Origin of the sequence: Streptomyces marokkonensis (assembly GCF_039539045.1) — a bacterium.
Classification (GTDB): domain Bacteria; phylum Actinomycetota; class Actinomycetes; order Streptomycetales; family Streptomycetaceae; genus Streptomyces; species Streptomyces marokkonensis.
The window spans coordinates 1-54,406 of the sequence record NZ_BAABCQ010000030.1 but is presented as its reverse complement, the minus strand read 5'-3'; the positions used below and the strand labels follow the sequence as shown (position 1 = coordinate 54,406).

The following is a 54,406-nucleotide window of genomic DNA, read 5'->3' as shown; positions in this document are numbered from 1 at the left end:
TGCAGGAGCTCGCGGTGCACGTCGGCCCGCCAGGGCAGCCCGGCGCGGTTCATCTCGGCGGCCACCAGCGTCCCCGCCGACTCGGCCGCCGTCAGCAGTCGCATCCGGTCGGGGTGCGCGGACCGGTCGTGGCGGCGCTGCTGCTCGGCGTAGACGGCGAGCAGGTCGTCCAGGGGCAGGTGGACGGACTGCGGTTCGAACAGCGGGGACTGCGCGCCCGGCTCGGCGGAGCGCTGCGGCGGGTCGGGCGGCACGGGGCCGCTGTGCAGCCGGGCCAGGGCGGCCGCGGCCGAGCGTGGCTCCCCGTACCGCCCCTCGTGGCCGAGCAGGAGGGTCTCGGCGGCCTCCACGTCGTAGCACCGCTCCACTCGCACCCCCGCGGCGAGCAGACGCGGAGCCACCTCGGCGGTGGACCGCCACACCCAGCGTGCGACCTCCGGCCTGCTCCGCACGGCCTCGGCGGGATCGGTCTCGCGCCGCACCGGGCCCGCGGGCAGCCCGTCGGAGCCGAGGGGGGCGACTTCCACGCCACCGCCCTCGGCCACGGCGAGCACCCACCGGTCGGCCATGTCGTGAGTGTCGCAGGAGGGTATGACAACGGCCCTCAGTCTTCTTCCTGCTGTCCGGGCTCCTTACTCTCGGTCACCTGGATGAACTCCGCCAGCACCTCGGTGACATAGCGCTCGGTGGCGTCCTTGCCGAGGCCGAGCCCGCTGAGTACGCCCTCGCCGTGCTCGTGCTCCAGCAGGGCCAGCAGGATGTGCTCGGTGCCGATGTAGTTGTGGCCGAGGCGCAGGGCCTCGCGGAAGGTGAGTTCGAGGACCTTTTTGGCCGCGGGGCCGTAGGGCACCAGCTCCGGGACCTCCGTGGTGGCGGGCGGGAGCGCGGCGGTCGCCGCCCCGCGGACCGCGTCGAGGGTCACGCCCTGCGCGGCGATCGCCTTGCACGAGAGGCTCTCGCGTTGGGTGAGCAGCCCGAGGACGAGGTGCTCGGGCAGCCCCTCGGCGTTGCCGGCGGTCTTGGCCGCGTTGTGGGCGGCCATCACGGCTTCGCGCGCGCGGGGCGTGTAACGGCTGAAGCCCTGGCTCGCGTCCAGGTCGGCCGACTCCTTGGGTACGAAGCGCTTCTGCGCCGCCTGCCGGGTGACGCCCATGCTTTTGCCGATGTCCGTCCAGGACGCGCCCGAACGCCTGGCCTGGTCCACGAAGTGTCCGATGAGATGGTCGGCCACCTCGCCGAGGTGCTCGCCGGCGATGACGGCGTCCTGGAGCTGTTCGAGCGGCTCCGGGTGCACCTTCTTGATCGCGGTGATGAGTTCGTCGAGACGTACGGATGACGTGATGCTCGGATTCGTCGTCATGTGTCAACCGTAGGTTGCGCCCTGTCGACTGTCAACCGTCGGTTGACAGTCTCTTCCGGTCGTGCGACCGGGGCGGGCGACCGTGGCACCATCGCCGGGTGAGTACGCCCCGCACCGTCGACCGTGCCTTCGAGACCGCCCTGTACGACGCCGCAGACGACGCCCTCGACGCCGCCGCCTCGCTGCTCGCGGCCGACCCGGCGGCCGACGCCGAACTCGCCCGGCGAGGAGAGGAGTTCGTGGCGACGGCCTGGCGGCGCGGCTGGCAGCCCGCCGACCTCGTACGGTTCGTGCGGCGTGAGCTGGCCGACGTCCACGTACGGCTGATGGCGGCGTTGATCCGCGCGCAGGCACCGCACGACCGCCCGCGCGGCCCCCGCTGGAGTGCGCAGCTCGACGACATACCGGACCAGGCACCGCCCCGCGCCGACCGCTTCTCGCACGCCACCGCCGTACTGGAGCTGTACCGCCTGCTGCTGCGCCTGCCCACGCTGGAACCCCTGGAGCCGGGGACGGTGGGGTCGGTGGGGTCGGCGGGGACGGCAGGCTCGGCGGGAGACCCCCGTCGGGAGAACCGGCCTGAGTCCCGCACCCTCGCCCGCATCCGCGCCCTGCTCGCCAAGGCGGAGGCGACCGGGTATCCGGAGGAGGCGGAGGCGCTCAGCGCCAAGGCGCAGGAGCTGATGGCCCGGCACAGCATCGACGAGGCGCTGCTGTCGGCCCACGCTCCCTCGCCCGACGCCCCCGGCGCCTGCCGGATCGGGGTGGAGTCACCGTACGAGCAGGCCAAGGCGGTGCTGCTGGACGCGGTGGCCGACGCGAACCACTGCCGGGCCGTGTGGAACGAACCCCTCGGCTTCTCCACCGTCGTCGGCTTCGAGGCGGACCTGGAGGCGGTCGAACTCCTCTACACCTCGCTTCTGGTGCAGGCCGAGGCGGCGATGATCAGGGCGGAGGCCGCTCAGCGCGCCGTCGGCCGCAAGCGGACCAAGACCTTCCGGCAGTCGTTCCTCGCCGCCTACGCCCACCGCGCGGGCACCCGGCTGCGAGCGGCGACGGAGGCGGCCACCGCCGAGTCCGGTACGACGACGGACGTGGACCTCCTGCCGGTCCTCGCCTCCCGCCGGGTCGCGGTCACGGACCGGCTGGACCGCATGTTCCCGGAGACCACGACGACCCGCCTGCGCGGCGCCGGCGACGCGGCGGGCTGGACGGAGGGGACCCGAGCGGCCGACCGGGCCCAGGTCGACCGCCGGCGCCCACTGGCATAGACGTCACCGAGCGCGGGCGCCCGTGTTCTGTCCACGGACACCGTGCGTCGTCCGCGGCCGTGCGCCTGGGTGCGTCGTCTGCGGGCACCCGCGCGTCGTCCGCGGCCGTGCGCCTGCGTGCGTCGTCGACGGCCGTCCGCGTTCCGTTCAGGAGCCGAGACCGGCGGTCGGCAGTCCGGGCGGCAGTGACCCGCCCTCCGACCTGGTGTACGTCTCCTCGCCGAGGCCGCCCTGCCACGCCACCTCGAGCGATGTCCCGTCGACCGACTCGACGGTGCCCGTCGCGCGGTCGTCACTGCCGTCGGTGCACTTCAGCCGGATCGTCCGGGCGCCGGAGTCCTCGCCGGCGGTGCCACTGCACACGGTCCCGCCCGTGGCGAAGAGGGCGGCCTTGTCTCCGGTGACCATCAGCGCGACGGCCTGGCCGTCGGTTGTGGCCAGCCAGCTGCCCTCCAGCCCACCCGCGGCCGCGGAGGGCGACCCGCTGCTGCCGCTGCCGCTGCCGGAACTCGCGGTCGCGCTGGGCGCGGCCGAGGGCTTGTCACCCCCGCCCGTGCCGCCGTCGTCGGAGTCTCCTCCGTCCGTACAGGCGGTCAGCGTCAGCGCGCCCATCAGCCCGACAGCCACGGCAGCGGCCCGCACGGGCCGCACAGACCGCACGGGCCGACGGGCCGTCCGCCGACGCGGGTTCCGTGGACCTGCAGCCGTACTCGCCGTACTCGTCGCGTTCGCCGTACTCGCCGTACTCGTCGCGTTCGCCGTGCTCGCCGTACTCGCCGTACTCGTCGCGTTCGCCGTGCTCGCCGTGCTCGTCGCGTTCGCCGTGCTCGCCGTACTCTCCGCAGTCACCAACGTCACCGCAAGCTCCAAGCTGTAGCCGGACGGCCGGGTCGGCCCCGGGACAGCCGCAAGTTACCAGCAAGTCACGCCACGACGACCTACCAGGACGACTTGCGAACTCCCGGCAGATGTCCGGCGTGTGCCTGCTCGCGCAGGTTGATCCGGGACAGCCCGAAGACACGGAGGTAGCCGCGCGGGCGCCCGTCGACCTGGTCGCGGTTGCGTACGCGCGTGGGGCTGGCGTCGCGGGGCTGCCTGCGCAGTTCCCGCTGGGCGGCGAGTCGTTCGGCCTCCGTCGAGGACGGCCTGCGGACGGTCTCCTTCAGCTCGGCCCGGCGTGCCGCGTACCGGGCGACGATCTCCTGCCGCCGCTCGTTCTTCGCGATCTTGCTCTTCTTCGCCATCAGACCTTCACTCCTCGGGCGCGGATGCGCGCCACGGCCGCCTCGACGCCGATCGCGTCGATCGTCCTGATCGCCTTGGTGCTCAGCCGAAGCCGTACGTGCCGGCTCTCGCTCGGCAGCCAGTAGCGCTTGGTCTGGACGTTGGGGTCGAACCGGCGGGAGGTCCGCCGGTGGGAGTGGGAGATGCGGTTGCCGAAGCCGGGTCGGGTGCCGGTCAGCATGCAGTGGGCGGACACGGTGACGTACCTCTCCTTCAGACCTGACGGCCGTAACTGTTAATGGAATTCATTTTCAGTAAGATAGCAGCATGGCACGCAACGAACTCCGTCCGGTCATCAAACTCCGGTCCACCGCCGGGACCGGCTTCACCTACGTCACCCGCAAGAACCGCCGCAACGACCCGGACCGGCTGACCCTGCGCAAGTACGACCCGGTCGCCCGCCGCCACGTCGACTTCCGAGAGGAGCGCTGAACCGTCATGCGCAAGGGAATCCACCCCGAGTACCGCCCGGTCGTCTTCCGCGACCGCGCCGCGGACTACGCCTTCCTCACCCGCTCGACCATGACCAGCGAGCGCACGATCGAATGGGAGGACGGCCGGACCTACCCGGTCGTCGACGTCGAGATCTCGAACGTCAGCCATCCCTTCTACACCGGCACCGCCCGCGTCCTGGACACGGCCGGCCGCGTGGAGCGCTTCGAGCGGCGGTACGGGAAGCGGGACGGGGCATGAGCGGGCCGGACCGTCCGCACCTCCCGGTGGTGATCGTCGGCGGCCTGCACGCCGACGCCCGCCGGGCGGCCGTGGCCCGGCTGCTGGCCGACGTGCCCGGCAGTGTCGTCCTCCACCACGACCTGGCGACGGCCGCCGCGGGCACGGTCGTACGCACCCTCCGGGACGCCACCGGCATCCTGTCCGCCGGCGAGGCGCCCCTGGTCAACGACTGCGCCTGCTGCGCCCTGCGCGAGGACCTCGTCCCCGAGCTGGCGCGGCTCGCGGACGCCGGAGGCACCCCGCTGGCGGTCGTCGAGCTGTGGGACTCCGTCGAGCCCAAGGCGATGGCGGAGGTGGTGACGGCCGGCGGTTTCACCGTCACGGGTGTGATCACCGCCGTCGACCCGGCGCTCGTGCTGCCGTACCTGGGCAACGGCGACGACCTCGCCGAGGGCGGCCTCGCCGCCGCGGCCACCGACCGGCGTACGGTCGCCGACACCTTCGCGCGCCAGCTGGAGTACGCCCCCGTCCTCGCCCTCGTCGACTCCCTCCCCGGTTCCCCGGAGGCCGACGACGAGGACCGCGAGCTGCTGGCCCAGCTGCATCCGACAGCCCGCCGGGTCCCGATCGGCCACGACGACCCGGCGGGCGCTCCACCCGGGGCGTCTCCCGCATGCTCAGAGCTGGCGCGGGCCGCCCTCGCCGGCTTCGACGTGGAGGCCGCGGCCGCCGCCCAGCACCCGGCCTGTGCCCTGCTGCCCGCGGAGGCCGACGCACACGGCGTCGCCACCCTCGTCTGGCACCGGCGGCGCCCCTTCCACCCGGAGCGGCTGTACGCGGCGCTGGAGGACCTGACCTGCGCGGCCGCCCGCAGCCGGGGCCGGTTCTGGCTCGCCGGCAAGGGAGACACGCTGCTCCACTGGGATGCCGCGGGCGGCGCCCTGTGCGTGGAGAGCGCGGGGCCCTGGCTCGCGTCCCTGCCCGACGCCGCCTGGGATCTGGTCCCGCCGGTGCGCCGGGCCGCCGCCGCCCTGGACTGGGACCCCGAGCACGGTGACCGCTGCCAGCACCTGGTCTTCACGTCCCCGGGCCTCGACAGCGACGGCCTGGAGCGGCTCCTGGAGTCCTGCCTGCTCACCGATGCCGAGTACGCCGCCGGGCAGGCCGCCTGGCAGCGGCTGCCGCCCGCCTTCGACACCCTCCTGGAGGTCTGACCCATGCCCCGTGAGAGCGAACGCAAGGGCGACCGCAGGAGCGGCCGGGGGGCCGCCGGGCAGCGGTCCAATCCCCTGGACCGGGCCGGAGAGACGTACGTCGACTACAAGGACACCGACCTGCTGCGGAAGTTCATCTCCGACCGCGGGAAGATCCGCAGCCGCCGTGTCACGCGCGTGACGTCCCAGCAGCAGCGGCAGCTGGCCCGGGCGATCAAGAACGCGCGCGAGATGGCACTGCTGCCGTACACGGTGTGCTGACCCGGCACGCCGCAGCCGTACCCGGTCCGTCGTGTTCGGCACCGGGGGTCGCTCGTAGGAGAGCGGCCCCCGGTTTTGTTGCATGTTGGTGCATGTTTCTTGAAACCGGGGGCATACGCGGGAACGACTTCCCGGGAGCGGGCGTCAGAGAGGGCAAGGGCTTTCGGGCAGAGCCACCGTCACGGCTGTAACCACGAGAACACCGCGTGTGCACGTGCATTTGCTCATGCATCTGTACGGAGAACAGGGTTATGATCCGGATCAGTTGACCACTGCATCAATGGCCACATCAGCCAGTGCACCACCGGGGAGCGACCTGTGGACCACGACGTGTACAACGGCATGGCCGCCACGCAGCTGCACGACGCGGCCTGGCAGAAGAGCCGGCACAGCAACTCGCAGGGCTCCTGCGTGGAGTTCGCGCGGCTTCCCGACGGTGCCGTGGCGGTGCGCAACTCCCGCTTTCCCGACGGTCCCGCGCTCGTCTACACGCGCGCCGAGATCGAGGCCATGCTGCTGGGCGTCAAGGACGGCGAGTTCGACCACCTGATCGCGAGCTGATCGCGAGCTGGTCGGGCGCTGGTCGGGAGCTGATCGGGGAGCTCATCGAGGGCCGAGGGCGGGCCCCGGCGTGGAACCAGGGCGCGCGCGGCACGGCGAACCGTCGTTACGCGTTACGCGGCACCAGTCACCAGTCACCAGTCACCAGTCACCAGTCACCCGCCACCCGTCACTCGTAGGGCGGCCGGTCCATCATCCCGTCCGGCTTCTGGAGCCGGAACAGGGCCCAGACCACCTTGCCGTCGAGCGTCCCGGCGAGCGGGTGCCAGCCCCAGCTGTCACTGAAGGAGTCGACGAGGAAAAGGCCCCGGCCCGACTCCGCCGAGAAGTCGTCCGTCTCACGGGCCACCGGGCTGTCGTGACTGGGGTCGCGCACCGCGCACACCAGTCGCTCGGTCCAGCGCATCAGATGGAGCCGGACGGGGCCGTTCTGCTCCCCGTGTCTCGGGGTGTCGGCCGGCAGCGCGTGCCGCAGGGCGTTGGTGACGAGCTCGGAGACGACCAGGCAGACGTCGTCGAAACGGTCGCCCGTGTCCCAGCCGTCGAGCGTTCTGCGGGTGAACCCCCGGGCCTCGCGCACCGCTTCGTAGCGAGGCGGCAGGGCGCAGGAGGCGGCGTTGGACACGGCCGCGGGGTCGATTGGCGGAAGGCCCTGCCGTAACGGCTCGAGCATGGTCGATCCATTCGTCCCCATGCGAGGCACTCCCGGGAATTCGCGGTCGTAGCGATGCGGCGCGGTGGTGCGGGACCATGGTTTCGGATGCGTACCGCAGATGCAAGGGCAGATGCACGTGCACGTGACCGAAATGGACCTGCCCGTACCGCTTGTTGGCCAAATTTTCCGTCATCTTCGCCCCTCCTTCACCTCACTCGACGCACGCTTTCCGCCCCCTCCGTGCATGATCCTGTGCATTTGCTGTGGCGCGATTCCGTTTCCGTAACCGGACGAGTACTGCTCGGAGTGTTTTAGTGGCAGACTTCGGCCCCTGGAGACGGTTGGGGAGGCTGGCGAACGTGAGCGCGGGAGAGCCCGGATCGGTGGTGCGGCGCATGCTGCTCGGATCACAACTCAGGCGGCTGCGTGAGACGCGGGGGATCACGCGGGAGGCGGCGGGCTACTCGATCCGCGCCTCGGAGTCGAAGATCAGCCGGATGGAACTGGGCCGGGTGAGCTTCAAGACGAGGGACGTGGAGGATCTGCTGACCCTGTACGGCATCACGGACGGACAGGAGCGCACCTCCCTGCTGTCCCTGGCCAAGGAGGCCAACGTCGCCGGGTGGTGGCACAGTTACTCCGACGTACTGCCCAGCTGGTTCCCCACCTATGTGGGCCTGGAGGGCGCCGCCTCACTCATCCGCGTGTACGAGGTGCAGTTCGTGCACGGCCTGCTGCAGACCGAGGACTACGCCCGCGCGGTCGTCCGGCGCGGCATGAAGGGCGCCGGCGAGGCGGACGTCGAGCGACGGGTGGCGCTGCGCCTGGAACGGCAGAAACACCTCGTCGCCGAGAACGCCCCGGAGTTCCACATCGTCCTGGACGAGGCCGCGCTGCGCCGTCCCTACGGCGACCGCGGGGTGATGCGCGGCCAGCTCCAGCACCTCGTCGAGATGTCCGAGCGCCCCAACGTGCGGCTGCAGATAATGCCGTTCAGCTTCGGCGGGCATTCCGGTGAGAGTGGCGCGTTCACGCTCCTCAGCTTCCCGGAGTCCGACCTGTCGGACGTCGTCTACCTGGAGCAGCTCACCAGTGCGCTCTACCTGGACAAGCACGAGGACGTCACCCAGTACGAGACGGCGCTGAAGGAACTCCAGCAGGACAGCCCGGGTCCGGACGAGAGCCGGGACCTGCTGCGAGGGCTCCTCCAACTGTCCTGAGAGCCCCTGAGCGCCACATCCTCTCCAACTCCGCTGCTGCACAAGTACGATGACGCGCAGTCAGGCGGCTCGCTCGCGGCGGCTGCGGCAGCTAGGGGATTTGAGGGATCACATGTCGTCGTACTTCACCGACCTCGCCCAGCAGTACATCGACGGCGAGTGGCGCCCGGGCACCGGCTCCTGGGACATCATCGACTTCAACCCGTACGACAACGAGAAGCTGGCCTCGATCACGATAGCCACGGTCGACGAGGTCGACGCCGCCTACCGGGCGGCCGAGCGCGCGCAGAAGCAGTGGGCGGCGACGAACCCGTACGCGCGCCGCGCGGTGTTCGAGAAGGTGCTGCGGCTCGTGGAGGACCGCGAGGCGGAGATCAGCGAGGCGATCGTCGCCGAGCTGGGCGGCACGCGTCTGAAGGCCGCCTTCGAGCTGCACCTCGCCAAGGAGTTCCTGCGTGAGGCGGTGCACCTGTCGCTGGCGCCCGAGGGCAGGATCGTCCCGTCGCCGGTCGACGGCAAGGAGAACCGCGTCTACCGGGTGCCGGTCGGTGTCGTGGGCGTCATCAGCCCCTTCAACTTCCCCCTCCTCCTCTCCCTGAAGTCGGTCGCCCCGGCCCTCGCCCTCGGTAACGGCGTCGTCCTCAAGCCGCACCAGAACACGCCGGTGGTCGGCGGCACCCTGATCGCGAAGCTCTTCGAGGACGCCGGTCTGCCGGGCGGTCTGCTGAACGTCGTGGTCACCGACATCGCGGAGATAGGCGACGCCTTCCTGGAGCACCCGGTCCCGAAGGTGATCTCCTTCACCGGATCCGACACGGTAGGCCGCCACGTGGCCACCCTCTGCGCCGCGCACTTCAAGCGCTCGGTCCTCGAACTCGGCGGCAACAGCGCCCTGGTGGTCCTCGACGACGCCGACGTCGACTACGCGGTCGACGCCGCCGTCTTCAGCCGGTACGTCCACCAGGGCCAGGTCTGCATGGCAGCCAACCGCGTCCTGGTCGACCGCTCGGTGGCCGACGAGTTCACCGAGAAGTTCGTCGCCAAGGTGAAGACCCTCAAGGCCGGCGACCCGCGCGACCCGTCGACCGTCATCGGCCCGGTGATCAACTCCTCCCAGGCGGACGCGATCGCGGGCGTCGTCGAGCAGGCGCTCGCCGAGGGCGCGACCGCGCTGGTGCGCGGTACGACCACGGACAACCTGGTGGAGCCGTCGGTCCTGACCGGACTGCCCGCCGACTCCGCCCTGCTGCGGCAGGAGGTCTTCGGCCCGGTCGCCTTCCTCGTCCCGTTCGACGGCGAGGAGGAGGCCGTACGCCTCGTCAACGACACCCCGTACGGCCTGAGCGGCGCCGTGCACACCGGGAACATCGAGCGCGGCGTCGACTTCGCCAAGCGGATCGACACCGGGATGTTCCACGTGAACGACGGGACCGTGCACGACGAGCCGATCGTGCCCTTCGGCGGCGAGAAGCAGTCCGGTAACGGCCGTCTCAACGGCGACACCATGCTGGACGCCTTCACCACGCAGAAGTGGATCTCGGTCCAGCACGGCCGGAGCGCGTTCCCCTTCTGAATCGCCCGCTGAGTCTCTCCCCAGTTCCTTCAGGACGGACCCTTGCGGACAGAGGCTGACCGCAAGGGTCCGTAGCTTGGTCAGTGTCCGGGGGAAACGCCCCGACCTCGACGAAAGGCGGCCGGCCATGGTCACCCACGTGCGATCCGAAGAGCAGGGCGACGAGCGCGGAGCGCTGCTGTCCTTCCTGGCGGAGCAGCGCGGCGGCATCCGACGGTCGGTGCTGGGCCTGACGGACGAGCAGGCGTCGTCCCGGCCCAGCGCCAGTGAGCTGTCGCTGGCCGGACTGCTCAAGCACGTCGCCGAGGTCGAGCAGGGCTGGATCGCCCGCGCCAAGCAGGAGCCGCCGGCCGTCGCACGGGACGAGTCGAACTGGCACGAGTGCTTCGCCCTGGTCGGCGACGAGACGGTCGCCTCCCAGCTGGCGTACTGGGAGAAGGTCGCCGCCGAGACGGAGGCGTTCGTCCGCTCGGTACCCAGCCTCGACGACACCTTCCCGCTGCCGAACGAGCCCTGGTACCCGCCGGACGAGCGCGTCTCGATGCGCTGGCTCTGTCTGCACCTGATCCGCGAGACGGCCCGGCACGCCGGCCACGCCGACATCGTCCGGGAGTCGCTTGACGGCGCGTCGGCCTGGGACCTGGTGGCCAGGGAGCGGGGCGGTCCCGCCTAGTCTGGACCCATGTCAGTGATCCGTCTCCTGGTGCTCGGCGCGGTCCGTCAGCACGGGCGGGCCCACGGCTACCAGGTGCGCAACGACCTGGAGTACTGGGGCGCGCACGAGTGGTCCAACGCCAAGCCCGGCTCGATCTACCACGCGCTGAAGCAGATGGCCAAGCAGGGCCTGCTGCACGCGCACGAGATCGCCCCGTCGACCGCCGGCGGCCCGCCGCGCACGGAGTACGAGATCACGCAGGCGGGCACCGAGGAGTACTTCAGCCTCCTGCGCGCATCCCTCACGGCCTACGACCAGAAACCGGACGTGCTCGCCGGGGCCCTCGGTCTGATGGTCGACCTGGAACGCGAGGAGGTGCTCGCCCTCCTGGAGGAGCGGATCCGGGCCATCGGAAAGTGGCGCAGATCCGTCACCGAGTACTACACGCCCGAGGACGGACCCGGACAGCTCGGCCACATCGGCGAGATCATGAACCTCTGGGTGCACTCGGCCGACACGGGCGCCGAGTGGACCCGCGCGCTCATCGAACGCATCCGTGGCGGCGCCTACACCTTCGCGGGTGAGGGCGAGCCGTTCGTCGGCGTCCTGGCGGAGGGTGAGCGGAACCCGTACGCGACGGAGGAGCCGCACCCGGGAGACCGCGGCTGACCTCAGGCCTGCCCACCGGTAGGGCCCGGCAGCCCAGCCCAGCCCAGCACGTCCGGCAGCTCGTGGAACCCAATCAACTAATCAAGTTTGACTAAGTCCCTCGGTGGGGATACGGTCCCGGGTGAAACAAGTAATCAAGTTTGACTAACTAGGGGGTATCAGTGGCCGACGCGGCGATCGTCGTCGAAGGGGCACGCAAGAAGTACGGCGGCAAGAACGCGCTGGACGGGCTCGACCTCACTGTCGCGCGCGGCACCGTGCACGGGGTGCTGGGTCCCAACGGCGCGGGCAAGACGACGCTGGTCCGGATCCTGTCGACCCTGCTGCGCCCCGACTCGGGCCGGGCCGAGGTGGCTGGACACGACGTCGCCGCCGACGCGTACGCCGTACGGCTGCGCATCGGCCTGCTCGGCCAGCACGCGGCGCTCGACGAGGAGCTGGGCGGCCGGCAGAACCTGGAGCTGTTCGGCCGCCTCCACCACCTGGGCGCCCGGCGGGCACGCGCGCGTGCCGACGAACTCCTGGCGCGCTTCGGCCTCACGGACACCGGACGCAAGCCGGTCAGTGCCTACAGCGGCGGAATGCGGCGCCGCCTGGACCTCGCCGCGTCCCTGATCACCGACCCGGAGGTGCTCTTCCTGGACGAACCGACCACCGGCCTGGATCCGCGGGGCCGCGCCGAGGTGTGGGACTCGGTCCGCTCCCTGGTCGGCGGCGGTACGACGGTCCTGCTCACCACCCAGTACCTGGAGGAGGCCGACCAGCTCGCCGACCGCATCTCGGTCGTCGACGCCGGCCGGGTGGTCGCCGACGGCACGGCGGACGAGCTGAAGGCCGCCACCGGCGGCGACCGCGTCGACGTCGTCCTGCGCGACGCCGGCCAACTGGACACCGCGGCCGCCCTCCTGCCGCTCACCGGCGTCCGCGTCGACGCCGACCGCCGGCTGCTCAGCGCACCGGTCACCGACCGTATGGCGGCGCTCTCCGGTGTCGTACGGGCGCTGGAGGAAGCCGGTCTGGAGGCGGAGGACGTGGCCCTGCGCCGCCCGACCCTGGACGAGGTCTTCCTGCACCTCACCGACAGCACGAAGGAGGCCGTGTGAGTACCGGCGTGAGCACGAACACCGTCACGAAGCCCATGGCGTACGCCCTGACCGACTCGTGGACCATGACCCGCCGGGAGCTTGCCCGCTGGGGGCGGCAGCCGGTCACGGTCGTCGTCAACCTGGTCTTCCCGGTCATGCTGCTGCTGATGTTCGGCTACCTGGTCGGCGGCGGCCGGGGCGTGAGCGGCGACTACGTCGACTACCTGGTCCCCGGGATGCTGGCCCTCACCATGGCCTTCGGTCTGGAAGGCACCATGATCGCCGTCACCCAGGACATCAACAAGGGCGTCGTCGACCGTTTCCGCTCCCTGCCGATGACCAACGGCGCGGTCCTGGTCGGCCGTTCGGCCGCCGACATGCTCCAGTCGGCGCTCGTTCTCACCGTGCTGATCGCGGTCGGGTACGCGCTCGGCTGGCGGGCCCACGGCGGTCCGGGCGCCTTCCTGGGCGCGGTGGGCCTGCTGCTGCTCTTCCGGTTCGCCATGCTCTGGATCGGCATCTTCCTGGCCCTGGTGGCGGGCAGGCCCGAGATGGTGCAGGCGGTGCAGATCCTGGTCTGGCCGGTCGGCTTCCTCTCCAACGCCTTCGCCGCGCCGGACTCCATGCCCGGCTGGCTGGGCACGGTCGTCGAGTGGAACCCGATGTCCCAAACCGCCACGGCCGTACGCGACCTCTTCGGCGGCCCCGGCGGCGAGTCCGGCCACGTGTGGGCGGCGGTCGTCTGGCCGCTGGCCCTGCTCGCGGTGTTCTTCCCGCTGGCGGTGGGGAGGTTCGCGCGGCTCAGCCGCTGAGTGCGCGGACGTCAGCGACCCGCCCTGCCGTCCGCATGCGCGAGGAGACGGGCACCTCTGCTCTCCGCGATCCGCTTCACGTCGGTCAGGGCCTCGCTCATGCGGGCAAGGACGTAGCGGAGCTGGCCGGACGTCACGTCCGGGTCGTCCAGCATGTCGGCCACGTGGTCGAGGAGGTCGCCGGCCATGTCGAGCTGGACGCTCTCGACGGTGTCGGCGGCCCGGGAGAGGCGACCGCTGCCGTCGGTCAGGAGGTAGCAGGGCTTGCCTTCGGGGCCGGTCCAGGGCAGGAGTCGGGCAGGGGTGAGGGCGTGGTGTGTCATGCGGTCAGCCCCAGGGCGTGAGTCGGGTGCGAGTGCGGGTGGAGGCGGATGCCGACGCCCTGCGGGGCGATCAACAGGGAGCGGCGCCGGGCTTGTCGGCGCCGTTCCTGCTCTCGGCGCTCGTGCGCGATGACGTAGGGGCGAACGAGGTTGTGGTCCTCGCCGCGAAGAGGACGTGCGCCGAACCGGTGCGGGAGCGGTCCTTCGGTGGGCGGGGGCGAAGGGTCGTATCCGTCCCGTGCGTCGAGGCGACGTCGTCCCGTACCAGGGGCGACAAGGCTGAGCAGCGGTTCGAAAAGGCGGGCGATGAGGCCGAGCATGGCATGACTCCGTGATCGATGTCGCGGTCTGTAGCGATCGACATACAGAGTGAAACGCCCCGGACTAGGCTCACCAGGGGGTTGTAGGTGACAGAGCATTTGTCACGGAGGAGTTGATCTCGTGGGCACCAACTACGGCGAGTGGCTCAAGGAACAGCGCGAAGCGGCGGGGCTGACGCAACAGCAGTTGGCCGAGGCGGCGGTCATGACTCGAACGCACATCGCGCACATCGAGGCGGGACGCCGGGTGCCGTCGCGGGAGGACGCGCGGCGCCTGGACAACGCGCTGGGCACGGGGAATGTGCTGAGCCGGTTTCTGCCGCAGGAGGAGGCGGCCGTTGCGGACTACTTCGAGTCAGCCCGCCTGCTCGAACAACAGGCGGTGATGATCCGGGAGTTCGCGCTGTCGTTCGTCCCGGGCATCCTTCAGACCGAAAGGTACGCGCGTGCGGTTCTGAGCACGTCGTTCCCTCCGGTGAGTGAAGAGGAATGTGACAGGCTCGTTGTCACACGCCTGGAACGGGCGAAGGTCCTGGACGATCGGGTGACGCCCGTAGTGTGGGCGCTGCTGGACGAGGGAGTGCTGCGGCGCCGGATCGGCGGGCCAGGTGTTATGGCTGAGCAGCTCAGTCACCTTGTGCGTCTTGCCGAGAGCGGGCGGATCCAGGTGCACGTCCTGCCGTTTGCCCTGGGAGTTCACCCACTGCTGAGCAATATGCTCACGCTGATGTGGTTCGAGGACCAGCCGCCGGTGGCCTACGGTGAAGGCCTGTGGATGGGACGGGTACATGACTCCCCGTCCATCGTCCAGGAAATTCAGCATCGCTACGATTTCGCGCTGGGCAATGCCCTGCCTCTGAAGGAATCCCTGGCTCTGCTCAGGGCGACAGCAAGGGACTGCGAACGTCATGACCGACCGAGTCATACCGAGCACGGCAGCGCTGGCGGGGTGGCGTAAGTCCTCCTACAGCAACGACCAGGGCGGCAGCTGCCTCGAAGTCCTCGACGGCCACCGCCGGGGCGTCCCCGTACGCGACTCGAAGAATCCCCACGGACCCGCCGTGATCGTCCCGGCGTCCGCGTGGTCGAGGTTCGTCACGGCGGTCGGGAGCGGCGGCTTTCCCTCCTGACCGCCCGCTGACTTACGAGCACGCGTCCGCTCCAGCGCGGAGCGTACGAGAATCTCGCCACCGCTCGTAGGGCGAGCGGGGCGAGATCTCGTGGTCGGCGGGCACCGGGTGTCAGCGGTGTCCGCGGCGCATGGGGACCAGGTTGCCGCGCCGGTGGGCGGCGATGAGCATGGGGATCGCGATCAGCACGCTGATGATGACGGGCACGATCGACGCCTCGAGGCCGAAGTCTCCGCCGGTCACCAGGTCGGGGCCGGTCGGAGTGGTGATCATCAGGCCCTCCGAGGCGTGGCCGGAGACGGGGATGCCGATCAGGCCCAGGCCGGTGTTCCAGGCGAAGTGCAGGCCCACGACGAACCAGATGTTGCGCGTCCACAGGAACGCGGCACCGAGGAGGATGCCGGCCTCGATGGCGATCGCGGTCGAACTCCACAGCGTGGCGCCCGGGTTGGCCGCGTGCAGTCCGCCGAACAGTGCCGCGGTGATCGCCAGAGCCGCCCAGCTGCCGCACAGCTTCTCCAGTGCCTGGAGGGCGAGGCCGCGGAAGAGCAGTTCCTCGGTCACGGCGGCGCCGACCTGTATCGCGGCCATGCTCGCCACGATCGACAGGCCGTTACCGGGCCGTTCGTCGAACGAGAACTCGGTGAGGAGCGTGAGCATCGACACGGTGATGAGAGCGAAGCCGATCGCGACACCGAACAACGTCTGGGTCACGGCCCCCGACCTGGCGATCTCCGGTACGTCCCGCCGGGCGAGGTGGCGCATGACCGCCCAGTAGACGACAACCGCCACGACCGCACCCACGACGGCGACCACTCCACCCGCCGCGACCAGGCTGGACGCCAGGCCCACACCCACTATCCCGGTCAGCATCCAGCCGAGGGGAGACCGGAGGAAGCGGCCGCCCTTCTGGAGTGTGGGCTGGGGGGACGCGGTGCGCGTGGTACTCATGGTGACCTCCGTATGGATCGGCCGGGCGCCTTCCGCGACCTGCCAAGAACGCTACGAGAGCGGCGACGTCTGCGAATCACCCCTGGGTGGACAGCTCCGAGTAGCTCCGACGGGGGACATGGGGGACACGGGAGTCACCGGCGCCGGACGCCGCGCAAGGCGGGGCGTACACGGTCCGGCACCCGGGACCGCATCGGACTTGCACCTCACGTCACGTGAGGCGGCAGCGTGGAGGGCGTCAGAGAAGGGAGCGGAAGTGAGCTACTCCGTGGGACAGGTCGCCGGCTTCGCCGGAGTGACGGTGCGCACCCTGCACCACTACGACGACATCGGTCTGCTCGTACCCAGCGAGCGCAGCCACGCGGGCCACCGGCGGTACGGCGACGCCGACCTCGACCGGTTGCAGCAGATCCTGTTCTACCGAGAGCTCGGCTTCCCGCTCGACGAGGTCGCCGCCCTGCTCGACGATCCGGCCGCGGACCCGCGCGCGCACCTGCGCCGCCAGCACGAGCTGCTGACCGCCCGGATCGAGAAGCTGGAGAAGATGGCGGCGGCCGTGGAGCACGCCATGGAGGCACACAGCATGGGCATCAACCTCACGCCCGAGGAGAAGTTCGAGGTCTTCGGCGACTTCGACCCCGACGAGCACCAGGAGGAGGTGCGCGAACGCTGGGGCGACACCGACGCGTACCGCCAGTCGCAGCAGAAGACCGCCTCGTACACCAAGGAGGACTGGCAGCGCATCCAGAACGAGACCGACGAGCTCACCCGGCGCTTCGTCGCCCTGATGGAGGCGGGTGAGTCCGCCGGCTCCGAGGCGGCCATGGACGCCGCCGAGGACCACCGGCTGGGGATCGCCCGCAATCACTACGACTGCGGGTACGAGATGCACACCTGCCTGGGCGAGATGTACGTGTCGGACGAGCGTTTCACGCAGAACCTCGACGCGGCCCGGCCGGGCTTCGCCGTCTACCTGCGCGACGCGATCCTCGCCAACGCCGCCCGGCACACCTCCTGATTTTGGTGGTCGTGGCCCGGGACGCTCCGGATCACTCCCGGGCCACGACCACCGCCGTCCCGTACGCGCACACCTCGGTGCCCACGTCCGCCGCCTCCGTCACGTCGAAGCGGAAGGCGAGTACCGCGTTGGCACCCCGCGCGCGTGCCTGCTCGACGAGCCGGTCCATGGCCTGGTTACGGGTCTCGACCAGCGTCTTGGTGAGACCGCGCAGCTCACCGCCGACCAGCGACTTCAGCCCGGCACCGATCTGGCTCCCCAGGTGCCGGGAGCGCACGGTCAGTCCGAAGACCTCCCCGAGCACCTCCTGCACGCGGTGGCCCGGCAGGTCGTTCGTGGTGACGACGAGCACTTCGGGCTGCGGGCCCTGGCCGCCGCCGTATTCTTCAATACCCATGGTTCTCAGGTTTCCCCCGGGGAGCGCACAGTGCACCCCGAGGACCCCCGTGGAACCTGGACCGCCACGGCCGCGTTGTACGTTTGGGCAGCCAGGTCCAGCCCGTCTCCCCCAGCAGCAGGAGCCACAATCCCGTGACCACGCTTGCGCTCGGCCCCGAGTGGCTCAGCCCGGACTATCTGATCGAGACCTTCGCTCTACCGGGCATCCTGCTCATCGTCTTCGCCGAGTCCGGACTCTTCGCCTTCCTGCCCGGCGACTCGCTGCTGTTCACGGCGGGTCTCTTCGTGGCCGAGGGCAGTTACATCACGCAGCCGCTGTGGCTGGTGTGCACCCTGATCGTGCTGGCCGCCGTCATCGGTGACCAAGTGGGCTACATGATCGGCAAGTTCTTCGGTCCCAAGCTCTTCAGCCGTCCGAACTCCAAGCTCTTCAAGCGGGAGAACCTGGACAAGGCCCACGAGTTCATGGAGAAGTACGGTCCCAAGGCGATCGTCCTGGCCCGCTTCGTGCCGATCGTGCGCACCTTCGCCCCCATCGTGGCGGGCGCCGGCCGCATGCAGTACCGCACCTTCCTCACGTACAACATCATCGGTGGCGTGGCCTGGGGCTCCGGTGTCACCCTCGCGGGCTACTGGCTCGGCCAGATCGAGTTCATCCGGACCAACGTCGAGCCGATCCTCGTCCTGATCGTCGTGCTCTCGGTCGTCCCGATCGCCATCGAGTACCTCCGCGAGCGGGGCAAGAAGAAGCGCGCCGCCGTGGCCGGGCCGACCGAGCCGCAGCCGATGCCGACACCATCGGCGTCGCCGTTCCAGCAGCAGTACCCGGTCCTGGACGATGCCACGACCCAGCTCCGCCGCGTGGACCCGCACCCGGTCCAGCAGCCGCAGCACCAGCCGCCGCCGCACCAGCCCCAGCAGTCGTACGGCCAGGGATACGGCAACCAGGCCTACGGCCAGCAGCCGCCGCCGGCCCAGCAGCAGCCGTCGGCCCAGCAGCCGCCATACACCCAGCAGCAGCCGTACACCCAGCAGTACCCGCAGAACTACGGTCAGCAGCCTTACGGCGACCAGCCCCAGCAGTACGGCGACCAGAACCCGTACAACCAGGGCCGCTGAACCGACGCCCCGGGTTCGCGGGGCCGTACCGACGTGCGGCCCCGCCACGTGGGCGGTGATCAGCCACGACGCCACGACGCGTCCGCACGCGTCGTCGTACCGCGCACCCGCCCCCCTCGGGCGTCCACGGCCGCCGAGGCCGGCTAGAAGCCACGGGTCCGCTTCGCCGCCCGCCTGCCGGCGGCGCTCGCCGCGCCCGGCACTCTCAGGAACAGCCGCGAGATCTCCCCACCGAGGTTCACCCCGATGGCGATGGCCATGGCGAGGGCCACGGCCGTCGACAGGGACACCAGCCCCTTGTCGACCTTGCTCTGCGCGATCGCCAGCAGCCCGAAGTACGTCGCCGAACCGGGCAGCAGTGGCCCGATCGCCGCGGTCGTGTACGGCAGCGCCGACGCGAACCGGTACCGGGACATGAGCTGCCCGAACAGGCCCACCAGCCCTGCCGCGGCGGCCGTGGACGCCACCGGCGAGATGCCGCCGGCGATGTGCATCGCGCCGTACACGATCCAGGCGACGCCCCCGTTCAGGGTGACCGCCAACACGGTGGAACGTTCCTGCTGGAGCAGGATCGCGAAGGCCAGCGACAGCAGCATCGCCGCGCCGATCTGGACGAGGGGCTCGTCGCCCGTGCCCAGCTGGGCGTCCGGATTGAGCTCGGCGCCCAGCTGGACGCCGAAGTACAGCACGATCAGCACCCCGGCGACGATGCTGACGAAGAAGTACATGACCTCGAGCAGGCGCGCGGACGCGGTGATGTAGAAGCCGGTCAGCCCGTCCTGCACCCCCGCCACCAGGGCCCGTCCCGGCAGCAGGGCGAACAGGCCACCCGTGATCACCGCGGACGCCTTCACGTCGACGTGGACCAGCGTCAGCATGATCCCCATCGCGGCCGGCGGCATCGCGGCCACCGCGAACTGGTAGAACTCCGGCAGCCCGCGCCCGGCGCACAGCCAGGCCAGCCGGTCACCGAGCATCGAGCCGAGCATGGCCGCGACGAACACCGTCGGCCCACCGCCCACCAGTACCGACGCCGCGCCCGCGAGCAGCCCGCTCGCCGTGGTCAGCACCCAGGTGGGGTACGGGTGCCGGTTGCGGCGCATCTCCGCGAGGCGCCGGTAGGCCTCCTCCAGGGAGATGGTCGTGTCCGGGTCGCTGAGGTCGTCCACCAGGTGGAATACGGCCGCGAGCCGCGTGTAGTCGGTGCCCCGGCGGCGTACCGTCCGCGACGCCGTGACCGGGTCCTCGACCAGGGACGGCTGATGGGAGATCGACAGCAGGGTGAAGGTGACGTTCGGCTCGCAGCGGTCCAGACCGTAGGAGCGGCACACGGCGAACATCGCCGCCTCCACGTCCTCGGCGCCCTCACCGCCCGCCAGCAGCAGTTCCCCGATACGCAGGGTCAGGTCGAGCACGCGCGGCACGGCGGGGCCGGTCTCGTCGTCGTGCCGCTGCGCCGTCTCGGGTGCCGGCCGCTCGGCCACCGGCATGCGCAGCATCGTGCGCATCCGGTCCTGCCAGGGCACGTCGGTGAGCTTCACCGCGGGGAAGCCGCTCGCCGGCGTGAACGCGGCCGCGGTCCAGGCGTGGTAGGTACTCGGCAGGATGAACGCCGATCCCTCGCCCTCCGCGGACGGGGCCGGAGTCACATCCAGCCCTTCGGGCAGCGTGAACTCCGAGGTCGTCTCGGCCTCCGTGCCGGCGGGCCGCGGGACGGCCAGTCCCTGCGGGATCTCGAACTCGGACGTCGTCGACGACTCGCCCTCGATCGACGCCCCCACTGAGCCGGGCGGCCGGAAGGCACTGTGGGCCTCGTCCGACTGCGGCTTGCGGTCCTCCGCCTCCGTCACCTGCGCAACGCTCCCTGTTCCGAACACCCTCCTGCCTGTAGCCCTCAGTATGCGTACCCAAACGTGAACGGGCCGCACGCCTCACGCGTGCGGCCCGTTACGGGTGTGGTTCCCGATCAGTGATCAGTGGCCGCCCTGGTCCTTGAAGCGCTTGTAGGACCGCTCGATCTCGGCCTCGGCGTCGGTGCGGCCGACCCAGTCGGCGCCCTCGACGGACTTGCCGGGCTCCAGGTCCTTGTAGACCTCGAAGAAGTGCTGGATCTCCAGGCGGTCGAACTCCGACACGTGGTGGATGTCACGCAGGTGCTCCACACGCGGGTCGGTCGACGGGACGCACAGCAGCTTGTCGTCGCCGCCGGCCTCGTCCGTCATCCGGAACATGCCGATCGCGCGGCAGCGGATGAGGCAGCCCGGGAAGGTCGGCTCGTCCAGGATGACCAGCGCGTCGAGCGGGTCACCGTCCTCGCCGAGGGTGTTCTCGACGAAGCCGTAGTCGGTCGGGTAGGCGGTCGAGGTGAAGAGGCGGCGGTCCAGGCGGATACGACCGGTCTCGTGGTCCACCTCGTACTTGTTCCGCGAACCCTTCGGGATCTCGATCGTGACGTCGAACTCCACCGGACGCTCCTCCATGATCAGCACATAGTTCTGGTGGTTAAGTGTCCCTCACGCAGGTGGGTGATCGCGAAAGGGGCTGGTGATAGTGCCAGAGCTGAGGCCTTGGCGGGCCGCGAGACCGCACGTGGTGCGGGCCGCGGGCGCCGTACGACCGCGTTTCGCACGCGCCGCGCGGGCCGCCGGACCGCCTCTCGCACGGTTCGCACGAGCCGCGGCGCCGCAGTTCGCGCGGGTCACGAGGCCGAAGACCTGGCAGTACACCGCCGGTGCCGCCACCGCCGGGCTGGCACTGGCCGCCGGTGTGGTGACCGCCGCCGGCCCCTGGGACTCCACGGGTCAGCGTACGGCCGAGCGGGACCGGGCCGTCGCACTGGAGCACACGGGTGGCGTAGATCACGATCGCGGATCCGGGGGTTCCGGTACGGCGCTCGGGGCGCCTCGCCCCGCGCCGAGTGCCGCCTCCGTCCTGGCCGGCCTCGGCGGGGCCGCCGGCGAGGTGCCGGGCGGAGCCGAGGCGGCCCCGGACGGCACGGACCTCTCCGACGTCCTCGGGCCCCTGATGGACGACCCGGCGCTCGGCCCCCGCCCCGCGGCGGCCGTCGTCGACCTCACCACCGGCAAGCGCCTCTACGCCCTCGGCGCCGACGTCCCCCTCACCCCCGCCTCCACCACCAAGATCGCCACCGGCGTCGCGGCCCTCACCGCTCTCGGCGCCGACCACCGCCTCACCACCCGCACGGCCCTGGAGGCAGGCACCGGCGAACTCGTCCTGATCGGCGGCGGCGACCCCACCCTCACCGCGCGCGAGGACGCCCGGGGCCTCGCCAGCCTGCGCGTCCTCGCCGAGCGGACGGCCACCGCCCTGAAGAAGCGGGACGTGCGCGAGGTGACGCTGTCGTACGACACGACGCTCTACGCCGGTGATGAGGCGCACCCGATAGGGGTGAACGAGAACCTCGCTTCCGTCACCGCCCTGATGGCCGACGAGGGCCGCACCGACGACTCCACCAGCGGCCCCGTCCCGCGCGTGCCCGACCCGGCCGCCGACGCCGCCCGCGCCTTCGCGGACTTCCTGGGGAAATACGGCATCACCGCGTCGAACCCCGGCCCCTCAAAGGCGACCGACCGCGCCGACACCCTCGCCACCGTCTCCTCGCCCCCGCTGTCGGCCCTGGTCGAGCGCATGATGACCCACAGCGACAACGACCTCGCCGAGGCGCTGGTCCGCCACACCGCCCTGGCGACCGGTGAACCCGCCGACTTCGACGGTGTGTCCGCCGCCGTCCCGGCCCGCCTGGCCCAGCTCGGCCTGCCCGTGCACGGCTCGCGGTTCCACGACGGCAGCGGCCTGGACCGCACCGACCGGATCACCGCCGACCTGCTCACCGCGATGCTGGCGAAGGCGGCCGACCCGGCCCGCCCCGAGCTCCGCCCGGTCCTCACCGGCCTCCCCGTCGCCGGCTTCACCGGCACGCTGGCCGGCCGCTACACGGACGGCACGGCCGGCCTCGTACGCGCCAAGACCGGCACCCTGACGGGCGTCAACACCCTCGCCGGCACCACGGTCTCCGCCGACGGCCGCCTCCTGGCCTTCGCCTTCCTGGCCGGCGACACGACGGACGCGTGGGCGGCCGAGGCGGCCTTGGACCGCTTGGCGACGACTCTGACGACGTAGCCGGGGGCAGCCGTGCGGGCGCCCCGACGAGGGGTCTCCCTCCGCCGGAGGCGCCTTGCGGCACCGGGCCGTGCACCCGCCCCCACCCGGGACCAACACCGGTCTCCCACAGGGCATCGGCCACCCCACCGCCCGCCACAGCCTGCCCCCGACGGCAGCGCTCACGTACCGTTGACGCATGACGAGCATCGGCGCATCTTCCGGCATGGTCGACTGGAATCTCGCGGTGGCGACCGCGACCCGGCTCGTACGGCCGGGCCCCGAAGTGAGCCGCGACGAGGCCAGGGCCGTCGTCGCGGAACTTCGCCGCCATGCCAAGGCCTCGGAGGGGCACGTCCGGGGCTTCACCCGGATGGCCACCGAGGAGGCCCACGACACCCCCGTCCTCGTCGTCGACCGCCCCGGATGGGTCCGGGCGAACGTCGCCGGGTTCCGGGAGATCCTGGGCCCCCTGCTGGAGAAGATGCAGGAGCGGCGCGGCAGCGGCGCCGGCAACGCGGTCCTCGGCGCCGTCGGCGGCAAGGTCACCGGCGTGGAGCTGGGCATGCTGCTGTCGTTCATGTCCTCCCGCGTCCTCGGCCAGTACGAGACCTTCGCCCCGGCCACCCGGGAACTGCCCGCCGGTGCGAACGGCGGCGGCCGGCTGCTGCTGGTCGCACCGAACATCGTGCACGTCGAGCGCGAACTGGACGTCGACCCCCACGACTTCCGTCTCTGGGTGTGTCTGCACGAGGAGACGCACCGCACGCAGTTCACCGCGGTGCCCTGGCTGCGCGACCACCTGGAGGGCGAGATCCAGTCGTTCCTCGCGGAGACCGACGTCGATCCCACGACCCTGCTGGAGCGGGTCCGCGAGGCCGCCCAGACGCTGGCCGGCGGCCGGCCCGAGGCGGAGGAGGACGACGGCGGCAGGTCCCTGGTCGAGCTGGTGCAGACGCCGGCCCAGCGGGAGGTCCTCGGCCGTCTCACCGCCGTGATGTCCCTGCTGGAGGGCCACGCCGACTTCGTGATGGACGGGGTCGGCCCGGCGATCGTGCCGAGCGTCGGGGAGATCCGCGAGAAGTTCCAGCAGCGCCGCGCCAAGGGCGCCTCCCGCCTCGACCTGGCGCTGCGCAAGCTGCTCGGACTGGACGCCAAGCTCCGTCAGTACCGGGACGGCGAACGCTTCGTGCGGGCCGTCGTCGACGAGTGCGGCATGGACGGCTTCAACCGGGTGTGGACCTCGCCCAACACCCTCCCCACCAAGTCGGAGATCGCCAAACCGGCGGACTGGATCGCACGGGTGCACCGCAAACCGGAGTCGTGAGCTCCGCGGGCAGGGCGTGAAACGAATCCGGTCGACGGCAGTCGAACGCCCCTCCAATCACCCGTCCGAGGGACCGTGGGGCCTCGGCAGGCGTGCGATGCTCAGGGAACGGCCCGTTTCTGTCACCATCTACGTACTCTGCGTGACCGGATCTCGGGCTCACCCCCGAAAACTTCATGAAGGGCACCGGACATGGGTCCCCATCCTGCGGTCGCGGCGATACGCCTGGCGGTCCGCCGCGTCCTCCACGACATCCTCACCGAACCGAACACCGCGGCCGGCGTTCCCGCCGCGACGGCCGCCGACCCCGCGCCCGGTCCCGCGCACAACCGGGCGGTCGATCGCGCGGCCGGTCCCGCACACCACCGCGCGGCAGACCGCGCGGCCGGGCTTCCGACGTCCCCGCTCGTGCTCGTGGCCTGCTCCGGCGGCGCGGACTCGATGGCGCTCGCCTCCGCCCTCGCCTTCGAGGCTCCCCGGCTCGGTGTCCGCGCCGGCGGCGTCACCGTCGACCACGGCCTGCAGAACGGCTCGGACCTGCGCGCCGAAGAGGTCGTCCTGCGCCTGCGCGAGCTCGGCCTGGACCCCGTCGAGGCCACCGCCGTCACCGTCGGCCGCGGGGGAGGGCCCGAGGCCGCGGCCCGCGACGCCCGCTACGCCGCCCTGGACGCCGCCGCCGCCCGCCACGGCGCCGCCGCCGTCCTGCTCGGCCACACCCGTGACGACCAGGCCGAGACCGTCCTGCTGGGCCTCGCCCGCGGCTCCGGCATCCGCTCCCTGTCGGGCATGGCCGCGGTCTCGGGGGCCGGCGGCCGTTACCGGCGCCCCTTCCTCCAGGTCGACCGGCAGACCGCCCGCAAGGCCTGCATGGTCCAGTCCCTGCCCGTCTGGGACGATCCGCACAACGCCGACCCGGCGTACACGCGTTCCCGGCTGCGCCACGAGGGCCTGCCCGCCCTGGAGAAGGCGCTCGGCAAGGGCGTCGTCGAGGCCCTCGCCCGTACGGCCCAACTCTCCCGGGACGACGCCGACGCCCTCGACACCTGGGCCCGCCAGGCCGAGCCCGGCGTCCGCGACGCCACGGGCGTACTGGAGTGCGCCAAGCTCTACGCCCTCCCGCCCGCCGTACGCCGCCGGATCCTGCGCCGCGCCGCCATCGACGCGGGCGCTCCGGCCGGCGCGCTGTTCGCCCGCCACATCGAGGAAGTCGACCGGCTGATCACCGGCTGGCGCGGTCAGGGGGCCATCAACCTCCCCGGCAGAGTCGTCGCCCAGCGGCAGGGTGGCAGACTGGTGATTCGGCAAGGCTGAATCCGGCCCTCCCACCGATCCGCGTATGGATCGCCGGGCGCTCCGGAGTGGCCGGTGGGACGACCGAAAGTGATGCGGGTGGACGCGAACGACATGGGTGCCGACCTCGAGAAGGTACTCATCACCAAGGAAGAGATCGACGCGAAGCTGGCCGAGCTGGCCGCGAAGATCGACGCGGAGTACGCGGGCAAGGACCTGCTCATCGTCGGTGTCCTCAAGGGCGCCGTGATGGTCATGGCCGACCTGGCGCGCACGCTGTCCACCCCGGTCACGATGGACTGGATGGCGGTGTCCTCTTACGGCGCGGGCACCCAGTCCTCCGGAGTGGTGCGGATCCTCAAGGACCTCGACACCGACATCAAGGGCAGGCACGTCCTGATCGTCGAGGACATCATCGACTCCGGCCTGACCCTCTCCTGGCTGATCTCCAATCTCGGCTCGCGCGAGCCCGCCTCCCTCAAGGTGTGCACCCTGCTGCGCAAGCCCGACGCCGCGAAGGTCGCCATCGACGTGGAGTGGGTCGGTTTCGACATCCCCAACGAGTTCGTCGTCGGATACGGGCTCGACTACGCCGAGAAGTACCGGAACCTTCCGTTCGTCGGTACGCTCGCGCCCCACGTCTACGGCGGCTGACCCGGCCTCGTAGCCTGTTCCACGGCGTTTCGGGGGCGGCCGGGAACCCCTGGGGCCCCCGCGCCGTTGAGCATGCAGACGGGGCGCCGACCGTCCCGTGCGGCTGAGGGCCGCCGGGCTGGGGTACCGTCAGAAGAACTGTCTTATCAAACTCACTATGGCAGGAGGGACGGGGCGCCACCGCTCCGTGTGGATGGACGTGAAGCGATACTTCCGTGGGCCAATCATGTGGATCGTGCTGGCCGTCCTTGCCGTGGTCGTGTTGATGCAGGTCGTCGGCTCGTCCGGCGGCTACAAGACGGTGGACACCGGCCAGGTCGTCCAGGCGATCAACGACAACAGGGTCGAGTCGGCCAAGCTGACCACCGGCGACGAGCAGAACATCAAGGTTCAGCTCAAGGACGGCGAGAAGGTCAAGGACAGCTCGAAGATCCAGGCGAGCTACATCGGCGACCAGGGCGTCGACATCGCCAATACGCTGCAGAACAAGTACCAGGACAAGCAGATCCCCGACGGCTACACGGTGTCGCCGTCGAAGCAGAACCCGTTCGTCGGGCTCCTGATCACCCTGCTTCCCTTCGTCCTCATCGTGGTCATCTTCCTGTTCCTGATGAACCAGATGCAGGGCGGCGGCTCCCGCGTCATGAACTTCGGCAAGTCCAAGGCGAAGCTCATCACCAAGGACACCCCGAAGACGACGTTCTCGGACGTCGCCGGTTCGGACGAGGCCGTCGAGGAGCTCCACGAGATCAAGGAGTTCCTGCAGGAGCCGGCCAAGTTCCAGGCCGTGGGCGCCAAGATCCCCAAGGGCGTGCTGCTGTACGGCCCGCCCGGCACCGGCAAGACCCTGCTCGCGCGTGCCGTCGCGGGCGAGGCGGGCGTGCCGTTCTACTCGATCTCCGGTTCCGATTTCGTCGAGATGTTCGTCGGTGTCGGTGCCTCCCGGGTCCGTGACCTGTTCGAGCAGGCCAAGGCGAACGCGCCGGCCATCGTCTTCGTCGACGAGATCGACGCGGTCGGCCGCCATCGCGGCGCCGGCCTCGGCGGCGGTCACGACGAGCGCGAGCAGACCCTGAACCAGCTGCTCGTCGAGATGGACGGCTTCGACGTGAAGGGCGGCGTGATCCTGATCGCCGCGACGAACCGTCCGGACATCCTCGACCCGGCGCTGCTGCGCCCCGGCCGCTTCGACCGGCAGATCGCCGTCGACCGTCCGGACATGCAGGGCCGTCTGGAGATCCTCAAGGTCCACCAGAAGGGCAAGCCGGTCGCTCCCGACGTCGACCTGTCGGCCGTCGCCCGCCGTACCCCCGGCATGACCGGTGCCGACCTGGCCAACGTGCTGAACGAGGCCGCGCTGCTGACGGCCCGCAGCAACCAGAAGCTGGTCGACAACCACATGCTGGACGAGGCGATCGACCGTGTGGTCGCGGGCCCGCAGAAGCGGACCCGGATCATGTCGGACAAGGAGAAGAAGATCACCGCGTACCACGAGGGCGGACACGCCCTGGTCGCGGCGGCCTCACCGAACTCCGACCCGGTCCACAAGATCACGATCCTGTCCAGAGGCCGGGCCCTCGGTTACACGATGGTGCTCCCGGACGAGGACAAGTACTCGACCACGCGCAACGAGATGCTCGACCAGCTCGCCTACATGCTGGGCGGCCGCGCGGCCGAGGAACTGGTCTTCCACGACCCGACGACCGGTGCCGCCAACGACATCGAGAAGGCCACCAGCGTGGCCCGCGCGATGGTCACCCAGTACGGCATGACCGAGCGCCTCGGTGCGATCAAGTTCGGTGGCGACAACTCCGAGCCGTTCCTGGGACGCGAGATGGGGCACCAGCGCGACTACTCGGAAGAGGTCGCCGCGCTGGTCGACGAAGAGGTCAAGAAGCTCATCGAGACGGCGCACAACGAGGCCTGGGAGATCCTGGTCGAGAACCGCGACGTCCTCGACAACCTCGTCCTCGCCCTGCTGGAGAAGGAGACGCTCGGCAAGGAGGAGATCGCCGAGGTCTTCTCCCAGATCGTCAGGCGCCCGGCCCGGCCCGCCTGGACCGGTTCCTCCCGCCGCACACCCTCGACCCGTCCGCCGGTGCTCTCCCCGAAGGAGCTCGCCCTGACGAACGGAGCGAACGGCGCGACGGCGGCGATCTCCACCACCAAGAGCGCCACGCCGGAGCCGGCCCCGGCCCCGGCTCCGGAACGAGCCCCGGAGGACCGCCCGGAGAGCTGACCCAGCCACTCCCGGCGGCCCCACCAGGCCCGGAATGTAAGCCGCGCCCCCCAGGTTCTAGCCTTGGGGGGCGCGGCATTTCCGTATGCCGACCGCAGGACAGGACAGGAACGAGGCACCAGATGACCGACCCCGTGACGCTGGACGGCGAGGGCCAGATCGGCGAGTTCGACGAGAAGCGGGCCGAGAACGCCGTACGAGAGCTGCTCATCGCGGTCGGCGAGGACCCGGACCGCGAGGGTCTGAAGGAGACACCCGGACGGGTGGCGCGGGCGTACAAGGAGATATTCGCGGGTCTGTGGCAGCAGCCCGAGGACGTGCTGACGACGACGTTCGACCTGGGGCACGACGAGATGGTCCTGGTGAAGGACATCGAGGTGTTCTCGACGTGTGAGCACCACCTGGTGCCGTTCCGCGGTGTGGCGCACGTCGGCTACATCCCGTCCACCAGCGGCAAGATCACCGGCCTGTCCAAGCTGGCCCGTCTCGTGGACGTCTACGCCCGCCGCCCACAGGTGCAGGAACGTCTCACCACGCAGATCGCGGACTCCCTGATGGAGATCCTCGAGCCGCGTGGCGTGATCGTCGTCGTGGAGTGCGAGCACATGTGCATGTCGATGCGCGGCATCCGCAAGCCCGGCGCGAAGACCATCACCTCGGCGGTGCGCGGCCAGCTGCGCGACGTCGCCACGCGCAACGAGGCGATGAGCCTGATCATGGCGCGCTGACGCCGGGTGGAGCCCGATGGGGCGGGGTCGCTCGGCCGACGGGTGTCGCTCGGCGGAGGGGCTGCGCTCGGCCGACGGGTGTCGGTCTGCCGACGGGTGGCGCCCCGGTCCGGCGTCGCGGTGGATACCGGGGCGGCAGCGACGGGTCAGGCCGCCGAGGCAGCGCCCGGGGTGTCCTCGTCATCGTCCTCCGGGAGCTTGCAGACGCGCTCCAGGAAGATGGCGGCCGCTATCACGGCGATGCCCGCCACGACCGAGAATCCGGCGTAGAACGCCTGGTCGCGGCGGGCCGGGACGTCGAGGTACTCCAGGAGGAAGACGCCCATGCCGCCGTACATCCCGGCGATCAGAGCGGCCACCAGCGCGCTGGCCTGGCCGAAGACGACCGCGCGGGCCGCCATCATCGGGTCGACGCCCTTGGCGCCCTGCACGCGGTCCCGCTGGGCCTTCAGGCGGGTGCGGAGCGAGAGTGCCGTGGCCAGCAGGATCACGGCGATCAGGGCGAGCACGACGGGGGCGGCCAGGGGGACACTCGGGAGGCTCCCGAGCGAGTTCCACAGGCGGGCGCCCGCCCAGGACAGGATCCCCGCGACGACGAACACGCCGGCCAGCACCCTGATGCGCAACTCTTCCACGGTGTCCCGGTGTCCCTTCGGTTCCCTGCGTGGTCGTCCTGACCTTGTCGACCTTAACGACTACTCGGGCAGCCGTAGTTCCAGGTCGGCGCGGGGCACGATGCCGTCCCGGGTGACGGAGGCCAGGAGGTCGGCCACCGGGCCGTGTCCCGGCAGCCGGGCACCGGGGTCCACGTCGTGCCAGGGGGCGAGTACGAAGGCGCGTTCGTGGGCGCGCGGGTGGGGGAGAGTGAGCTGCGGGTCGTCGGAGACGACCTCGGCGTAGGCGACGATGTCGACGTCGAGGGTGCGTGGGCCCCAGCGCTCGTCGCGGACGCGGTGGAAGGCCTCCTCGACGGCGTGCGCCCGCTCCAGCAGGGAGGACGGGGGCAGGGTGGTCTTGAGGATCACGACCGCGTTGAAGTACGAGGGCTGGCTGCCGGGGTCGACGCCCCACGGCTCCGTCTCGTACACCGGCGAAACCCCTTTGACGCGCACACCCGGGGTGTCCTCCAGGGCGTCGATGGCGCCCTGGAGGGTCTCCAGGCGGTTGCCGAGGTTGGCGCCGAGGGCGATCACCGCGCGCTTGGGGTTCGACAGCGTGGTGTCGGCGGCGTCGACCTGTTCGATGACGGAGGCGGGCACCGGCTGTACGGTCGGGTCGCTGGGACCCTTGGTGAAGGGGGTGCTCATACACGGCTCCGGATGATGGTGACGGTCACGTCGTCGAAGGGGACGGTGATCGGCGCGTCCGGTTTGTGGACGCAGACCTCGACCTCCTCGACCCCTTCGTGTTTCAAACAGACCTGGGCGATGCGCTCGGCCAGCGTCTCGACCAGGTTGACGGGCTCGCCCTCGACCACGGCCACGACCTCCTCGGCCACGATGCCGTAGTGCACGGTCTTCGCCAGGTCGTCGTCGGCCGCGGCCGGTCGGGTGTCCAGGCCCAGGACGATGTCGACGAGGAAGGTCTGGCCGTCCTCGCGTTCCTTGGGGAACACACCGTGGTGCCCGCGGGCCTTCAGGCCGCGCAGCGCGACACGATCCACGCGAATCACTCCTGCAGTCGTCGGTCTCGGCCGGTCCCTACCGCGTGCGGGCGGCACACCGGCTTCAGTCGAATCTACCCGCGAGCACCGACAGTGCCGGGCCGCGGGGGGTGTGGAGGCGGGCGTGTGCAAGGAGGGTTCACCTTGTGTTCGCCCTGGCGGCCCCGGTGGATCACGGGTTGGTAGCCGCCTGTACCCGCCGGTCCGTGATCCCAACCACTTCCGGGCCCTGTGGGGTCAGGGAGGTGTGTCCTCGCCGTCCTCGTCGTCGTTCTCGGCCAGCACGGGGGAGGCGTGGTGCGACCAGAGTTTCCAGCCGGCGGGCGTGCGCCGGAACACGTTGGTGGCGACCACGAGCTGGCCGACGAGCGGGCCCAGTTCGTCGCCGCCCTCGGGGGCGGGACCGCCACTGAGGATGTTCTCGGTGCAGGTCACCAGGGCGGTGTCGCCGGTCACGGAGACGTGCACGTCGGTGAGGAAGAACTGGATGTAGTCGGTGTTCGCCATGATCAGCGCGTAGGAGCGGAGGACCTCGCCGCGGCCGGTGAGCACCGGCCAGCCGGGATGCACGCACGAGACCACGCCGACATCCGCCGGGTCGTGGTACGACTCGTCGACGCCCAGGTCGGAGGGGGTGAGCCAGAGCTCGGACACCTTCTCGAAGTCGCCCTGCTCCAGTGCCTCGTAGAAGGCGGTGTTGGCGGCCTTGACCTGCTCGACGTCGATATGGGGGGCGTTCACAAGGGACCTTCCGTGCCGGTGCCGGGGTCCTGGCTGGTGCTGGTGCTGGTGCCAATGCCGGTGCCGGTGCCCGTGCCCGTGCCCGTGCCGGTGCGCTGGACCGGTGTGCGTGCTTCTTCGACGGCGCGCGCGACCCGTACGGCGTCGGCCGTGGCGCGTACCTCGTGCACGCGTACGGCCCACGCGCCGGCGTGCGCCGCGAGTGCGGAGACGGCGGCGGTGGCCGCGTCGCGCTCGCGCGCGGGGGGCGGGGGGGCGCCCGGCCCGGCGAGCACCCGGCCGAGGAACCGCTTGCGGGAGGCGGCGACGAGCAGCGGGTGGCCGAGGCCGAGGAGACGGTCGAGGTGGGCCAGGAGGACGAGGTCGTGCTCGGCGTCCTTGGAGAAGCCGAGGCCGGGGTCGACGACGACGCGGTCGGGTGCGACGCCACCCTCGACCACCGCCTCCACGCGCGCGCGGAGCTCGTCCGTGACCTCGGTGACGATGTCTTCGTAGGTGCCCCTGACGTTGCCGCCCTCCAGGAGGCCGCGCCAGTGCATGACGACGAAGGGGGCGCCGGCGTCGGCGACGACCGGGATCATCCGGGGGTCGGCGAGGCCGCCGCTGACGTCGTTGACCAGGGCGGCACCGGCCGCGAGAGCCTGTTCGGCGACCGAGGCGCGCATCGTGTCGACGGAGATCGTGACGCCCTCGGAGGCCAGACCGCGCACGACCGGGACCACCCGCCTGAGTTCCTCGTCCTCGTCGACGCGGGTCGCGCCGGGACGGGTGGACTCGCCGCCGACGTCCACCAGGTCCGCGCCCTCGGCGACCAGGTCGAGGCCGCGCTTGATGGCGGCCGTGGTGTCGAAGAAGCGGCCGCCGTCGGAGAAGGAGTCGGGGGTCACGTTGACGACTCCCATGACCGCGCAGCGGTCCCATACGGTCAGTCCCGCGAGGCGGCGGCCGGTCTGCTTGCTCATGTGTTCAGCGTAGGCCCAGGGACCGGGGTGCCTGCGGCGGCCCGGGGACATCCGTGGCGCCGGGCCGCGCCACCCGATCCCCGCTGCCACACACGCCGGGGGCTGGTCAACGCCGTGGCCGCGTGGCGCCGGCGGTCACGCCGCCCGCACTCCGGGCTCGGTCACCCGGTGTGCGCAGGGCCGGCGTACGGGCGCCCGGTGGCGCAGGAACCGCGGCAGTGGCAGCGCGAGGGTGACGAAGCCCTCGGCCTGCATGCCGGCGACGCCGATGCGGGGCAGGCCGGCGGAGGCGCGGTAGACGACGAAGCGCGGTTCCCAGCGGGGGCGGAACTTGGCGTTGAACTTGTACAGGGACTCGATCTGGAACCACCGGGACAGGAACACCAGCAGCTCGCGCCAGGCCCGCAGCACCGGGTCAGCCACGCGCCGTACCCGGGTCTCGTAACCGGCGCGCTCGATGCGCTTGACCATCTTGCGCACGTTGCGCATCGAGCGGCCGGCCAGGGAGAAATCCGCGGCGTCCACCACCGCCTCGTCGCCCAGTTCGAGGGCGTCGAGCCCGGTCTCGCGGGTCCACACCTCGCCACCGGTCTCGGAGCAGCCCATGACGGCGGGCGTCCAGGAGTGGGCGCGGGCCTCGTCCATGAAGCGCTCGATCGCGCCCGGCCAGGCCTCGACGTCGCCGATCGGGTCGCCGCTGGCGAGCATGACGCCGGAGACGACGCGGTAGGTGACCGCGGCCTTGCCGCTGGGGGAGAAGACGACGGCCTTGTCGCGGCGCAGCGCGAAGTGTCCGAGCGAGTCCCGGCCGCCCTGCTTGGCCAGCAGGGCGCGCAGCCGGGCCTCGTCGTCCTCGGTGAGACGCGCGGCGGGGTGTTCGGGACGGAGGGCCAGGTAGGCGGTGGTGACGGCGGTGAGCAGACCGAGGGCGCCGAGGGAGAAGGCCACCGTCCAGGAGGTGGTGCCCCGGTAGTCGACCGGGCCCTCGACTCCGAACAGGCCGTACAGGACGTGGGTGAGGCGGTCGGCCAGGCTCGGTTCGCCGACCATGTGACGTGGGTGGGCATTGACGACGACCAGCCCGAGGGCGAGGGAACCGGCGCCCATGAGTACGACGTTGGCGAGCGCCCGCCACCGGCTGCGGGGATCGGGCAGGGCCGCGAACTGGTCCCGGTGCCGCAGCAGGGGCAGGAGCAGCGCGAGCGAGATCAGCACCCCGGCGACCGAGTGCCGGTAGGTGAACTGCGCGACGGCACCGAACGGCAGCAGTGCCACGGCCGCCCGCCACGCCCGTCGCTTGCGGCGCTTCAGCCCGTGGGGGAGTAGCAGCAACAGCACCCCGGCGCTGAGCGAGAGCGCCGCGGCGAACGGCCCGAACGAGCCGGGCAGGACCTCGGCGAGGGCGTGCATCCGGCTGTGCCGGAACCGGGGGAAGACGCCGGCGGCGATGTCCAGCAGGCCGACGAGCGCGCAGGCGCGGCCGACGAGGAGGGGCACGGTCTCCGGACGAGGGCCGCGCGGCACTCGACGCCCGCTGGTGGGTTTCGTCGGAACCCGGCCCGACATTTCCTCATCTGTCCTGACAGACATCGCACCTGTAGTTCTGCGAGAGACCGTGGATCCGGACCCGTTTTCGGGCATCCGGCGACATTGCGCCCTCTAGGACGGTGTGTTGGCGGCAGAGGTTCATTCCCCCGATCGGATGGCCCGAACGGACACACGAAAAGCGCGGGCGGGTAGCGACGCATGGGTCTGACGAGCGACGAGGTGCTGGCGCTGGCGGTCCTGTCCGGTGTGCTGCTGTTCGCCGGCACGGTGTGGCTGTGGCCACGGTTGGCCCGGCGGACCTGGCGGGTCGTCATCGGCGGGGTGGTCCTGCTGTTCGCCACCCAGCTGGCGGTCTTCGCCGCGGTGGGGCTGGTCGCCAACCAGTCCTTCGGGTTCTACGGCAGCTGGGCCGACCTGTTCGGCCGGGAGAACGGCCAGGGCGTGGTCGTCGACCACTCGGCCGACGAACCGGCCGACGGGGAGTGCGTGGACGTGCCGCGTGGCCCGCAGACGGAGACGTTCTTCGCGAAGGACCTCCCGCAGGCCGTCAGCGCCCACTACCGCGTGGAGCGGGGAACGGGCAACTGGGGCATCGTCGGCAACTCGACCGGCGGTTACTGCGCCCTGAAACTCGCCCTGCACCACCCCGACGTGTACGCCGCCGGAGCCGGCCTGTCCGCGTACTACGACGCGCCCAGCGACCCCACCACGGGTGACCTCTTCCAGGGCGACGAGGGACGGAAGAACCGGGCCGACCTGTGGTGGTATCTCAAGAACCTGCCCGCGCCCGAGACTTCGCTTCTCGTCACCAGCAGCAAGTCCGGCGAGACCAACTACAAGGACACGTGGAAGTTCATCGAGCGGGTGAAGGACCGGAAGCCGACGCGCGTCTCGTCGATCATCCTGGAAAGCGGCGGGCACAACTTCAATACCTGGCGCCGCGAGATTCCCGCGACGCTGCGGTGGCTCGGCGAACGGCTCGAAGGCCGGGGGCGCGGCCCGGCGGATGGCCCGTCGGATGGTCCGGCGGATGGCCCGGCGGGAGGCCAGGTGGCCGGTTCGACGGGCGGTTCGGTGGGAGAAGACGGGTCCGTCGAAATGATCTTGAAGTAATTCCCCGGTCGATGGGTATGTGGATTTCTGATGCCGTGTGAACACAACGGAGGCCGGTGTGTTTTTACGGGGCGGGGCGCCAAGATTCGCCTACGCGCGGTAAGTTTCTGGCCATGCCACGTGGACGTCACCGCCATTCCCCGCCCCTGCACAGGCTGCTTCCTCCGTCGGCGATCGCAGGCGTCTCCGTCGTCTGCGCCCTCGGTCCCTGGGTGTTCAGCGAAGCGATGATCCTGCGCTCCCTGGCCGCGGCCGCCGCGGTGACGGCCGTCGTCGGCGCGGTCGTCATGCGTCACTGGGACGCACAGGCCGGCAGGCGCGTCGCCGATCTCACGCGCGCGCGTGCGAGCGACGAGTGGCGTTACGAGGAGCGGGTCGCCGAACTGGAGTCCGACCTGGAGGAGTCGCGCGGGCTGCGCGTGAAGTTGGAGCACCGGCTGCGGGCGAAGCGAGCGGAGCTGGCGGGGCTGCGCAACGAGCACGCCGCCCTGTTGCGGCGCTACGCCACGGCGGAGACCGAGCGCGCCAGCGCGCTGGAGGGCCGCCGACTGATGGAGATCGAGGCCGTGCCGCAGGCGCCCGCGCTGCCGGCGGCGCGACCGGCACCGGCGGAGGAGACCCGGGCCGAGGGCCCCTCGAACGCCACCGAGGAGATCCCCGAGGGGACCCCCGAAAGCGTGGAGAGGGCGGGTAGCGCGGAGAACGTGGAGAGTGCCGAGGAAGCGTCCGCCGTCTTCTCTCCCGCGGGCTCGCGGCTTTTCCTGCGGGCGAACGCCGCACTGGCGCGGTTCGACAAGGGCGCGCCCGCCGGTCCGGACGGCAGCGACGCGGACGGCTCCGACGGCTCCGACGGCTTCGACGGCGGCAGCGGGGACGACGGGGACGGTGGGGGCAGCGGCGGCGGCGAAAGCGCGGGGGCGCCCGAGGCCGCGCAGGCGGAGGCGCAGGGGCAGTCCGAGAGGGCCGACGGACACGAGCGCTCCGCCGCCGCCTCTCCGACGACGACCCGGCCCGAGCAGCCCGGCGGGACTGATCGGAGTGACGGAACCGACCGGCCTGAGCAGTCCGGCGAGCGGCCCGCGCAGCCGGACCAGTCCGATCGGGCGGACCAGTCCGACCGTCCCGACCAGCCCACCGGGCAGGCCACCGGCCACTTCACGGTGCCGACCGCCGTGGCCGTCGTACCGGCGGCTTCGGCGCGGCGTCCGGTGGCCGAGGGCGACTTCGACTTCTTCGGTACGAAGAACAACGCCGAGGACGGGACGTCGTCGCCCGAAGCTCTGGAGGCCGTTCAGAACGAGGACCTGGCCGACGTGGTCGGCCAGGAGGCCCTCGCCGTGCACAAGGCCGAGGAGGAGGCCGCCTCCGAACCGACCGACGAGACGTCCCGGGGGGCGGGCCAGGTGATCGACCTGACGGCCCACGACGAGACGGAGCAGATCGATGTGCAGGGGCTGCGCAGCGCGGCGTCCTGACGCTTGCCGGCACGCACCGGCACCCACCGGCACGCACCGGCACCCACCGGCACGCACCGGCACCCACCGGCACGCACCGGCACGCACCGGCACCCACCGGTACACGCCGGTACGCACTGGTGCGCATCGGCAGCGACGCCGCGACGGCAGGGTTCAGGCCATCCACCGGTCCGGCAGCGCGTCCCGCCGCCCGGTCCGGGACCGCTCCGCCTGCGCCCGCAACAGCTCCGCCGCCTCGTCGGCGTCGCGCAGCCGCGCGGTCACGGTCTTGTTCGCCCCCGTGTCCACCCGTACGTCGGCCAGCCGCAGCGCCCGCTGCCAAGGCCCCTGCGTGCGGCGGACGCTCTGCACCTTGGCGTGCGGCACCAGCGCCAGGCTGCGGCGCAGCAGTCCGTACCGGGCCGCGAAGACCGTGTCGGTGACGGCGAGACCGTAGCCGCGCCACCACAGCGGCCGGCAACGCGCGGCCCGCCGCGGCGGGCGGGTCAGCACCGCGGCCGCCGGCACGGTCACTCCGGGCAGCACGCGCGTGACGACCGACTCGGCGATCTCACGCGGGGCGACCGGCAGCAGCACGGAGTTCGACGACCCGGCCACGTCCAGCTCCACCCGTACCCAGCCGCGCCGCCGCCACAGCAGCGGCTCCACGATCCGCACCGTCTGCACGCGGCCCGGCGGCACCGTCTCGTGCGCGTGGTCCAGCAGTCCGTGGTCGAGGCGCAGCCCGTCCGGGGACTCGGCCACCGTCCAGTCGTACTCCCCGACGAACCGGCCCGCGCTGCTCGCGCCCGCGGCGCCCAGCAGGGGCAGCGCGGTCACCAACACCGTCCACAGGTTGTGAGTGGCCAGCCACAGCAGTGTCGGCACGACGACGGCGGCGATCAGCGTGCCCCAGGTCGCGCCGGTCAGCAGCAGTGAGACGGCGAGTACGCCGGGCGGCACGCGCAGCAGCTGCCGGGAGGGCGCCTCGCCGACCTCGGCCGCGGTCTCGGGCGCGAGGCCTGCCGCGCGCGCGAGCAGCTCGGCCCGCAGCGCGCGTGCCTCGTCGGCGCCCAGGAAGGCCAGTTCGTCCTTCTTGCCGGTTCCTATGACGTCGAGTTTGAGCTTGGCGACCCCCACGACGCGGGCGAGCAGCGGCTGGGTGACGTCGACGGCCTGGATCCGTTCGAGCCGGATGTGCGCGGTGCGCCGGAACAGCAGTCCGGTACGGATGCGCAGCTCTGTGCTGGTCACTGCGAAGTGCGTGAACCACCAGGTCAGGAAGCCGTACAGGGCGGCGGCCGGGATCAGTACGGCGAGCCCGACCAGCAGCGTGGTCGTGGTCAGCCGCGACAGCTGGCGCTGCGCCTGGTCGGGGTCGTGCACGGCCCACCCGACCAGTACGGCGACCGGCGCCCAGGCGCGGCGCAACGGTGTGACGGGGTGCAGTCGCCGCTCGATGACACCGGGGCCCGGCCTGGCGGCGCCGTCGTCTGCGGTCCGGGCGGCGCCGCCCACGGTCCGGCTGGTGCCGTCCTCCGTCCCGGCCACGCCGTCCTTGCCCCCGGTTCCGGTCGTGCCGCCCCCGGTTCCGGTCGTGCCGCCTCCGGCCTCGGTCGTGCCGCCTCCGGCCTCGGTCGTGCCGCCTCCGGCTTCGGCCGTGCCGTCCCCGGTCTCCTGAGGGCCGTGCTTCCGCGGCGGGCCGTTCTCCGCCCCGGGCGTCGTCACAGCCCCGCCGATCGGGCCTCGCCCAGCTCGGTGAGCCGGTCGCGGAGGCGTTCCGCCTCGGACGGGTCGAGGCCCGGGATGGTCGCGTCGGTCGCGGCGGCGGCCGTGTGCAGCTGCACGCTGGCCAGGCCGAAGTGGCGCTCGACCGGCCCGGAGGCCACCTCGACCAGCTGCATCCGCCCGTACGGGACGACGGTCGCCTCCCGCCACAGCACGCCCCGGCTGATCAGCAGGTCGTCGGCGCGCTCGGCGTACCGCCAGGACCGCCAGTTGCGCTCCAGCATCACCCAACCCGACGCCATCAGGGCCAGCGGCAACAGCGCCAGGGCGGCCCAGAAGGGCCCCAGGAACAGCCCGGGCAGCACGCCGGCGGCGAGCGTGAGCAGCCCCAGCCACACCACCAGCAAGAGCCGCCGCATCCGCAGCAGACCGCGCGGCAGCCCCGTCCACACCGGTTCGTCCCGCGACGGCTCCGCCGCCTCCGTCGCGCCCGCCGTGCCCGTGTCGTCAGGGCTCCCCGTCTCCATGAGGTCAGCGTACGTAGGGGAGACTGTGTACATGACTCCTACGACGGAGACCACGGTCGGCATCGGCGGCGCCGCGGAGAGCACCGACATGGTGCTCAACATCGGACCCCAGCATCCGTCCACGCACGGCGTGCTGCGCCTGCGGATCGTCCTGGACGGCGAGCGCATCGTGAGCGCGGAGCCGGTGATCGGCTACATGCACCGCGGCGCGGAGAAGCTTTTCGAAGCCCGGGACTACCGTCAGATCATCGTGCTCGCCAACCGTCACGACTGGCTGTCGGCGTTCTCCAACGAGCTGGGCGTGGTCATCGCCGTGGAGCGGATGCTCGGCATGGAGGTCCCCACGCGCGCGGTGTGGACGCGGACGCTGCTCGCGGAGCTGAACCGGGTGCTGAACCACCTGATGTTCCTGGGGTCGTACCCGCTGGAGCTGGGCGGCATCACCCCGGTCTTCTACGCCTTCCGGGAACGGGAGGTCCTCCAGAACGTCATGGAGGAGGTCTCCGGCGGGCGTATGCACTACATGTTCAACCGCGTCGGCGGCCTCAAGGAGGACGTTCCGGCCGGCTGGGCCACCCGTGCGCGCGGCGCCGTCGCGGCCGTGCGCTCGCGCATGGACGTCTTCGACGACCTGGTGCTCGGCAACGAGATCTTCCGCGGACGCACGCGCGGGGTGGGCGCCCTGAGCCCCGAGGCCGTGCACGCCTACGGGGTCAGCGGCCCGATCGCCCGCGCCTCCGGCGTCGACTTCGACCTGCGCCGCGACGAGCCGTACCTCGCCTACGGCGAGCTCCAGGACACCCTGAAGGTCGTCACCCGCTCCGACGGCGACTGCCTCGCCCGCTTCGAGTGCCTCCTGGGGCAGACGCACAACGCCCTCGACCTCGCCGACGCCTGCCTGGACCGCCTGGCCGAGCTGCCGCCCGGGCCGGTCAACCAGCGGCTCCCGAAGGTGCTGAAGGCACCCGAGGGCCACACGTACGCGTGGACCGAGAACCCGCTCGGCATCAACGGCTACTACCTGGTCAGCAAGGGTGAGAAGACCCCGTACCGGCTGAAGCTGCGCTCGGCCTCGTACAACAACATCCAGGCGCTGGCGGAGCTGCTGCCCGGGACGCTGGTCTCGGACATGGTGGCGATCCTGGGGTCACTGTTCTTCGTGGTCGGGGACATCGACAAGTAGCGCGGCGGCGTCGACGGGCCCCACCGGCTGGAGCAGCCACACGAAGTCACCCAGCCCGCCGAGTCCACCCGGCGCGATCAGCTCGGCGGCCTGTGAGGCGCCCGCCAGCGCGCGTACGTACGCCGCCGGGTGGGTGGAGGCCAGCGCGAGCGGGGGGCGTGCGCCTGTGACACCGAGGGCGCGCAGAGCCTCCCGCTGGGGGCGCATGAGCGCACCCGGGGGCGTGTGATCCGGAGCGCACCTCGCGCTGTGGGCCGCCGCGCACGCGTCCAGCGCGACATGCGCGGTGATGTCGCACGACCCGTCCGGAACCGGTGGCGTCTCCCGCCCCTCCCGGAAGCCGGTGAGCGTCCCGAACGGCGGGCGGGCGTCCACGGTGTGCGCGTAGTCGGCGGCCACGGCGAGACCGCTGTCCAGGGCCGCCACGGCGGACGCCCAGGCGGTGTCCCGCGGGAGCCCGATCTCGGCCCGCAGCCCCTCCTCGCCGGGCAGCGGCCACCACCGTGCCAGCCACTCGGCCTCCGCTCCCTCCACCGGCTCCCCGAGCCGTTCGGTGCCGTCGTCCCGGACGAGCACCCGCCGAGCCACGCCCGTGGCGTCCACCTCCGCCACCTCCATCGGCACGTTGTCCAGCCACTCGTTGGCGAACAGCAGCCCGGTCATCCCGTGCGGCGGCTCGGCGCGCCACTCGATCCGGTGGTCCAGCCCCTCCGGACGGCCGGCGACCTCGACGGCGTACGCGCGCGTGCGGGCGGCCACGTCGACGGGCAGCGCGGCCAGCACCCCGGCGGCCAGTTCGCCCCGCCCGGCCGCCATGTCGACGAAGTCCAGGGCAGCGGGCCGCCCCAGCGCCTCGTCGACCCGGCACAGCAGCCGCGCCACGGCCCCGGCGAACAGCGGCGACGCGTGCACGGATGTCCGGAAGTGCGCGGCCGGTCCCGCACCGGAGCCGCGATAGAACCCGGCCGGTCCGTAGAGAGCGTCCTGGCAGGCTTCCCTCCAGCCCCGCCAGACCTCCTCCGCCTCTGAAGCCCCTCTGGCCTCTCTGGCCCCTCTGGTCCCTGCTGTCCCTCGTGTCACAGGCCCAGGCTAGGGCCACAGGAGAACTGAGCCTCCACCTTGCGGAGTATGCGCGGGCGGTACGGATCGGCCCTTCGGTTGACCCCTGCACCTATCCCGCTTCCCTACGCTGGGTTACGTGCAGCGCCTCTACGATTTCCTCCGCAGACACCCGACCGGGGTCGACTGTTTCTGGGCCCTTGTCCTGCTCGGAATCTCCGTCATGTCCGTGGCTCCGCAGGAGGAGGCCCGGGGGACGGACACGACGGCGCTGATCGTTCCCTTCGTCCTGCTGCTGTGCGTGGTGATCGCGCTGCGCCGGCGGATGGCGGAGAAGATGCTGCTGCTGGCCGGCGTGCTGGGCCTGGGACAGCTGGTGCTGGACGTGCAGACCATGCCGGCCGACTTCGCCCTTCTGGTGATCGTCTACACCGTGGCCGCGACCGGCGCCCGCTGGGCCTCCCGGGCCGCGTTGACCATGGGGCTGTGCGCCGCGCCCGTCGCCCAGCTGCGCTGGCCCATGGAGGGCACCGGGATGGCGAACAACATCGCCATAACGGTCTTCCAGGCGGTGCCCTTCGCCCTCGCCTGGGTGCTCGGCGACTCCATCCGCACCCGCCGCGCCTACTTCGCGCAGCTGGAGGAGCGGGCCGCCCGGCTGGAGAAGGAGCGTGAGGCGCAGGCCAAGGTCGCGGTCGCCGCCGAGCGGGCCCGGATCGCGCGCGAACTGCACGACGTCGTCGCGCACAACGTCTCCGTGATGGTGGTGCAGGCCGACGGCGCCGCCTACGTCCTGGACGCCGCCCCCGACCAGGCGAAGAACGCCCTGGAGACCATCTCCACCACCGGCCGCCAGGCGCTCGCGGAGATGCGCCGGCTGCTCGGCGTACTGCGCACCGGAGAGCACCAGGAGGCCGGCGAGTACGTCCCGCAGCCCGACGTCCGGCAGATCGAGGACCTCGTCGAGGAGTGCCGCGGTTCCGGACTGCCCGTGGACTTCAAGGTCGAGGGCACTCCGCGTCAGCTGCCCAGCGGCGTCGAGCTCACCGCGTACCGCATCGTGCAGGAGGCGCTGACCAACACCCGCAAGCACGGTGGACCGAACACGGGCGCGAGCGTGCGTCTGGTCTACTTCGACGACGGACTCGGGCTGCTCGTCGAGGACGACGGCAAGGGCGCCCCGCACGAGCTGTACGAGGAGGGCGGCCTCGACGGCCAGGGTCACGGCCTGATCGGTATGCGCGAGCGGGTCGGCATGGTCGGCGGCACCCTGGACGCGGGGCCGCGGCAGGGCGGAGGATTCCGCATCAGCGTGCTGCTGCCGCTGAAGCCCGCGCACTGACACCCGTGCTCTATGCACGTACCGTGTTGACACCTGTGAGGAAGAGGCCCGATGGCGATCCGCGTAATGCTCGTCGACGACCAGGCACTGCTGCGCACCGGGTTCCGGATGGTGCTTGCGGCCCAGCCGGACATGGAGGTCGTCGCGGAGGCGGGCGACGGCGTCGAGGCGCTCCAGGTACTGCGCTCGACCGCCGTGGACGTCGTCCTGATGGACGTCCGCATGCCCAAGCTCGACGGCGTCGAGACCACCGGCCGGATCTGCGTCGACCCGAACGCGCCGAAGGTGCTGATCCTGACCACCTTCGACCTCGACGAGTACGCCTTCTCGGCGCTGAAGGCGGGCGCCTCCGGTTTCATGCTCAAGGACGTGCCGCCCGGCGAACTGCTTGCCGCGATCCGCTCCGTGCACAGCGGTGACGCGGTGGTCGCCCCCTCGACCACCCGCCGGCTCCTGGACCGGTTCGCGCCGATGCTGCCGGCCACCGGGCAGGAGCCGCGGCACAAGGAGCTCCAGCGGCTCACCGAGCGCGAGCGCGAGGTGATGGTGCTGGTCGCGCAGGGTCTGTCCAACGGCGAGATCGCGGCCCGGCTCGTGCTGTCCGAGGCGACCGTCAAGACGCACGTGGGCCGCATCCTGACCAAGCTCGGGCTGCGGGACCGGGTGCAGGTGGTCGTCCTGGCCTACGAGACCGGGCTGGTGCGGGCCGGCGGTGGACAGGGCTGACGGATCTGGCAGGACCGACGGATCTGGCAGGACCGACGGGTAAGGAAGGGCCGGCAGCGCCGGCAGGTCTGGCAGGGCGGCCCGCGACGGGTGCCGTATCGGTAGGGTCACCCGCATGCTCCTGTGGATCAACGGCCCCTTCGGGGGCGGCAAGACACAGACCGCACACGAGATACGTCGTCGGCTCCCCGGCAGCGTCGTCTGCGACCCCGAGCACCCCGGGTTCGGCCTGCACCGCATGCTGCCGCCCGAGCTGCGGGCGGACTTCCGGGACCTGGCGGCCTGGCGGCAGGGCGTGGTGGAGGCCCTCGACCTCACCCTCGCCAAGCACGGCGGTGTGGTGATCGCGCCCATGACGGTCACCGATCCCGGTCACTTCGCCGAGACCGTCGGACGGCTCCGCGAACTGGGCCACGATGTCCGCCATTTCGCCCTCCTCGCCGAACGCGAGACCGTCCTGCGGCGGCTGCACGTGCGCGGCTTCGGGCCCGTCCTGCGGTACGTCGCCGGGAAGGACGCGGGACTGCGCCGCGAGAGCTGGGCCGTGGGGCAGCTCGACCACTGTCTGGAACGGCTCGGTGAACCGGAGTTCGCCGAGCACCTGTGGACGGACCACGCGACCGTCCCGAAGATCGCGGACCGGATCGCCGTGCTCGCGGGACTCACCCTGGAGCCCAACAACGAGGGCGCGCTGCGGACACGGCTGCGGCAGGCGGGCGTGGGGCTGCGTCACATCCGGCTCGACTGAGGGCGCTCCCGCGGTGGTCGAGCAGTCGGCCGGTGGCCGGTCCGCGGTGGTCGAGTGGTCGGTCGGTGGCCGGTCCGCGGTCGGTTCAGCGCAGTATCCCCTCCAGGAAGTCGCTGCCCAGCCGGGCCACCACCGTCACGTCCAGCTGGTGCAGGACGTACCGGCCCCGGCGACGGGTGGTGATCAGGTCCGCCTTCTTCAGCACCCCCAGGTGCCGGGATATCTCCGGGGCCGTCATGCCGTGGGCCTGCGCCAGCTCGCTCGTGGTGTAGGCGCTGCGGGCCAGATGGCGGCAGATCCGCATCCGGACCGGGTGGGACAGCGCGGTCATCCGGAGGGTGAGCTGCTCGACCGACGGCGGCGAGGCCGGCTCGGGGGAGGCGACCGGGTAGTGCAGCACCGGCTGCCAGCCGTGCCGGTGCAGGACCATCAGGTGAGGCCGGCCCAGGCTCGTCGGGACCAGCAGAAGGCCGCCGTCCGCCGTCGCCGAACGACCGTCACCCAGTTTGTCGACCGTGATCCGCGCGGCGCTCTCGTCCAGCGACACCGCCGGTGACACGGCGGCCAGCGCCTCGGCGAGGCCCTTGCGGTGCAGCAGGTCCGTCTTGTGGCGGGCGTCCGCCGCGAGCTGGTGGCGCAGTCGCGACCAGGCCTCCGCGAAGAACGCCTCGTCGCAGTCCTGCGCGAACTGCCGCAGCCAGCTCCGGATCCGCGGCGGATCGGCCAACAGCCGCTCACTGAAGCGCAACTGCTGCGGTCCGCGCGCGGCGGCCAGGTCCAGCGCGCGGCGGCGCACCTCGGCGTCCGCGAGCGCGGAGGCCCCGTCGGTGCTGTACGGCAGGGCGCAGGTGAACTCCAGCGCCGCGTCCACGAACTGCTCGTCGGACAGCTTGTCGAGCAGGTCCAGATCCTCGGCGAGGGTGGCGCCGGGCAGTGTGCTGCGGCCCGGGACACCGGCGAACGGCATGAACAGGTCCGAGAACGTGGTCCGCCACAGGAAGTCGGCCTCGCACATCCGGTCGGCCAGACGCGAGTCGAGCCGTGCGGTCACGCCCGTCGCCCAGCCCTGCAGCCCCGGGTGGTGCCCCGGCTCGGACAGGGCGTGCAGCGCCATGCCCAGCTCGGACAGGGGCGAGGGTACGACGGCGACCCTCTCCGGCCGCAGCCCCGCGATGTCGATGCGCACGCTCATGACCTCATGGTGCACCCCGCCACTGACAAGGCCGCCACTGACAAGGCCGCCGCCGATTGACGCCCGCCGCCGATTGACGCCCGCCGTCGATTGACGCCCGCCGTCGATCGCACGCGGGCGGGCCGACCGCGTGGCCGGTCAGTCCTTCAGCCGGGCCACGAAGTCGGCAACGGCCGCCTTCACGTCGTCCGCCGTCAGCAGAAGGCCGGCCTCGTCCACCCCGACCTCGGTGACGGCGAGTCCCGGGCCCGGTGTGTTCCAGCCCCGGGAGAAGAGCAGGGTCCCCGTCTCCTCACCCTGCCGGACAGCGGCCTCGCCGGCGACATCGGCGTCGTACGGCAGCCAGACCTGGAACTCGTGGGTGTGCGGCACCTCGGGGTGTACCCGCGCCCACGGCAGTCCGGCCGCCGCGAAGCCCTCCCGCAGTGCGGTGGCGACTACGCGCGCGTGGGTCACGTACTCCGGCAGCCGGGGCAGCTCGCGCTCCAGGCCGGCCAGTGCCGACAGCGCCGTCGGGAACTGCTGGAACACCGCGCCGCCGTACCGGTGCCGCCAGGCCTTCGCCTCCTCCACCAGTGCCCGGGGTCCTGCCAGGGCCGCGCCGCCGTATCCGTTGAGGGATTTGTAGAACGAGACGTACACGCTGTCCGCGAGGCTCGCGATCTCGGCCAGGGGACGGCCGAAGTGGACGGTGGTCTCCCACAGACGGGCCCCGTCGAAGTGGACCACCGCGTCGCGCTCCCGGGCGGCCTCGACGACCTCGGTGAGCTCCCCCCAGGTGGGCAGGACGTAACCGGCCTCCCTGAGTGGCAACTCCAGCATCAGTGCCCCGAACGGCTCCTCGAAGTCGCGCACCTCGTCGGCGGTCGGCAGCCGGGGCTCGCTGGTCACCCGTACCGGGCGCAACCCGCTGACCAGGCTGAAGGCGTTGCGCTCGTGCATCTCCGGATGGCTGAGCCCGTGCAGGGCGACGACCGGGCTGCCGGTGCGGCCGGCCCAGCAGCGCATCGCCACCTGCTGGGCCATGGTGCCGGTCGGGAAGAAGGCCGCGGCCTCGGTGCCCAGCAGGGCGGCGACCTTGTCCTCCAGGGCCTCCACCACGCCGTTGCCGTACATGTCGGACGGTTCGTCGAGGTCGTACAGCTCGGCGGCCCCGTCCAGCAGGGCGAGCCGCTCGCGCAGCGTCGTGCTGAACCCCGGCCCGGCGAGCGCGCGCCGAGCGTCGCGGTGGGCGGCCACGCGCCGTTCCCGGAGCCGCCGGCTCCGCTCGTGCGCCGAATCCTCCTGAACCTCCTGAACCTCCCGGGCTTCCCGGTCCTGCCGGTTCTCCTGGTCCGCCGGCTCTGCCTGCTCCGCCAGGTCCGCCTGCCTCGGCTGTTCAGCCTTTTCCGCCGTATCGCTCATGCCTGGATCATGCCGCGTGGGTGTCGGAGAGGGCATCCGGGTTTCCCCGCGCTGCGCGCCACGTACGCGGGTGTGTGCACCGCCGCCCCGCGGAGACCCACAGCCTGTGGACAACCGGACGCGCCCCGAACCAATCGCGTTAACATGACGAGAAATCGTCCGGTACCCGGAGCGGACTGGAACGGGAAGGCCGCCGTCGCGTGAACACAACCCCACAGCCAGACCCCAAGGACCGCCCCGCGCGGCTCACCGTAGGCGTCGTCGGCGCCGGACGCGTGGGCCCCGCGCTGGCCGCGTCACTTCAGCTCGCCGGGCACCGCCCGGTAGCCGTCTCCGGGGTCTCCGACGCCTCCAGACGGCGTGCCGCCGAGCTGCTCCCGGACGTGCCGCTCGTGGCGCCCGCCGAGGTCCTGCAGCGTGCCGAGCTGGTCCTGCTGACGGTCCCCGACGACGCCCTGCCCGGCCTGGTGACGGGGCTCGCCGAGACCGGCTCGGTGCGGCCGGGCCAACTGCTCGTGCACACCTCCGGGCGGTACGGCGCGAGGGTCCTGGATCCGGCGTTGCGGGCCGGCGCCCTGCCACTGGCCCTGCACCCGGCGATGACCTTCACCGGCACCCCGGTGGACGTCCAGCGCCTGGCCGGCTGCTCCTTCGGCGTCACCGCGCCCGAGGAACTGCGGATGGCCGCCGAGGCCCTGGTCATCGAGATGGGCGGCGAGCCGGAGTGGATCGCGGAGGACAAGCGCCCGCTCTACCACGCGGCGCTGGCCCTCGGCGCCAACCACCTGGTCACTCTGGTCGCACAGTCCATGGAACTGCTGCGCACGGCAGGTGTCGAGGCCCCCGACCGGATGCTGGGTCCGCTGCTGGGCGCCTCCCTGGACAACGCCCTGCGCTCCGGCGACGCGGCTCTCACCGGCCCCGTCGCGCGAGGGGACGCGGGCACGGTCGCCGCGCACGTCGTGGAGTTGCGCGCACACGCCCCACAGGCCGTCGCCGGCTATCTCGCGATGGCCCGTGCGACCGCCGACCGGGCGCTGGACCACGGCCTGCTGAAAGCCGAACTCGCCGAGGACCTGCTCGGGGTGCTCGCCGACGGGACGGCAGGGACGGCAGGGACGGCAGGGACGGCAGGCCCAGAAGGCACCGCCAACACTGTCAACACCACCGGCACCGACGGCATTGACAGCATCGGCGGCACCGATGCCCCCGACCGTCCTGATGCCCCTGATGACCCCCACGGCACCGACGACCCCGACGGCACCGACGACCCCGACGGCACCGACGACCCCGACGGCACCGAGGGAGACGCCCGATGACCTCCACCCCGCCCGCCCTGCTGCGCACCGCCGATGAGCTGCACGCGCGCGTGCGCCACGGCCGCCGGGCCGTCGTGATGACCATGGGCGCCCTGCACACGGGCCACGCCACCCTGATCCGCACGGCCCGCGACCTCGTGGGCCAGGACGGCGAGGTCGTCGTGACCGTCTTCGTCAACCCGCTGCAGTTCGGCGCCGGCGAGGATCTCGACCGCTACCCGCGCACCCTGGACGCCGACCTGGAGATCGCCGGACGGGCGGGAGCGGACGCCGTCTTCGCCCCTGCCGTCGACGAGGTCTACCCGGGCGGCGAGCCCCAGGTGCGCGTCGCGGCGGGCCCGATGGGCGAACGTCTGGAGGGCGCCTCTCGCCCCGGCCACTTCGACGGCATGCTCACCGTCGTCGCCAAGCTGCTCCACCTCACCCGCCCGGACCTGGCCCTCTACGGTCAGAAGGACGCCCAGCAGCTCGCCCTGATCCGCCGCATGGTCCGCGACCTGAACTTCGGCATGGAGATCGTCGGCGTCCCCACCGTGCGCGAGGAGGACGGCCTGGCGCTGTCCAGCCGCAACCGCTTCCTCTCGACCCGGGAGCGGCGCACCGCCCTCGCGCTCTCCCAGGCGCTGTTCGCCGGCCTGGACCGGCACGCAGCCCAGGAGGCGCTGTGCGCGAGGGCCCGCGAAGTGCCAGCCACGCAGGCGCGTGCCGAGGCGCTCAGCGCCCTGGGCGAGTCCCGCGCGGCGGCCGACGCCCACGCCGTCGCCACGTCCGCCCCGGGCAGTGCCACGGCCGTCCGGGCCGCCGCACGCCTCGTGCTGGACGACGCGGCCCGCGCCGATCCGCCGCTGGAGCTGGACTACCTCGCCCTGGTCGACCCCTCCGACTTCACCGAGATCGGTGACGACCACACCGGCGAGGCCGTGCTCGCCGTCGCCGCCCGGGTCGGCACGACCCGGCTGATCGACAACGTCCCCCTCACCTTCGGAACGCTCGGAGCCGCCTCGTGACCAGCACAGGCATACGACTGCACGCGCCCGCGCCCGGCTGGGCCATCGCCGCGGACGTGGTCGTCGTCGGCTCCGGCGTCGCCGGCCTCACCACCGCCCTGCGCTGTGAGGCGGCCGGTCTGCGCACGGTCGTGGTCACCAAGGCCCGCCTCGACGACGGCTCCACCCGCTGGGCGCAGGGCGGCATCGCGGCGGCCCTGGGCGAGGGCGACACCCCCGAGCAGCACTTGGACGACACCCTGGTCGCCGGCGCGGGTCTGTGCGACGAGGAGGCGGTCCGCACCCTGGTCACCGAGGGCCCCGACGCCGTACGCCGTCTCATCGCCACCGGCGCGCGGTTCGACGAGTCCGCCGAGGGCGACCTGGAACTGACCCGCGAGGGCGGCCACCACCGCCGCCGTATCGCCCACGCCGGCGGTGACGCCACGGGTGCCGAGATCTCCCGGGCTCTGGTCGAGGCCGTCGGCGACCCGACGCCGTCGGACACCCGCGCGCGTGGGATCCGCACGATCGAGAACGCCCTCGTCCTGGACCTCCTCACGGACGCCGACGGCCGCACCGCCGGCGTCACCCTGCACGTCATGGGCGAGGGCCGGCACGACGGGGTCGGGGCGGTCCACGCCCCCGCCGTCGTCCTCGCCACCGGCGGCATGGGCCAGGTCTTCTCGGCGACGACGAACCCGTCCGTCTCCACGGGCGACGGCGTCGCGCTCGCCCTCCGCGCGGGTGCGGAGGTGAGCGACCTCGAATTCGTGCAGTTCCACCCGACCGTCCTCTTCCTCGGCCCGGACGCGGAAGGCCAGCAGCCGCTGGTCTCGGAGGCGGTACGCGGCGAGGGCGCCCACCTGGTGGACGCGGACGGCGTGCGCTTCATGGTGGGGCAGCACGAGCTGGCGGAACTGGCCCCCCGCGACATCGTCGCCAAGGGCATCACGCGCCGTATGCGGGAGCAGGGCGCCGAGCACATGTATCTCGACGCCCGGCACTTCGGCGCCGACATGTGGGAGCACCGCTTCCCGACGATCCTCGCCGCCTGCCGGACGCACGGCATCGACCCGGTCACCGAGCCCGTACCGGTCGCCCCGGCGGCCCACTACGCCTCCGGCGGCGTCCGCACCGACGCCCGCGGCCGTACGACGGTTCCCGGCCTGTACGCGTGCGGAGAGGTCGCCTGCACCGGCGTGCACGGTGCCAACCGCCTGGCCTCCAACTCCCTCCTCGAAGGCCTGGTCTACGCCGAGCGCATCGCCGCGGACGTGGCGGCCGGGCACGCGGACGGCACCCTCCACGCGCGCGTGCCGGCGCCCATCCGGCACCCCGGCCATCCGGCCCACCCCCTCCTGCCGCCCGAGGCCCGCTTCACGATCCAGCGGGCCATGACCGAGGGCGCCGGGGTCCTGCGCTCGGCCGGCTCCCTCGCCCGGGCCGCCGACCGGCTGCACCACCTGCACGACGAGGCCAGGGAAGCCCTGCACGAGAACGGCAAGACGTCCGAGCCGGGCGTCGACACCTGGGAGGTCACCAACCTCCTGTGCGTGGCCCGCGTCCTGGTCGCCGCGGCGGCGCGGCGCGCGGAGACCCGCGGCTGTCACTGGCGCGAGGACCACGCGGACCGCGACGACCGGGCGTGGCGCCGCCACATCGTCGTACGCCTGAATCCGGACCGATCGCTCGCCGTGGACACCACGGACACGCCAGAATTCCCCCCGACCACCCACAGCCCCCAACCGGCGCACCGTCCCCAGGAGCAGTGACAGCAGTGAACACCCCTGATCTTCCCCTCGCCTCCACCGGAGGCTGCGGCGACGGCTGCGCCTGCGGCGCGGACACCGACGAAGGGGCCTTCATGGAGTGCGGCCTCGACCCCGCGCTCGCGGCACTCATGCTGGACTCCGGACTCGACCCCGTGGAGGTCGAGGACCTCGCGAACCTCGCCATCCAGGAGGACCTGGCGGGCGGTGTGGACGTGACGACGGTCGCGACCATCCCCGAGGAGGCCGTGGCCACCGCCGACTTCACCGCGCGCGAGGCGGGCGTGGTGGCGGGCCTCAGGGTCGCCGAGGCGGTGATGTCGGTCGTCTGCACGGACGAGTTCGAGGTGGAACGCCACGTCGAGGACGGCGACCGCGTCGAAGCGGGCCAGAAGCTCCTCTCCGTCACCACCCGCACCCGCGACATCCTCACCGCGGAGCGCAGCGCGCTGAACCTCCTGTGCCGCCTGTCGGGCATCGCGACGGCCACGCGCGCGTGGGCGGACGTCCTGGACGGCACGAAGGCAAAGGTCCGCGACACCCGCAAGACGACCCCGGGCCTGCGCTCCCTGGAGAAGTTCGCCGTCCGCTGCGGCGGCGGCGTCAACCACCGCATGTCCCTCTCGGACGCGGCCTTGGTCAAGGACAACCACGTGGTGGCCGCGGGCGGCGTGGCGGCGGCCTTCCAGGCCGTGCGCGAACGCTTCCCGGACGTCCCCATCGAGGTCGAGGTCGACACCCTGCACCAGCTGCGAGAGGTCGTGGACGCGGGCGCCGACCTGATCCTCCTGGACAACTTCACCCCGGACGAGTGCGAGGAGGCGGTCGCCCTGGTCGCCGGCCGAGCCGCCCTGGAGGCGTCCGGCCGCCTCGCCCTGGACAACGCCAAGGCGTACGCGGCCACAGGTGTCGACTACCTGGCCGTGGGCGCCCTCACCCACAGTTCCCCCATCCTGGACATCGGCCTGGACCTTCGAGCGGCGGAGTAGAGCCCATGCTGCTGACGATCGACGTAGGCAACACACACACGGTCCTGGGCCTCTTCGACGGCGAGGACATCGTCGAACACTGGCGCATCTCCACGGACTCGCGCCGCACGGCCGACGAGCTGGCGGTCCTCCTCCAGGGCCTGATGGGCATGCACCCCCTCCTCGGCGACGAGCTGGGCGACGGCATCGACGGCATCGCCATCTGCGCGACCGTCCCCTCGGTCCTGCACGAACTGCGCGAGGTCACGCGCCGCTACTACGGCGACGTCCCCGCGGTCCTCGTCGAACCGGGCGTCAAGACCGGCGTCCCGATCCTCACCGACCACCCCAAGGAGGTCGGCGCCGACCGCATCATCAACGCGGTCGCCGCGGTGGAGCTCTACGGCGGCCCGGCGATCGTCGTGGACTTCGGTACGGCGACGACGTTCGACGCGGTCAGCGCGCGCGGGGAGTACATCGGCGGGGTCATCGCCCCCGGCATCGAGATCTCGGTCGAGGCGCTCGGCGTCAAGGGCGCCCAGCTCCGCAAGATCGAGGTGGCCCGGCCGCGCAGCGTGATCGGCAAGAACACGGTCGAGGCGATGCAGTCCGGCATCGTCTACGGCTTCGCCGGCCAGGTCGACGGGGTCGTCAACCGCATGGCCCGCGAGCTGGCCGACGACCCGGACGACGTCACGGTCATCGCGACGGGCGGACTGGCGCCGATGGTGCTGGGGGAGTCCTCGGTCATCGACGAACACGAGCCGTGGCTGACGCTGATGGGGCTGCGACTGGTGTACGAGCGGAACGTGTCCCGCATGTAGGTGTCCGGGCGCGGTTGGGCGCAGGTGTGGGCGAGTGGTGGGGGTGGGGCGGGGCGGAGCAGGGGTGGGGGAAGCGGCCCGACGCCGGCCGGGACGCCGATGCGCCCGCCCGCCCGCGCCACCACCGGAGGCGCCGGAGCCATGCCGATGGCCCGGCATCCGAGTGGCCCTCACGCCACACCCGCACCCTATGCCAGGTTTGTCTGATTAGCGCGTATCGTCGCCACATGCCCACGCCCTACGGATCCCGCGGCGGCATGGCGTTCGGTGCTCAGGAGCTGCGTGTGCTCCGGCGCGCCCTCGCCCTCGCCCTGAACCCCAGCCCCGTCTCGGCGGAGGAGGCCCAGGAGTGTCTCCGCCTCGCAGAGTCGCTCGACGAGGCGATGCGGGAGAGCGCCCGGCTGCGCGCCTTCCTGGTGGCCGACCTCGCCCGGTACCGCGCCGCCCTGCCCGGCACCGTCACCGGCTATCTCGCGCTCCTGGGCGAGGCGCTGAGTGCCGGACACCGCCCGGACGGGGACGACCTCGCCGCCCTCGGCGCCCTGCGCGGCAACCCCGCCGCGGCCGCCCTCCTCGCCCGCTGCGGGCCCACGTCGGCCACGTCGGCCACGTCGGCCACGTCGGCCACGACGGTCCCGGCGTCCACCGTGGTCACCGTCACTCTCCCCGCCGCGCGCACCCGTCTCCACGCTCTCCCCGGCGGCCGGCAGCCCGACAGGCAACCCGCGCAGCCCGCCCGGAAACCGGCCCCCCAACCCGCCCCCGTCGCCCCCAAGCGCCCCGTCCCCACCCCGGGCGAGGTCTTCCCCCGCCGCAGGCCGACCCCGCCCGCCCCCGGCTCCCGGCACCACCTCGTCGCCGGCTGAGGCGGGCTGGCTACCCTGGTTCCATGGACTACGTCTCCGCGCTCCTGCCCCCGGCCGTCATGGCCGTGTTCTTCATCGGCGTGATCAGGGTGATCGTGAAGACCCAGGGCGGCGCCAACAAGGCCAAGGAGGACGCGGCCGTCGACGCCGTCCTCGCTCGAGCGGAGGGTGCCCGCCAGGCGCCCGCGCACCCCGAGGCCTGACCGGGTCGCCCCGCGACGGGCACCGGCACCCCACCGCGTACGACTCCCCGCCCCGAGGAGTCGTACGCTCTTTTTGTGACCATTTGCCCGTAAAAGTGCACGTCTGGCACGCGGTCTCCGGGATCTCCCACTATCGTTCGGAGCGTGCCTCGCCCATTGGGAGAACTCGAAGACGCGGTCATGACGCGGGTGTGGAAGTGGAACCGCCCCGTGACCGTTCGAGAAGTCCTGGAAGACATGCAACAGGAACGGTCCATCGCGTACACCACCGTGATGACCGTTTTGGACAATCTCCATCAGAAGGGCTGGGTGCGCCGCGAAGCCGAAGGGCGGGCCTATCGATATGAAGCGGTCTCCACCCGCGCCGCCTACGCCGCCGCGCTGATGAACGACGCGTGGTCCCAGAGCGACAACCCCACCGCCGCCCTCATCGCGTTCTTCGGCATGATGAGCCAGGAACAGCGCGAGGCGCTCAGAGACGCCATCCGCATCGTGCAGGGACCGGAAACGTCCGCGCCCAACCCCGGCTCGGGGCCGGACGCGGGCGAGCGATAGCGTCCCCACATGTCAAAAGCCATCACCGTCCGGCGGGCCCGCACCAGCGATGTCCCCGACGTGCGCCGGCTCCTCGACGCGTACGTCCGTGACCGCATCCTGCTCGACAAAGCGATGGTGACGCTTTACGAGAGCATCCAGGAGTTCTGGATCGCCGAACGGGACGACAACGCCGAGGTGGTCGGCTGCGGCGCCCTGCACGTGATGTGGGAAGACCTCGCGGAAGTGCGGACTCTGGCGGTGAAGCCCGGCCTGAAGGGCGCGGGTGTCGGCCATCAGTTGCTGGAGAAGTTGCTGGAGACCGCGCGCTGGCTCGGTGTTCGACGCGTTTTCTGTCTGACCTTCGAAGTGGACTTCTTCGTCAAGCACGGCTTCGTGGAGATCGGGGAGACGCCGGTCGACACCGATGTGTACGCGGAGCTGCTGCGTTCCTATGACGAGGGCGTAGCGGAGTTCCTGGGTCTCGAACGAGTGAAACCGAACACCTTGGGCAACAGCCGGATGCTTCTGCATCTGTGATCGTCGGGCATCGGCAGGCATCCGCCGCTCTTCCCGACCGTTCGTAGTCTCTGACGAACCGTGGGCGCAGTCCTGCGCAGTCCTTCGTCAGG

The 54,406-nt window shown here is 71.7% G+C and carries 60 protein-coding genes and 1 pseudogene (1 of these 61 cut by a window edge); 38 read left to right on the top strand and 23 right to left on the bottom strand.

Going from position 1 to position 54,406, the window contains the following annotated elements; all coding sequences use genetic code 11:
• Positions 1-569, bottom strand: partial view of a bifunctional 3'-5' exonuclease/DNA polymerase gene (locus ABEA26_RS10635; RefSeq protein ID WP_345591352.1) — the 5' end (the start) only. The gene continues 1,138 nt to the left of window position 1, outside the view; only the first 569 of its 1,707 coding nucleotides appear in the window; the start codon lies at positions 567-569; its stop codon lies off the left edge, out of view.
• A 35-nt stretch (positions 570-604) separates the two neighbouring features.
• On the bottom strand, positions 605-1,360 hold the full coding sequence (locus ABEA26_RS10630; protein ID WP_345591351.1) for a Clp protease N-terminal domain-containing protein: 756 nt from the start codon (positions 1,358-1,360) through the stop codon (positions 605-607).
• Positions 1,361-1,458: 98 nt separating this feature from the next.
• Here ABEA26_RS10630 and ABEA26_RS10625 point away from each other — a divergent pair, with 98 nt between their 5' ends.
• Entirely contained in the window at positions 1,459-2,631 is a 1,173-nt protein-coding gene (locus ABEA26_RS10625) for a DUF2786 domain-containing protein (protein WP_345591349.1), read from the top strand.
• A gap of 147 nt (positions 2,632-2,778) precedes the next feature.
• Here the strand turns inward: ABEA26_RS10625 and ABEA26_RS36310 are convergent, their stop codons facing one another.
• Positions 2,779-3,039, bottom strand: coding sequence for a hypothetical protein (locus ABEA26_RS36310; RefSeq protein ID WP_425587814.1), 261 nt, complete (start codon positions 3,037-3,039; stop codon positions 2,779-2,781).
• Between ABEA26_RS36310 and ABEA26_RS36305 the strand changes: the two genes are divergently transcribed.
• Positions 3,032-3,508, top strand: a complete 477-nt coding sequence (locus ABEA26_RS36305) for a hypothetical protein (protein ID WP_425587813.1) — start codon at positions 3,032-3,034, stop codon at positions 3,506-3,508. The two genes, ABEA26_RS36310 and ABEA26_RS36305, sit on opposite strands and share 8 nt — an antisense overlap.
• Positions 3,509-3,569: 61 nt before the next feature.
• Here ABEA26_RS36305 and rpsN read toward each other — a convergent pair whose 3' ends face one another.
• Together rpsN and rpmB are read right to left on the bottom strand one after the other, a co-directional pair.
• On the bottom strand, positions 3,570-3,875 hold the full coding sequence (gene rpsN / locus ABEA26_RS10615; protein ID WP_345591347.1) for a 30S ribosomal protein S14: 306 nt from the start codon (positions 3,873-3,875) through the stop codon (positions 3,570-3,572).
• Positions 3,875-4,111: a 50S ribosomal protein L28 gene (rpmB, locus tag ABEA26_RS10610; protein ID WP_345591345.1), complete on the bottom strand. Its 237-nt coding sequence runs from the start codon at positions 4,109-4,111 to the stop codon at positions 3,875-3,877. The genes rpsN and rpmB overlap by 1 nt, the downstream gene beginning before the upstream one ends.
• A gap of 71 nt (positions 4,112-4,182) precedes the next feature.
• Here rpmB and rpmG point away from each other — a divergent pair, with 71 nt between their 5' ends.
• From rpmG to ABEA26_RS10585, 5 genes are all read left to right on the top strand, one after another.
• Positions 4,183-4,347 carry a 50S ribosomal protein L33 gene (rpmG, locus tag ABEA26_RS10605; protein WP_345591343.1) on the top strand — a complete coding sequence of 55 codons (165 nt, stop codon included), beginning with the start codon at positions 4,183-4,185 and terminating at the stop codon, positions 4,345-4,347.
• Between the two features lie 6 nt (positions 4,348-4,353).
• Positions 4,354-4,608 (top strand): type B 50S ribosomal protein L31, encoded by a 255-nt coding sequence (locus ABEA26_RS10600; RefSeq protein ID WP_345591342.1) that lies wholly within the window; start codon positions 4,354-4,356, stop codon positions 4,606-4,608.
• The gene (locus tag ABEA26_RS10595; protein WP_345591340.1) at positions 4,605-5,804 is read left to right on the top strand and encodes a CobW family GTP-binding protein; all 1,200 of its coding nucleotides are present in this window, start codon (positions 4,605-4,607) and stop codon (positions 5,802-5,804) included. The genes ABEA26_RS10600 and ABEA26_RS10595 overlap by 4 nt, the downstream gene beginning before the upstream one ends.
• Positions 5,805-5,807: 3 nt before the next feature.
• Positions 5,808-6,065: a 30S ribosomal protein S18 gene (gene rpsR, locus ABEA26_RS10590; RefSeq protein ID WP_345591338.1), complete on the top strand. Its 258-nt coding sequence runs from the start codon at positions 5,808-5,810 to the stop codon at positions 6,063-6,065.
• 318 nt (positions 6,066-6,383) lie between these two features.
• The gene (locus ABEA26_RS10585) at positions 6,384-6,626 is read left to right on the top strand and encodes a DUF397 domain-containing protein (RefSeq protein WP_279564253.1); all 243 of its coding nucleotides are present in this window, start codon (positions 6,384-6,386) and stop codon (positions 6,624-6,626) included.
• Positions 6,627-6,795: 169 nt separating this feature from the next.
• Here ABEA26_RS10585 and ABEA26_RS10580 read toward each other — a convergent pair whose 3' ends face one another.
• Positions 6,796-7,320 carry an ATP-binding protein gene (locus tag ABEA26_RS10580; RefSeq protein WP_425587812.1) on the bottom strand — a complete coding sequence of 175 codons (525 nt, stop codon included), beginning with the start codon at positions 7,318-7,320 and terminating at the stop codon, positions 6,796-6,798.
• A gap of 356 nt (positions 7,321-7,676) precedes the next feature.
• Here ABEA26_RS10580 and ABEA26_RS10575 point away from each other — a divergent pair, with 356 nt between their 5' ends.
• The 6 genes from ABEA26_RS10575 (at position 7,677) to ABEA26_RS10550 (ending at position 13,295) form a co-directional block, all read left to right on the top strand.
• Complete coding sequence (locus ABEA26_RS10575) at positions 7,677-8,501, top strand: helix-turn-helix domain-containing protein (RefSeq protein WP_345591366.1); 825 nt, start codon at positions 7,677-7,679, stop codon at positions 8,499-8,501.
• Positions 8,502-8,613: 112 nt separating this feature from the next.
• The gene (locus ABEA26_RS10570; protein WP_345591335.1) at positions 8,614-10,074 is read left to right on the top strand and encodes an aldehyde dehydrogenase family protein; all 1,461 of its coding nucleotides are present in this window, start codon (positions 8,614-8,616) and stop codon (positions 10,072-10,074) included.
• A 127-nt stretch (positions 10,075-10,201) separates the two neighbouring features.
• Entirely contained in the window at positions 10,202-10,747 is a 546-nt protein-coding gene (locus ABEA26_RS10565; RefSeq protein WP_345591334.1) for a DinB family protein, read from the top strand.
• 9 nt (positions 10,748-10,756) lie between these two features.
• On the top strand, positions 10,757-11,398 hold the full coding sequence (locus ABEA26_RS10560) for a PadR family transcriptional regulator (RefSeq protein ID WP_345591333.1): 642 nt from the start codon (positions 10,757-10,759) through the stop codon (positions 11,396-11,398).
• A 161-nt stretch (positions 11,399-11,559) separates the two neighbouring features.
• Positions 11,560-12,501: an ATP-binding cassette domain-containing protein gene (locus ABEA26_RS10555; RefSeq protein ID WP_345591331.1), complete on the top strand. Its 942-nt coding sequence runs from the start codon at positions 11,560-11,562 to the stop codon at positions 12,499-12,501.
• Positions 12,502-12,536: 35 nt separating this feature from the next.
• A complete protein-coding gene (locus ABEA26_RS10550) occupies positions 12,537-13,295 on the top strand; it encodes an ABC transporter permease (protein ID WP_345591364.1) in 759 nt (252 codons plus the stop codon).
• A gap of 11 nt (positions 13,296-13,306) precedes the next feature.
• Here ABEA26_RS10550 and ABEA26_RS10545 read toward each other — a convergent pair whose 3' ends face one another.
• Entirely contained in the window at positions 13,307-13,618 is a 312-nt protein-coding gene (locus ABEA26_RS10545; protein WP_345591330.1) for a hypothetical protein, read from the bottom strand.
• Positions 13,615-13,938, bottom strand: a complete 324-nt coding sequence (locus tag ABEA26_RS10540; RefSeq protein ID WP_345591328.1) for a hypothetical protein — start codon at positions 13,936-13,938, stop codon at positions 13,615-13,617. The genes ABEA26_RS10545 and ABEA26_RS10540 overlap by 4 nt, the downstream gene beginning before the upstream one ends.
• Before the next feature lie 121 nt (positions 13,939-14,059).
• Between ABEA26_RS10540 and ABEA26_RS10535 the strand changes: the two genes are divergently transcribed.
• Positions 14,060-14,896: a helix-turn-helix domain-containing protein gene (locus ABEA26_RS10535; protein ID WP_345591326.1), complete on the top strand. Its 837-nt coding sequence runs from the start codon at positions 14,060-14,062 to the stop codon at positions 14,894-14,896.
• The gene (locus tag ABEA26_RS10530) at positions 14,847-15,068 is read left to right on the top strand and encodes a DUF397 domain-containing protein (protein ID WP_345591324.1); all 222 of its coding nucleotides are present in this window, start codon (positions 14,847-14,849) and stop codon (positions 15,066-15,068) included. The genes ABEA26_RS10535 and ABEA26_RS10530 overlap by 50 nt, the downstream gene beginning before the upstream one ends.
• A 111-nt stretch (positions 15,069-15,179) precedes the next feature.
• Here the strand turns inward: ABEA26_RS10530 and ABEA26_RS10525 are convergent, their stop codons facing one another.
• On the bottom strand, positions 15,180-16,019 hold the full coding sequence (locus tag ABEA26_RS10525; protein ID WP_345591322.1) for a CPBP family intramembrane glutamic endopeptidase: 840 nt from the start codon (positions 16,017-16,019) through the stop codon (positions 15,180-15,182).
• Positions 16,020-16,275: 256 nt separating this feature from the next.
• Between ABEA26_RS10525 and ABEA26_RS10520 the strand changes: the two genes are divergently transcribed.
• Entirely contained in the window at positions 16,276-17,037 is a 762-nt protein-coding gene (locus tag ABEA26_RS10520) for a MerR family transcriptional regulator (protein ID WP_345591320.1), read from the top strand.
• Positions 17,038-17,068: 31 nt separating this feature from the next.
• Here ABEA26_RS10520 and ABEA26_RS10515 read toward each other — a convergent pair whose 3' ends face one another.
• Entirely contained in the window at positions 17,069-17,434 is a 366-nt protein-coding gene (locus tag ABEA26_RS10515; protein WP_279564262.1) for a YbjQ family protein, read from the bottom strand.
• A 134-nt stretch (positions 17,435-17,568) separates the two neighbouring features.
• On the opposite strand from ABEA26_RS10515, the gene ABEA26_RS10510 reads away from it, so the two are divergent.
• The gene (locus ABEA26_RS10510) at positions 17,569-18,555 is read left to right on the top strand and encodes a DedA family protein (RefSeq protein WP_345591315.1); all 987 of its coding nucleotides are present in this window, start codon (positions 17,569-17,571) and stop codon (positions 18,553-18,555) included.
• Positions 18,556-18,698: 143 nt separating this feature from the next.
• Here ABEA26_RS10510 and ABEA26_RS10505 read toward each other — a convergent pair whose 3' ends face one another.
• Complete coding sequence (locus tag ABEA26_RS10505; RefSeq protein ID WP_345591314.1) at positions 18,699-20,405, bottom strand: threonine/serine exporter family protein; 1,707 nt, start codon at positions 20,403-20,405, stop codon at positions 18,699-18,701.
• 123 nt (positions 20,406-20,528) lie between these two features.
• Positions 20,529-21,020, bottom strand: a complete 492-nt coding sequence (locus tag ABEA26_RS10500; protein WP_007452023.1) for an inorganic diphosphatase — start codon at positions 21,018-21,020, stop codon at positions 20,529-20,531.
• Positions 21,021-21,099: 79 nt separating this feature from the next.
• Here ABEA26_RS10500 and dacB point away from each other — a divergent pair, with 79 nt between their 5' ends.
• The 6 genes from dacB (at position 21,100) to folE (ending at position 28,912) form a co-directional block, all read left to right on the top strand.
• Positions 21,100-22,695, top strand: coding sequence for a D-alanyl-D-alanine carboxypeptidase/D-alanyl-D-alanine endopeptidase (gene dacB, locus ABEA26_RS10495; RefSeq protein ID WP_345591313.1), 1,596 nt, complete (start codon positions 21,100-21,102; stop codon positions 22,693-22,695).
• Positions 22,696-22,873: 178 nt separating this feature from the next.
• The gene (locus ABEA26_RS10490; protein WP_345591311.1) at positions 22,874-24,001 is read left to right on the top strand and encodes a zinc-dependent metalloprotease; all 1,128 of its coding nucleotides are present in this window, start codon (positions 22,874-22,876) and stop codon (positions 23,999-24,001) included.
• Between the two features lie 192 nt (positions 24,002-24,193).
• The gene (gene tilS, locus ABEA26_RS10485) at positions 24,194-25,312 is read left to right on the top strand and encodes a tRNA lysidine(34) synthetase TilS (protein ID WP_345591309.1); all 1,119 of its coding nucleotides are present in this window, start codon (positions 24,194-24,196) and stop codon (positions 25,310-25,312) included.
• 93 nt (positions 25,313-25,405) lie between these two features.
• On the top strand, positions 25,406-25,945 hold the full coding sequence (gene hpt / locus ABEA26_RS10480; protein WP_226027733.1) for a hypoxanthine phosphoribosyltransferase: 540 nt from the start codon (positions 25,406-25,408) through the stop codon (positions 25,943-25,945).
• Between the two features lie 193 nt (positions 25,946-26,138).
• Positions 26,139-28,184 carry an ATP-dependent zinc metalloprotease FtsH gene (gene ftsH / locus ABEA26_RS10475; RefSeq protein ID WP_345591357.1) on the top strand — a complete coding sequence of 682 codons (2,046 nt, stop codon included), beginning with the start codon at positions 26,139-26,141 and terminating at the stop codon, positions 28,182-28,184.
• Positions 28,185-28,306: 122 nt separating this feature from the next.
• Entirely contained in the window at positions 28,307-28,912 is a 606-nt protein-coding gene (folE, locus tag ABEA26_RS10470; RefSeq protein ID WP_345591308.1) for a GTP cyclohydrolase I FolE, read from the top strand.
• A 146-nt stretch (positions 28,913-29,058) separates the two neighbouring features.
• On the opposite strand, the gene ABEA26_RS10465 is transcribed toward folE, so the two are convergent.
• The 6 genes from ABEA26_RS10465 to ABEA26_RS10440 all read right to left on the bottom strand — a co-directional run bounded on the left by ABEA26_RS10465 (position 29,059) and on the right by ABEA26_RS10440 (position 33,844).
• Positions 29,059-29,547 carry a DUF3180 domain-containing protein gene (locus ABEA26_RS10465; protein WP_345591307.1) on the bottom strand — a complete coding sequence of 163 codons (489 nt, stop codon included), beginning with the start codon at positions 29,545-29,547 and terminating at the stop codon, positions 29,059-29,061.
• A 60-nt stretch (positions 29,548-29,607) separates the two neighbouring features.
• A complete protein-coding gene (folK, locus tag ABEA26_RS10460) occupies positions 29,608-30,219 on the bottom strand; it encodes a 2-amino-4-hydroxy-6-hydroxymethyldihydropteridine diphosphokinase (RefSeq protein ID WP_345591305.1) in 612 nt (203 codons plus the stop codon).
• Complete coding sequence (gene folB, locus ABEA26_RS10455; protein ID WP_011028954.1) at positions 30,216-30,575, bottom strand: dihydroneopterin aldolase; 360 nt, start codon at positions 30,573-30,575, stop codon at positions 30,216-30,218. Before folB ends, folK begins: the two co-directional genes overlap by 4 nt.
• Positions 30,576-30,812: 237 nt before the next feature.
• Positions 30,813-31,316 carry a nuclear transport factor 2 family protein gene (locus ABEA26_RS10450; protein ID WP_345591303.1) on the bottom strand — a complete coding sequence of 168 codons (504 nt, stop codon included), beginning with the start codon at positions 31,314-31,316 and terminating at the stop codon, positions 30,813-30,815.
• Complete coding sequence (folP, locus tag ABEA26_RS10445) at positions 31,313-32,278, bottom strand: dihydropteroate synthase (RefSeq protein ID WP_345591301.1); 966 nt, start codon at positions 32,276-32,278, stop codon at positions 31,313-31,315. The genes ABEA26_RS10450 and folP overlap by 4 nt, the downstream gene beginning before the upstream one ends.
• Before the next feature lie 135 nt (positions 32,279-32,413).
• Positions 32,414-33,844 carry a phosphatidylglycerol lysyltransferase domain-containing protein gene (locus ABEA26_RS10440; protein ID WP_345591299.1) on the bottom strand — a complete coding sequence of 477 codons (1,431 nt, stop codon included), beginning with the start codon at positions 33,842-33,844 and terminating at the stop codon, positions 32,414-32,416.
• 180 nt (positions 33,845-34,024) lie between these two features.
• Here ABEA26_RS10440 and ABEA26_RS10435 point away from each other — a divergent pair.
• Both ABEA26_RS10435 and ABEA26_RS10430 read left to right on the top strand, forming a co-directional pair.
• Positions 34,025-34,816 (top strand): annotated as a pseudogene (locus ABEA26_RS10435) (alpha/beta hydrolase); the annotation flags it as partial.
• A 236-nt stretch (positions 34,817-35,052) separates the two neighbouring features.
• On the top strand, positions 35,053-36,414 hold the full coding sequence (locus tag ABEA26_RS10430; protein WP_345591296.1) for a hypothetical protein: 1,362 nt from the start codon (positions 35,053-35,055) through the stop codon (positions 36,412-36,414).
• Between the two features lie 153 nt (positions 36,415-36,567).
• On the opposite strand, the gene ABEA26_RS10425 is transcribed toward ABEA26_RS10430, so the two are convergent.
• Positions 36,568-37,911, bottom strand: coding sequence for a PH domain-containing protein (locus ABEA26_RS10425; RefSeq protein ID WP_345591356.1), 1,344 nt, complete (start codon positions 37,909-37,911; stop codon positions 36,568-36,570).
• 206 nt (positions 37,912-38,117) lie between these two features.
• On the bottom strand, positions 38,118-38,648 hold the full coding sequence (locus tag ABEA26_RS10420) for a PH domain-containing protein (RefSeq protein ID WP_345591294.1): 531 nt from the start codon (positions 38,646-38,648) through the stop codon (positions 38,118-38,120).
• Between the two features lie 31 nt (positions 38,649-38,679).
• On the opposite strand from ABEA26_RS10420, the gene ABEA26_RS10415 reads away from it, so the two are divergent.
• Positions 38,680-39,831, top strand: coding sequence for an NADH-quinone oxidoreductase subunit D (locus ABEA26_RS10415; protein WP_345591292.1), 1,152 nt, complete (start codon positions 38,680-38,682; stop codon positions 39,829-39,831).
• Here the strand turns inward: ABEA26_RS10415 and ABEA26_RS10410 are convergent.
• Positions 39,796-40,911, bottom strand: a complete 1,116-nt coding sequence (locus ABEA26_RS10410) for an SAM-dependent methyltransferase (protein ID WP_345591290.1) — start codon at positions 40,909-40,911, stop codon at positions 39,796-39,798. The two genes, ABEA26_RS10415 and ABEA26_RS10410, sit on opposite strands and share 36 nt — an antisense overlap.
• A 118-nt stretch (positions 40,912-41,029) precedes the next feature.
• Between ABEA26_RS10410 and ABEA26_RS10405 the strand changes: the two genes are divergently transcribed.
• The 3 genes from ABEA26_RS10405 to ABEA26_RS10395 all read left to right on the top strand — a co-directional run bounded on the left by ABEA26_RS10405 (position 41,030) and on the right by ABEA26_RS10395 (position 43,706).
• The gene (locus tag ABEA26_RS10405) at positions 41,030-42,232 is read left to right on the top strand and encodes a sensor histidine kinase (RefSeq protein ID WP_345591288.1); all 1,203 of its coding nucleotides are present in this window, start codon (positions 41,030-41,032) and stop codon (positions 42,230-42,232) included.
• 51 nt (positions 42,233-42,283) lie between these two features.
• Positions 42,284-42,958: a response regulator gene (locus ABEA26_RS10400; RefSeq protein ID WP_345591286.1), complete on the top strand. Its 675-nt coding sequence runs from the start codon at positions 42,284-42,286 to the stop codon at positions 42,956-42,958.
• Positions 42,959-43,073: 115 nt separating this feature from the next.
• Positions 43,074-43,706: an AAA family ATPase gene (locus tag ABEA26_RS10395; RefSeq protein WP_345591285.1), complete on the top strand. Its 633-nt coding sequence runs from the start codon at positions 43,074-43,076 to the stop codon at positions 43,704-43,706.
• Positions 43,707-43,791: 85 nt separating this feature from the next.
• On the opposite strand, the gene ABEA26_RS10390 is transcribed toward ABEA26_RS10395, so the two are convergent.
• Positions 43,792-44,898, bottom strand: a complete 1,107-nt coding sequence (locus ABEA26_RS10390; protein WP_345591284.1) for a DUF5937 family protein — start codon at positions 44,896-44,898, stop codon at positions 43,792-43,794.
• Between the two features lie 138 nt (positions 44,899-45,036).
• The gene (locus ABEA26_RS10385; protein WP_345591282.1) at positions 45,037-46,302 is read right to left on the bottom strand and encodes a threonine aldolase family protein; all 1,266 of its coding nucleotides are present in this window, start codon (positions 46,300-46,302) and stop codon (positions 45,037-45,039) included.
• A gap of 200 nt (positions 46,303-46,502) precedes the next feature.
• Between ABEA26_RS10385 and ABEA26_RS10380 the strand changes: the two genes are divergently transcribed.
• The 9 genes from ABEA26_RS10380 to ABEA26_RS10340 all read left to right on the top strand — a co-directional run bounded on the left by ABEA26_RS10380 (position 46,503) and on the right by ABEA26_RS10340 (position 54,314).
• Positions 46,503-47,621: a Rossmann-like and DUF2520 domain-containing protein gene (locus ABEA26_RS10380; protein ID WP_345591280.1), complete on the top strand. Its 1,119-nt coding sequence runs from the start codon at positions 46,503-46,505 to the stop codon at positions 47,619-47,621.
• On the top strand, positions 47,618-48,628 hold the full coding sequence (gene panC / locus ABEA26_RS10375) for a pantoate--beta-alanine ligase (RefSeq protein ID WP_345591278.1): 1,011 nt from the start codon (positions 47,618-47,620) through the stop codon (positions 48,626-48,628). Before ABEA26_RS10380 ends, panC begins: the two co-directional genes overlap by 4 nt.
• Positions 48,625-50,382 carry an L-aspartate oxidase gene (locus ABEA26_RS10370; RefSeq protein ID WP_345591277.1) on the top strand — a complete coding sequence of 586 codons (1,758 nt, stop codon included), beginning with the start codon at positions 48,625-48,627 and terminating at the stop codon, positions 50,380-50,382. Before panC ends, ABEA26_RS10370 begins: the two co-directional genes overlap by 4 nt.
• 5 nt (positions 50,383-50,387) lie before the next feature.
• Entirely contained in the window at positions 50,388-51,368 is a 981-nt protein-coding gene (nadC, locus tag ABEA26_RS10365; protein ID WP_345591354.1) for a carboxylating nicotinate-nucleotide diphosphorylase, read from the top strand.
• Positions 51,369-51,373: 5 nt separating this feature from the next.
• Positions 51,374-52,171, top strand: coding sequence for a type III pantothenate kinase (locus tag ABEA26_RS10360; protein WP_003975453.1), 798 nt, complete (start codon positions 51,374-51,376; stop codon positions 52,169-52,171).
• A 227-nt stretch (positions 52,172-52,398) separates the two neighbouring features.
• Positions 52,399-53,037, top strand: a complete 639-nt coding sequence (locus ABEA26_RS10355; protein ID WP_345591276.1) for a hypothetical protein — start codon at positions 52,399-52,401, stop codon at positions 53,035-53,037.
• A 23-nt stretch (positions 53,038-53,060) separates the two neighbouring features.
• Complete coding sequence (locus ABEA26_RS10350; RefSeq protein ID WP_345591275.1) at positions 53,061-53,240, top strand: hypothetical protein; 180 nt, start codon at positions 53,061-53,063, stop codon at positions 53,238-53,240.
• A gap of 144 nt (positions 53,241-53,384) precedes the next feature.
• A complete protein-coding gene (locus ABEA26_RS10345) occupies positions 53,385-53,795 on the top strand; it encodes a BlaI/MecI/CopY family transcriptional regulator (RefSeq protein WP_345591274.1) in 411 nt (136 codons plus the stop codon).
• A gap of 9 nt (positions 53,796-53,804) precedes the next feature.
• A complete protein-coding gene (locus ABEA26_RS10340) occupies positions 53,805-54,314 on the top strand; it encodes an amino-acid N-acetyltransferase (protein WP_345591272.1) in 510 nt (169 codons plus the stop codon).
• Positions 54,315-54,406: the final 92 nt, after the last annotated feature.

Excerpts from the sequence above, each read along its gene's own strand:
- ABEA26_RS10630 (WP_345591351.1), bottom strand. The coding sequence starts at position 1,360 with ATGACGACGAATCCGAGCATCACGTCATCCGTACGTCTCGACGAACTC.
- ABEA26_RS36310 (WP_425587814.1), bottom strand. The coding sequence starts at position 3,039 with ATGGTCACCGGAGACAAGGCCGCCCTCTTCGCCACGGGCGGGACCGTG.
- rpsN (WP_345591347.1), bottom strand. The coding sequence starts at position 3,875 with ATGGCGAAGAAGAGCAAGATCGCGAAGAACGAGCGGCGGCAGGAGATC.
- rpmG (WP_345591343.1), top strand. The coding sequence starts at position 4,183 with ATGGCACGCAACGAACTCCGTCCGGTCATCAAACTCCGGTCCACCGCC.
- ABEA26_RS10600 (WP_345591342.1), top strand. The coding sequence starts at position 4,354 with ATGCGCAAGGGAATCCACCCCGAGTACCGCCCGGTCGTCTTCCGCGAC.
- ABEA26_RS10595 (WP_345591340.1), top strand. The coding sequence starts at position 4,605 with ATGAGCGGGCCGGACCGTCCGCACCTCCCGGTGGTGATCGTCGGCGGC.
- rpsR (WP_345591338.1), top strand. The coding sequence starts at position 5,808 with ATGCCCCGTGAGAGCGAACGCAAGGGCGACCGCAGGAGCGGCCGGGGG.
- ABEA26_RS10580 (WP_425587812.1), bottom strand. The coding sequence starts at position 7,320 with ATGGGGACGAATGGATCGACCATGCTCGAGCCGTTACGGCAGGGCCTT.
- ABEA26_RS10575 (WP_345591366.1), top strand. The coding sequence starts at position 7,677 with ATGCTGCTCGGATCACAACTCAGGCGGCTGCGTGAGACGCGGGGGATC.
- ABEA26_RS10570 (WP_345591335.1), top strand. The coding sequence starts at position 8,614 with ATGTCGTCGTACTTCACCGACCTCGCCCAGCAGTACATCGACGGCGAG.
- ABEA26_RS10565 (WP_345591334.1), top strand. The coding sequence starts at position 10,202 with ATGGTCACCCACGTGCGATCCGAAGAGCAGGGCGACGAGCGCGGAGCG.
- ABEA26_RS10560 (WP_345591333.1), top strand. The coding sequence starts at position 10,757 with ATGTCAGTGATCCGTCTCCTGGTGCTCGGCGCGGTCCGTCAGCACGGG.
- ABEA26_RS10550 (WP_345591364.1), top strand. The coding sequence starts at position 12,537 with ATGGCGTACGCCCTGACCGACTCGTGGACCATGACCCGCCGGGAGCTT.
- ABEA26_RS10545 (WP_345591330.1), bottom strand. The coding sequence starts at position 13,618 with ATGACACACCACGCCCTCACCCCTGCCCGACTCCTGCCCTGGACCGGC.
- ABEA26_RS10540 (WP_345591328.1), bottom strand. The coding sequence starts at position 13,938 with ATGCTCGGCCTCATCGCCCGCCTTTTCGAACCGCTGCTCAGCCTTGTC.
- ABEA26_RS10530 (WP_345591324.1), top strand. The coding sequence starts at position 14,847 with ATGACCGACCGAGTCATACCGAGCACGGCAGCGCTGGCGGGGTGGCGT.
- ABEA26_RS10525 (WP_345591322.1), bottom strand. The coding sequence starts at position 16,019 with ATGAGTACCACGCGCACCGCGTCCCCCCAGCCCACACTCCAGAAGGGC.
- ABEA26_RS10515 (WP_279564262.1), bottom strand. The coding sequence starts at position 17,434 with ATGGGTATTGAAGAATACGGCGGCGGCCAGGGCCCGCAGCCCGAAGTG.
- ABEA26_RS10490 (WP_345591311.1), top strand. The coding sequence starts at position 22,874 with ATGACGAGCATCGGCGCATCTTCCGGCATGGTCGACTGGAATCTCGCG.
- tilS (WP_345591309.1), top strand. The coding sequence starts at position 24,194 with ATGGGTCCCCATCCTGCGGTCGCGGCGATACGCCTGGCGGTCCGCCGC.
- hpt (WP_226027733.1), top strand. The coding sequence starts at position 25,406 with ATGGGTGCCGACCTCGAGAAGGTACTCATCACCAAGGAAGAGATCGAC.
- ftsH (WP_345591357.1), top strand. The coding sequence starts at position 26,139 with ATGGACGTGAAGCGATACTTCCGTGGGCCAATCATGTGGATCGTGCTG.
- folE (WP_345591308.1), top strand. The coding sequence starts at position 28,307 with ATGACCGACCCCGTGACGCTGGACGGCGAGGGCCAGATCGGCGAGTTC.
- folK (WP_345591305.1), bottom strand. The coding sequence starts at position 30,219 with ATGAGCACCCCCTTCACCAAGGGTCCCAGCGACCCGACCGTACAGCCG.
- folP (WP_345591301.1), bottom strand. The coding sequence starts at position 32,278 with ATGAGCAAGCAGACCGGCCGCCGCCTCGCGGGACTGACCGTATGGGAC.
- ABEA26_RS10440 (WP_345591299.1), bottom strand. The coding sequence starts at position 33,844 with ATGTCGGGCCGGGTTCCGACGAAACCCACCAGCGGGCGTCGAGTGCCG.
- ABEA26_RS10430 (WP_345591296.1), top strand. The coding sequence starts at position 35,053 with ATGCCACGTGGACGTCACCGCCATTCCCCGCCCCTGCACAGGCTGCTT.
- ABEA26_RS10420 (WP_345591294.1), bottom strand. The coding sequence starts at position 38,648 with ATGGAGACGGGGAGCCCTGACGACACGGGCACGGCGGGCGCGACGGAG.
- ABEA26_RS10415 (WP_345591292.1), top strand. The coding sequence starts at position 38,680 with ATGACTCCTACGACGGAGACCACGGTCGGCATCGGCGGCGCCGCGGAG.
- ABEA26_RS10400 (WP_345591286.1), top strand. The coding sequence starts at position 42,284 with ATGGCGATCCGCGTAATGCTCGTCGACGACCAGGCACTGCTGCGCACC.
- ABEA26_RS10395 (WP_345591285.1), top strand. The coding sequence starts at position 43,074 with ATGCTCCTGTGGATCAACGGCCCCTTCGGGGGCGGCAAGACACAGACC.
- ABEA26_RS10390 (WP_345591284.1), bottom strand. The coding sequence starts at position 44,898 with ATGAGCGTGCGCATCGACATCGCGGGGCTGCGGCCGGAGAGGGTCGCC.
- ABEA26_RS10385 (WP_345591282.1), bottom strand. The coding sequence starts at position 46,302 with ATGAGCGATACGGCGGAAAAGGCTGAACAGCCGAGGCAGGCGGACCTG.
- panC (WP_345591278.1), top strand. The coding sequence starts at position 47,618 with ATGACCTCCACCCCGCCCGCCCTGCTGCGCACCGCCGATGAGCTGCAC.
- ABEA26_RS10360 (WP_003975453.1), top strand. The coding sequence starts at position 51,374 with ATGCTGCTGACGATCGACGTAGGCAACACACACACGGTCCTGGGCCTC.
- ABEA26_RS10355 (WP_345591276.1), top strand. The coding sequence starts at position 52,399 with ATGCCCACGCCCTACGGATCCCGCGGCGGCATGGCGTTCGGTGCTCAG.
- ABEA26_RS10350 (WP_345591275.1), top strand. The coding sequence starts at position 53,061 with ATGGACTACGTCTCCGCGCTCCTGCCCCCGGCCGTCATGGCCGTGTTC.
- ABEA26_RS10340 (WP_345591272.1), top strand. The coding sequence starts at position 53,805 with ATGTCAAAAGCCATCACCGTCCGGCGGGCCCGCACCAGCGATGTCCCC.